This is a genomic window from Terrabacter sp. Soil810, assembly GCF_001429645.1.
Classification (GTDB): Bacteria; Actinomycetota; Actinomycetes; order Actinomycetales; family Dermatophilaceae; genus Terrabacter.
Genome location: NZ_LMSW01000011.1, coordinates 1538557 through 1594762, shown reverse-complemented (window position 1 = coordinate 1594762; position 56206 = coordinate 1538557). Strand labels below are relative to the sequence as shown.

Here is a 56206-nt window from a genome sequence, read left to right as displayed (position 1 = left end):
GCTCTTCCAGATCTGGGGCTTCATCGTCCCTGGCCTGACGAAGAAGGAGAAGCTGCTCGCGCGGCTCTTCGTCGTCGCCGCGGTGCCGCTGTTCCTCGCGGGCTGCTTCTTCGCGTTCATCATGGTGCCCAAGGCCGTGGCGGTGCTGCTCGGCTTCACCCCCGAGGGCGCCTACAACCTGCAGGACGGCTCGCAGTACCTCAACTTCGTCCTCAAGTTCATCGTCGCGTTCGGGTGCGCGTTCCTCCTGCCGGTGTTCCTCGTCGCGCTCAACCTCGTCGGCGTGCTCCGGGCGCAGGCCATGCTCAAGAGCTGGCGCCCGGCTGTCATGATCATCCTCGTCTTCGCGGCGATCATGACCCCGACGCCCGACGCGTACACCATGCTCTTCCTCGCCAGTCCCATGGTGCTCCTGTACTTCGCCTCGGTCGGCGTCGCCTTCCTGCTCGACCGGCGCAAGGACGAGCACAAGCCCGACTGGTTGGACGTCCCCGACGACCAGGCCTCTGCCCTGTAGCGTTCGGGTGTGTCCCACCGCGTCGCCCTGATCGTCAACCCCACCTCCGGGAAGGGCGTCGGACGGGAGATCGGCGACCAGACGCGTCGGCTGCTCCACGAGGCCGGTCACGATGTCGTCGACGTCTCGGGCAGCGACTACCAGCAGGCCCGTTCCCGGGCCCGTGAGGCCGTCTCGGTCGGGGTGGACACCGTGGTCGTCGTCGGTGGCGACGGCATGGTGCACCTCGGGGTCAACCTCTGTGCGGGCACGTCGTCGCGCCTCGCCGTCGTGGCCGCGGGCACGGGCAACGACTTCGCGCGCAACCTCGGACTGCCCATCCGCGATGCCCGCGCAGCGGTCGCGCTGCTCACCGAGGGGCGCACGCGCGACATCGACCTCGGCCGGGTCAGCCACGGGGTCGCGGGGGAGAAGTGGTTCGGGGGCGTCCTCGGGGCCGGCTTCGACGCCGTCGTCAACGCCCGCGCCCAACGCATGACCTGGCCCCGCGGGCAGATGCGCTACAACCTCGCGGTCCTGCGTGAGCTCCCGGTCTTCCGACCGATCCCGTATGCCGTGGAGCTCGACGGTCACCGCCTCGAGACGCGAGCGATGCTGGTGGCCGTCGCCAACACGACGTCGTTCGGTGGAGGCATGCGCGTGTGTCCCGATGCCGACGTCACCGACGGTCTCTTCGACGTCCTGATCGTCCACGCGTTGTCGATCCCGTCGTTCCTCCGGGTCTTTCCCAAGGTCTACTCCGGAACCCACACCACCCACCCGGCCGTCGAGATCCTTCGCGCCCGGCGAGTTCGCTTGGAGGCGAGCGGTATCCATTCACAAGCCGATGGCGAGACGTTCGCCGACCTCCCGATCGACGCCGAGGTCGTGCCCGGTGCCCTGCACGTCGTGACCCCCAAGGAGGTGCTCGCGTGATCGCCACGTGGCCGAGGTTGGCCGAGTTCGCCGCGCAGCTCGACTTCCCGCTCGACGACTTCCAGACGGAGGCGTGCCGGGCGGTCGAGGAGGGCCGCGGCGTCCTCGTGGCGGCCCCGACGGGCGCCGGCAAGACGATCGTCGGCGAGTTCGCCGTGCACCTGGCACTCGCCACGGGACGCAAGGCGTTCTACACGACGCCGATCAAGGCCCTGTCCAACCAGAAGTACGCCGACCTGGTGCGCGTCCACGGCGCCGACCGGGTGGGCCTGCTGACCGGCGACGCCTCGATCAACGGCGAGGCCCCGATCGTCGTCATGACGACCGAGGTCCTGCGCAACATGATGTATGCCGGGTCGACGACACTTCGCGGGCTCGGCTGGGTCGTCATGGACGAGGTCCACTACCTCGCCGACCGCTTCCGCGGGGCGGTGTGGGAGGAGGTCATCATCCACCTGCCTCCCGACGTCAGCGTCGTCTCGCTGTCGGCGACCGTGAGCAACGCCGAGGAGTTCGGCGCGTGGCTCGGCGAGGTGCGCGGCGACACCGAGGTCATCGTCTCGGAGCACCGTCCGGTGCCGCTGTGGCAGCACATGATGGTCGGCCAGACGCTCTTCGACCTGTTCGTCGAGGAGCGTGACGCCGGCCAGGACGACGAGCACTTCGAGGCGGCGCCCGGGCGCTACGCGGTGAGCGTCAACCCCGACCTGGTGCACGCCATCCGGGGCACCGAGGGCCGTGGCGCGTGGGACTCGCACTGGGTCAGCTCGCGGGGCGGCCGGGACAAGGGCCGTCCGCGGGGCAAGGCCGGGCGTGGCGGGTCCGGCGGTGGGGGTCGTGGTGGCCGGGACGACTGGGCCGGACGGGGTCGGCGCGGCAACGACGCACCGGCAGGCCGTGGGCCCGGAGGCGGCGACGGTGGCCGCGGCTTCGCCCGCGGTGGGCGACCCGGTGGGGGAGCCACCCGCGCCGAGGTCATCGAGCGTCTGGAGCGCGAGGGTCTGCTGCCGGCGATCACGTTCATCTTCAGCCGGGCGGGCTGTGACGGCGCGGTGGGTCAGCTGCTGTCGAGCGGCATGCGCCTCATCCCCGAGTCCGAGGGGGAGGCCAACCGCCGCCTCGTCGAGGAGCGCATCCAGGGCCTGGCCGAGGAGGACCTGTCGGTGCTCGGCTACTGGGACTTCGTCGACGGTCTGTCCCGCGGGTTCGCCGCCCACCACGCCGGCATGCTGCCGACGTTCCGCGAGATCGTCGAGGAGCTGTTCACCGCCGGCCGGGTCAGGGCGGTCTTCGCGACCGAGACCTTGGCCCTGGGCATCAACATGCCGGCGCGGACCGTGGTGCTCGAGAAGCTCGTGAAGTTCGACGGCGAGAACCACGTCGACATCTCGCCCGCCGAGTACACCCAGCTCACCGGGCGTGCCGGCCGCCGCGGCATCGACATCGAGGGTCATGCCGTCGTGCTCTGGAACCGCGGTCTCGACCCGGCGGGGGTCGCGGGCCTCGCGTCGACGCGCACGTACCCGCTGCGCTCGAGCTTCCGGCCGACCTACAACATGGCCGTCAACCTCGTGCGCCAGTTCGGCCGGGAGAGCGCCCGAGAGATCCTCGAGACGTCCTTCGCGCAGTTCCAGGCAGACCGTGCCGTCGTCGGCTTCGTCCGCACGGTCCGTCGCAACGAGGAGGCCCTCGCCGGCTACGCCGAGCAGATGACGTGCCACCTCGGCGACTTCTCGGAGTACGCCGCGATCCGCAACGAGATCCGCGACGTCGAGAAGGAGGGCGCCAAGGCCCGGTCCGCGTCGATGCGCACGGCCGCGGCGATCTCCTTGGAGTCGCTGAAGATCGGCGACATCGTGCGCATCCCCGCCGGACGCCACAGCGGCCTGGCCGTGGTAGTCATGCCCAACCGCGGCGGCAAGGGGGAGTCGGCGTCTCCCGCCGTCGTCACCGAGGACCACCAGCTGCGCCGTCTCACCCTGCACGACGTCCCGACGCCGCTGGAGCCGCTCGGCTCGATGCGCGTGCCGAAGCAGTTCAACGCCCGCAACCCCAAGGCACGTCGTGACCTGGCGGCGACCCTGCGCGCGACGATGCCGCACGACCCACCGCCGCGGCGCCGTCAGGCCGAGGCCGACCCGGTCGACGACCGCGTCGACGAGCTGCGCCGGAGGATGAAGGCGCACCCGTGCCACCGCTGCCCCGACCGCGAGAACCATGCCCGCTGGGCCGAGCGGTGGTGGCGGCTGCGCCGTGAGACCGACGGCATCCAGCGCAAGATCGACGGCCGCACCAACTCCGTCGCCAAGACCTTCGACCGCATCTGCGAGCTGCTCGTCGAGATGGGCTACCTCGGAGCAGGCGGCCAGACGGTCACCGGTGACGGCGACCGCCTGCGCCAGCTCTACACGGAGAAGGACCTGCTCGCGGCGGAGTCGCTGCGCGAGGGTGTCTGGCGCCGTCTCGACCCGCCGTCGCTGGCGGCGATCGTCTCGACCCTGGTGCACGAGCCGCGCCGCGAGGAGGGTGGGCTCACCCCGCGGTGGCCCAACGACGACGTGCGCGAGGCGTACGACCGGATGATCCGGATCTGGTCCGACCTCGAGGACGCCGAGGGCGCCCTGGCGCTGCCGCGCACGGGTATGCCGGACGGTGGCCTCGCCTGGGCGATGCACCGGTGGGCGAGCGGCCAGCGTCTGGAGGACGTGCTGCGTGGGACCGACCTCGCAGCCGGCGACTTCGTGCGCCGGTGCAAGCAGGTCATCGACCTGCTCGGGCAGCTGACCGATGCGGCGGATCCGGACCTGGCGACGACGGCGCGGCGGGCGAGCGAGGGCGTCCTGCGGGGTGTCGTCGCCGCCGACCGGCTGGACTGACTCCCACGAGTCCGCTGAGCGTCGGGCGCCCGTTGCACGATTGTCGCCCGGGGCACCCCGTCGGCTATGGTTGCGGCACCGGTCGGCGTTTTTGGTGCTCGTGTCTTTACACGCTCGCATGGAACGCATCTGCGAGCGCAACTGTTTCTTCAGGGTTTCTGGAGTGGTCGCGTCTCTGCCGACCGGGGGTCGCTGACAAGCAACGACTCACTTCCACCCAAAGGAGAAAACATGGCACAGGGAACCGTCAAGTGGTTCAACTCGGAGAAGGGCTTCGGCTTCATCGCCCCGACCGAGGGTCCCGACGTCTTCGTCCACTACTCGGAGATCACGGGCAACGGCTACCGCAGCCTCGAGGAGAACCAGGCCGTCGAGTTCGACGTCGAGCAGGGTCCCAAGGGCCCGCAGGCGATGCGCGTCCGCGCTCTCTGATCGCTCGCTGATCTCGACGGACCCACAGTCCGTACGACGAAGGCCGGTCCCCCTGCGGGGGCCGGCCTTTCGGCTTGCCTGACGTGAGTCGAGCCGTGCCGGTCGCGCCCGACCACGGGACCGAGGACTCGGCCACGGGACGGTGCCCGTGCCGGTCCGGCACACCCGCCGGGCTCGGCCCAGGGCCGTGTCAGAGCCGTGTCAGAGCCGCGTCAGACGGTCGAACGGGCTGTTGACGCGGACCACGCCCGACTCGAAGCGCAGGGTGACCGTCGCCGGGCTGCACGCCACGACCACACCGAGGCCGTGACGCAGGTGCGAGACCCTGTCACCGACCGAGAACTGCTCGATGTCCGGCGCCGGAGCCGGTCTGAAGGGGCTGCTGGAGAGGTGGCGACGGCGGTCGGGCGTTCCGTGGGTGGGCACCCTTCAGTATGCGCCTTTCCGCACCCCGGTGGTGACCTGCGGGCCTGCCGAGGACGCTCAGGAGCCCCTCCGGCCGGCCGAGACGTGACCGTACCGTGACCGGTCGAGCGGTTCGGTGGGCGCTGCGCCGGTCAGTCGATCCCGAGGGCGGAGATGACGCGGTCGAAGGACGACGTGAGCCCGTGCTCGACCGCCAGCCGCGACATGAGGGCCGGGTCGGCGACGGACGTCGGCGCGGCGAGGTCGATGTCGGGCACCGCGGCGTCCTTGGCCACGGCCACGACGCGCGGCGCCGCGTCGAGGTAGTCGCCGGCCGCCTCGAGACGGGCGCGCTGGGCGCCCTTGATGGCGGGGTCGCCGTTGTCGATCGCGGCCCGGATCGCCTCGAGGGTGCCGTAGGTGGTGATCAGCTTGGCGGCGGTCTTCTCGCCGATGCCCGCCACGCCCGGCAGTCCGTCGCTCGTGTCACCGCGCAGGACCGCCATGTCGGCGTAGGCGGGCCCGGTGGTGACGCCGTACTTCTGCGACAGGAAGGCTTGGTCGACGAGGTCGGGGGAGCGCACGCCACCACGGGCGGTGTAGACGACGCGCACGTGGTTGGCGTCGTCGACGAGCTGGAAGAGGTCGCGGTCGCCGGTGACGATGTCGACCGGCATGCGGCCGCTGAACGCCGTGGCCAAGGTCCCGATGACGTCGTCGGCCTCGTAGCCGTCGACGCCGACCCGGGCGATGCCGAGCGCCGTCAGCGCGTCGACGATGATCGGCACCTGCACCCCGAGGGCCTCCGGAACCGACTCGCCGGCGAGCTCGTCGGGGCCCGGCTCGGCGACGCGGTGGGCCTTGTAGGACGGGATGGCCTCGACCCGGAAGGCCGGGCGCCAGTCGTTGTCCCAGCAGGCGACGAGGTGCGTCGGGCGGCCGCGCTCGACGAGCGAGGCGATCATGTCGAGCAGGCCGCGGACCGCGTTGGTGGGCACCCCGCTCGGCCCGATCACCTCGGGCACGCCGAAGAAGGCACGGAAGTAGAGGGACGCGGAGTCGAGCAGGAGCATCCTGGGGGCTCGGGACGGCATACGCGAGAGGGTACCGGGCGGCGACGACGGCACGGGTTGCCGAGGCCCGGTGGCGCCACGATGATGACGTCAGGCGCAACCACCCGGAGCGCACCCCTCGCGGAGAGCCGACGACGATGACGTCTCGCAGTGCTGGCCCCACGTCCACCCCCGCCCGCGGACGCCGGGCACGTCGGGCCGCTGCCGTGCTCGCGGCGCTCGCGACCGCCGTGGCCCTCGTGGCTCTCGTGTCACCCGGCAGCGCCTCGGCGGCGCCCCGGACTGCGGCCGCGCCGGATCTCGGACCCAACGTGCGCGTCTATGACCCCAGCATGTCCGTGGCCGCCATCCGTGCGAGCGTCGACGCGATCTACGAGGAGCAGGTCGACAACGAGATGGGCGCCTCGCGCTACACCCTCCTGTTCAAGCCCGGGACGTACGGCACCCGCGAAGAGCCGCTCATCGTGCAGGTCGGCTACTACACCGAGGTCGCGGGACTCGGCGCGCTGCCCACCGACGTCGTCATCAACGGGCACGTCGACGTCTACAACCGGTGCCTGGCGCCCGACAACTGCATCGCCCTCAACAACTTCTGGCGGTCGCTGTCCAACCTCACGATCAACGTCATGGGGCTGTCGGACTGCCGCGCGTCCGGCAACTTCTGGGCGGCGTCGCAGGCCGCGCCGATGCGCCGGGTCAACATCGTCGGCGGCAACCTCACGCTGATGGACTACTGCACCGCAGGCCCGCAGTTCGCCAGCGGCGGGTTCATCGCCGACTCGCGGACCGGCTTCGTCGTCAACGGCTCGCAGCAGCAGTACCTCGTGCGCAACAGCGAGATCGGCGGCTGGTCCAACGCGGTGTGGAACCAAGTCTTCTCCGGGGTCGACGGGGCACCGGCCACCTCCTTCCCGAGCCCGCCCTACACGACGCTCGTCACGACACCGGTGAGCCGTGAGCGTCCCTTCCTCTACGTCGACGCAGACGGCACGTGGCAGGTGCGGGTCCCGTCGGCCACGGCCGACTCGTCCGGCGTCACGTGGGCGAACGGCCAGACACCGGGCCGGTCGATCCCGCTGTCCGACTTCTTCGTCGCGCGCCCGACCGACTCGGTGACGACGATCAACAGCCAGCTCGCCCGCGGGAAGCACCTCCTGCTGACGCCGGGGGTCTATGACACCGACCGCAGCATCACCGTGCGCCGTGCCGACACCGTCGTCCTCGCCATGGGCCTCGCGAGCCTCACGGCACGTGGGGGAGCCGTGCCTCTCGTCATCGGGGACGTGCCGGGAGTGGTCGTGGGCGGCCTCATGGTCGACGCCGGGCCCGTGAGCTCGCCGGCCCTCGTCCGTGTCGGCAGCGGGCGCGCGGCGACGCGCTCCGACGCCGGCAACCCCACGACCCTGCTCGACGTCTTCCTCCGCGTCGGGGGTCCCTTCGCCGGCCGCGCCACCGTCGGCCTCGAGGTCAACAGCGACCACACGCTGCTCGACGACATCTGGGCCTGGCGGGCCGACCACGGCCAGGGGGTCGGGTGGACCGTCAACCCCGCCGAGCACGGCGTCGTCGTCAACGGCGACGACGTGACCGCGACCGGCCTCTTCTCCGAGCACTTCCGGGAGTACAACACCGTCTGGAACGGTGAGCGCGGCCGCACGGTGTTCTACCAGAACGAGCTGCCCTACGACGCGCCGGACCAGACCGCCTGGCAGCACGACGGCGTCCTCGGGTGGGCCGGCTACAAGGTCGCCGACACCGTCCGCACCCACGAGCTGTGGGGCGGTGGCAGCTACATCTACACGAACGTCGACCCGACCATCCACGCGACGCGGGGCTTCGAGGTCCCCGTCACCCCCGGCGTACGCCTGCACTCCCTCCTCACGGTGCAGCTGGGTGCCGGGACGCTCGACCACGTCGTCAACGACACCGGGGCGCCGGTCGACTCCTCGGCCGTCGGCGTGCCGAGCAACGTGGTCTCCTTCCCCTGACCCGGACCGAGCGGGGAAGGGAGGGCCCAGCAGGCACGGCCCCCACCGCGTACGCCCGCCCCTCCTCCCGGGCGGGCGTACCGGCATGAGGAATGGACCACCCGGCCCATAACCGCTGGTCTACCCTTCGGCCATGGAAGATCTCGACCGTCGCCTCGTCGGCCTGCTGCTCGCGGACGGCCGGATGAGCTACACGGACCTCGGCAAGGCCACGGGCCTGTCGACCTCGGCGGTGCACCAGCGCGTCCGGCGGCTCGAGGAGCGTGGGGTCGTGACGGGCTACACGGCGCAGGTGTCCCCGGAGTCGCTCGGCCTGCCGCTCACGGCACTCATCTCGGTGACGCCCTTCGACCCCAGCGCGCCCGACGACGTGCCCGAGCGGCTGCGGCACATCACCGAGATCGAGGACTGCCACTCGGTGGCCGGGGTCGAGAGCTACATCCTCAAGGTTCGAGTCGCGACGCCCGGCAACCTCGAGGACCTGCTCGCCCGCATCCGGTCGGCGGCCAACGTCGCGACCCGCACCACCGTCGTGCTGTCGACGCCGTGGGAGGCCCGCAGCGCGTCCGCCATGCCGCGCGAGACCCCCTGAACCCGAGCCGACAGGGCGATGTCCTGCTCCTCGCGGGCGCAGCACTCAGAGCTGGTCGATCGGCTCCGGTGCGGGTGACGGGACCACCACGACGTCGGGGGCGGTGGCAGCTCCGGCACGGGCACGCATCCGTCGTCGATGCCACGACCAGAGCACGAGTGCCGAGAGCGTCATCGACCCCGCGACGACGGCGAGCGTCGTCAGCGACCCGCTCACGAGCGGTGAGACCGCGCCCGCCACGAGGGCGTTGACGCACGTGCTGAGGAAGGACTGGAACGACGAGACGGCACCACGCTCGCGCGGCCGCAGGTCGAGCAGGGCGATGGTGAGGATCGGGAAGACGAGGGAGACGCCGAGCGAGGCGGCAGCCACGGGCAGCACGGTCCACGGCAGGGCCGGCACGTCGACGAGCGCCTGGTAGGCGACGGCGAAGACACCGCCGGCAAGGGCCACGAGGAAGCCGACGAGGACGAAAACCCCTTGGCGCACCCGACCGGCGAGACGTCCCGTGAGGAAAGACCCGAGCATCATCGTCACCACGAGCGGCACGAAGAGCACACCGAAGTCGCGCTCACCCAGACCCAGGTGGTCGACGACGATCGCCGGCGCCGAGGAGATGTAGAGGAAGAGCGCACCGAAGTTGAGGGCGATCGCGGCGCTCAGGCGGAGCACCGCGCCGTCGCCGGCGGCCGAGGTGAACGACGCGAGCAGCGGCCTCGGCCGGAACGGAACGCGCTCGTCGGCCGGGTGCGTCTCCGGCAGCGACGTCGCCGTCAGCACGACGAGGGCGACGCCGTACGCCGCCAGCACCCAGAAGATCGTGCGCCACGACCCCCAGCCGAGCACCCATCCCCCGACGATGGGTGCGAGTGCGGGCGCGATGGCGAAGATCATCGAGATGTGGCTCATGAAGCGCTGCGCCTGCGCCCCGTCGAAGAGGTCGCGCACGACCGTGCGCCCGACGATCATCCCGGCGCCGGCCACGAGGCCCTGCGCGCCGCGGGCACACAGCAGGAGCGGCATGCTCGGTGCCAGGGCGCAGAAGGCACTGGTGACGGCATACGCGGCGCAGCCCACGAGGATGACGGGGCGACGACCGAGGGCGTCCGACAGCGACCCGTGGAAGAGGCTGGCGACCGCGAACGCGACGAGGTAGACGCTGACCGTCTGCTGCATGGCGACCGTGTCGACGCCGAGCTCGCGCGTCATCACCTCGAAGGCCGGGAAGATCGCGTCGATGGTGAACGGCCCGACCATCGTCAGCGCGGCGAGGACGAGCACGAGCCGCAGCTGTGGCACGCGAGAACGGGCCGGCGCCTCGCGGGGCGCGTCGTCGGTCAGGGTCATGCCCGACCGATCCGGGCGCGGAGGGCGCCGGTCACCGTCGCGAGGTCTGCCGGGGAGAGGCCGATGTCGAAGCCGCGACGGCCGCCGGAGACGTAGACCGTCCCGAAGCCGTATGCCGTGTCGTCGAGGACCGTCGGCAACGTGCGTTTCTGCCCCACGGGGGAGATGCCGCCGACGACGTAGCCCGTGCTGCGCTCTGCCGCCGCGGGGTCGGCCATGGTCACGCTCTTGACGCCGAGCGCCGACGCGACGGCCTTGAGGTCGAGCTGGCCGTCGACGGGGACGACGCCCACGGCGAGGGTCGAACCGGTGTCGACGAGGAGCGTCTTGAAGACCTGCGCCGGGTCGACGCCCAGGGCCGCGGCCGCCTCGCGGCCGTAGCTCGTCGCTGCCGCGTCGTGCTCGTAGGGGTGGCGCGAGTAGGTGACGCCGGCCCGGTCGAGGGCCACGGTGGCGGGCGTCGACGGACCGTCGGCCGAGCGCTGTCTCGCCATCAGGCGTCGCCGACCGACGCGAGACCGTCCCAGATGGTCGTGACGACGAGCTCGGTGGCCTCGTCCGCGGTGGTGCCCGGGTGCGTGCTGCGCCAGACGGCGAGGCGCTCGCACCCGCCGATGAGGATCTCGGCCATGACCGTGACACGGCGGGCCTCGAGGGCCTCGAAGGCCGGGAGCGTCCGCAGGCCCTCCGCGAAGGCCTTGGCGGTCTGCTGGCGGATGCGTTCGACCGACGCCGAGGCCTCGCCGATGAGCGCGCCCTCGGTGCGCAGCAGCGCGAACGCCTGGTCGTGGTCGTCGATGAAGGAGAAGAAGGCGTGGACGACCCCGCGCACCCGGTCGCGTGCCGGGGCGCCGGGCTGGGCCACCCACGAGTCGATGAGGGCGGTCAGCAGCTGGCCGCGGGCCCGCTCGATCGTCGCTGCGAGCAGACCCTCCTTCGACCCGAAGTAGTCGTAGATGAGAGGCTTGGTCACCCCGACGAGCTCGGCGATCTCGTCCATCGTCGCAGCCTGGATGCCGCGCGACGAGAAGACCTGCTCGGCGACCGCCAGCATCTGTGCCTCACGCTCGGCGCGGGGCATGCGGACGCGGGTGCCGGGGGAGCGGGAAGTCACCGGCGCAGTCTACGGGGGCGCTAGCGGGGCGCCGGAACGCAGAACTCGTTGCCGTCCGGGTCGGACATGCTCAGCCAGCCGGACTCGTCGCGGACGTCGCCGATCGGCGACGCGCCGAGCGCCGTCAGACGCCTCACCTCGTCCTGCTCGTCGCCCGGCCCCACGGGAGCGAGGTGGAAGTGGATCCGGTTGGGCCCGGACCTCGGCCTGACGGGTGGACCGCCCCACGCGATCTTGGCGCCACCCAGGGGCGACTGGATCGCCGTCTCCTCGTCCTGGTCCCAGACCAGCGGCCAGCCGAGCGCCCCGCTCCAGAAGAGCCCGACCTCGCGTGACCCGTCGCAGGCGAGCTCCCCGAGGAAGGCGGTGTCGGCGAGGAAGCGGTTGCCCGCCTCGATGACGCACAGCTCGTTGCCCTCCGGGTCGGCGAGCACGATGTGCCCCTCCTCGGGGGTCTGCCCCACGTCGAGGTGGCGGCCGCCCAGCTCGAGGGCGCGAGCCACCGTCGACCGCTGCTCCTCGTCCGAGCTGCTCGTCAGGTGCAGGTGGACCTGGTTCGGGCCGGTCTTCGGGCGCTGCGTCGGCAGGAACCGGATCACGAGATCCGGGTCCTCACGCGGCAGGAGGGTCAGTCCGTCGTCCGAGGTCTCCCGCTCCAGCAGCCCGGCCCAGAATCCCGCGAGCCGGGCCGGGTCGTTCGCGTCGATGCAGAGCTCGAGCAGCCGGCCGGTCATCTCGTCCCCGTCTCCTCGGTCAATGCGCGCGCGTGGATGCTCGGTCAGACGGTGAGCTGCGACTCGGCGGCTGCGCGGCTCACCGCCGCCTTCTCGGTCGCGTCGGCCAGGACCGACTCGTGGTCCACCGACTGGTGCCACCACTGCTGGCCCGACTCGGGCAGCGTGTAGATCGGGTCGTAGTAGACGTACTCGCGCGACATGGCCTCGGTGTCGTCGCCCTCGATCGAGGTGCGGTAGTTCTTGCGCCAGTAGGAGATGCCGCGTTCGGTGTCGTACTCCTCGACCTGGTGCACCCAGCGCTTGCCGACGAACGGCACGTCGCACACGATGCGCGGGGTCGAGAAGCCGGGGAGGTAGCCCATCATCGAGTGCTGGAGGTGCTGGGCCTCGGCGAGCGAGAGCCGCCAGTGCTCGGCGAAGGGGATCATGTCGCACATGTAGAAGTAGTACGGCGTGATCTGGGCGCCGTCGGCGAGCCCGAAGCACAGGTCGAGCAGCTGCTCGGTCGTGTCGTTGACGCCGCGCATGAGCACGCCCTGGTTGCGGACGTCACGGACACCGGCGTCGAGCATGGCCTTCGAGGCGCGGGCGACGGACGGCGTCAGGGACTGGGCGTTGTTGACGTGCGTGTGGATGGCGAGGGAGACGCCGCGCGAGCGGGCCTTGGCCGACACGCGACCGACGCCCTCGACGACGTCCTCGGCGAACCAGTGCTGCGGCAGCCCCATGAGGGCCTTCGTCGCGAGGCGGATGTCGCGGATGTTCTCGATGTCGAGGAGCTGGTCGATGAACGCCTCGAGGTTCTTCCACGGCATGTTGGCGACGTCGCCACCGGAGACCACGACGTCGCGCACGACGGGCGAGGTGCGGAGGTAGTCGAGCATCGCGGCGTAGCGGTCGACCGGCTTGAGGTCGAACTTCAGCTTGGCGACCTGCGGCGTGGAGTTGCCGACGAGGTCCATGCGCGTGCAGTGCCCGCAGTACTGGGGGCAGGTGGGGAGCAGCTCGGCGAGCACCTTGGTGGGGTAGCGGTGCGTCAGGCCCTCGGCCACCCACATGTCGTGCTCGTGCAGGGAGTCGCGCGAGGCGTGCGGGTGCGACGGCCAGTCGGTGCGGCGGTCGGAGAAGACCGGCAGCATGTAGTTGCGGATCGGGTCGGCGTAGAAGGCCTCGGTGAAGTCGTGGCCGGCCGACGGCATCGGCGAGTCGGTCGCGGGCACCATCGTGTTGAGCATCTGCGGCGGGACGAGCATCGACATCGTCGCGCGCTCGCTCTGGTCCTTGGCGAGGTCGTCGTAGAAGCGGTCGTCGAGCAGGTTACCCATGAGGGCTCGCAACTGCTTGATGTTCCTGACACAGTTGACCCGCTGCCACTGCGCGCTGTCCCAGTCGGCCTGGGTGACGCCCGTCCAGCCCGGGAAACGCGTCCAGTCGGGCTCGACGAGCTCGCGTCGGCGGTACGCGTAGGGCTGCTCAACCTTGCTCATGCGGAGAACAGTAACGGCAGCGGTGGTTTCGCTCAAACACGTCCGGCTCACGAAATTGTGAAGATACGGCTGACCTGCCCCTATGCTGACGCAAGATCTTCGGTTCCCGTCCATATACACAGAAGGATTTGTGATCGTGTCAGACCCGACGTCGGCCGCCCCGGATCGCACGGACGCCGCCCGCGTGTCGTCACCCGTCGGCCTGCACCGTGTGCTCCAGCCCACCGGCGACGCCATCACGCTCCCACAGGCGGCCCAGCGCCTCGACGCGCGCCCGGAGCTGTGGCCCGACGAGGTCCGCATCGCCGTCGAGACGCTCAACCTCGACGCGGCCTCCTACCGCCAGCTCGCCGAGAAGCACAGCGCCGACGGCGCCGTCGACGGGGGAGCGGTGCGCGACGAGGTCCTCGACATCGTCGCGACGCGCGGCAAGATGCAGAACCCCGTCACCGGCTCGGGCGGCATGCTCATCGGCACCGTCGAGGAGGTCGGGCCGGACAGCACGCTCGGCCTCGCCGTCGGCGACCGCGTGGCGACCCTCGTGTCCCTGTCCCTGACACCGCTCGCCGTCACCGACGGCCTCGAGCGTTGGGACGGCCTCTCGGAGCAGGTGCCCGCCGCCGGTCACGCCATCCTCTTCGGCCGCAGCATCGCGGCCACGCTGCCCGCAGACCTCGACCCGCACCTGGCCCTCATGGTCATGGACGTGTGCGGCGCGCCTGCCCTCGTCGAGCGCGTCGTCGGGGAGTACGCCGCCCGCGGCGTCGCGCCGACCGTGGCGGTCCTCGGTGGCGCGGGCAAGTCCGGCTCGCTCTCCCTCGCGGCCGCGCGCGCGGCGGGAGCCGCCCGCACGATCGGCGTCGTCCCGGTCGAGCGCGAGCGCGCGGTCCTCGAGGCGAGTGGACTCGCCGACGCCGTCGTCCTCGCCGACGCGCGCTCACCGCTGGGGCTCGCTACCGCCGTCGAGTCCGCCGGGGGACCGGCCGACGTCACGGTCGTCTGCGTCGACGTGCCCGGTTGCGAGCAGCCCGCGATCCTCGCGACCGCCCAGGGCGGCACCATCATCTTCTTCAGCATGGCCACGAACTTCGCCGCCGCCGCACTCGGGGCCGAGGGGCTCGCCGCCGACGTGCGGATGCTCGTCGGCAACGGCTACGTCCCCGGCCACGCCGAGACGGCGCTGCGCCTCGTGCGCGAGGTGCCGGCCGTGCGGGCACTCTTCGAGGGCCGCCTCGCCACCGAGAAGGCAGGATCTGACGCATGACCCGCCCCCACGCCATGCTCGAGCTAGACCCGGCCGTCGTGCGCCGGGCGCGCTCGCTCGCCCGCAAGGCCGCCGCCCCCGTCGTCACGATCGCGCGCAGCCACACCACGGTGTCGGTCGAGCGCGCGACCCTGCGCCTCGCCGGCCTCGCCGGCGCGGACCACGAGCGGGTGCCGTGGGTCAACCACCTGGTCACGGCCGTCCGTGACGAGGTCGGCCTGGAGCACGGCGTCACGACACCGGTCTACGACGCGCTGCTCCGCGGCGAGGCCCCAGACCTCACGACGCTCGCGCAGAAGGCCGCGAGCGGCAACGTCTCGTTCCGGTTGCCGACCGGCCGCGAGGCCTCGGCGGCCCGTCGCGCCGCGACGAAGGGCGTGGGCGCGGGACTGCGCACCATCGACCGCTCGCGCGCCACCCGGGACCGGCTCGTCAAGCGGCACGGCGACCCCAGGACCAAGCCGTGGATCTACCTCATCGTCGCGACCGGCGACATCTACGAGGACATCCCGCAGGCCCAGGCCGCCGCGCGTGAGGGCGCCGACATCATCGCCGTCATCCGTTCCACCGGTCAGTCGCTCCTCGACTACGTGCCGGAGGGTGCGACCCGCGAGGGCTTCGCCGGGACGTACGCGACGCAGGAGAACTTCCGTCTCATGCGTGCCGCGCTCGACGACGTCAGCAAGGAGCTCGGCCGCTACGTCCGGCTGACGAACTACGCGTCAGGTCTGTGCATGCCCGAGATCGCGGCCCTCGCCGGCATGGAGCGTCTCGACATGATGCTCAACGACTCGATGTACGGCATCCTCTTCCGCGACATCAACCCGATCCGCACCTTCGTCGACCAGCGCTTCTCACGTCAGGTGCACGCCCGCGCCGGGATCATCATCAACACCGGCGAGGACAACTACCTCACCACGGCCGACGCGGTCGAGGCCGCCCACACCGTCACCGTGAGCCAGCTGCTCAACGAGCGCTTCGCCAAGGAGGCCGGCCTCGAGGACTGGCAGCTCGGTCTCGGCCACGCCTTCGAGATCAACCCCGAGATCCCCGACAGCTTCCGGATGGAGCTCGCCCACGCGATGCTCGCCCGGCAGCTCTTCCCGGACGCCCCGCTGAAGTGGATGCCGCCGACGAAGCACATGACGGGCGACGTCTTCCGCGGCTACCTGCTCGACGGCTTCTTCAACCTCGTCGGCGCCATGACCGGACAGGGCATCCTGCTCGTCGGCATGATGACCGAGGCCGTCGTCACCCCGTTCCTCTCCGACCGCGACCTGGCGCTCCAGAACGTCCGCTACGTCATGAACGCCGCCAGCGGTCTGACCGAGGACTTCCACCCGCCGCGCGACGGCTACATCCAGACCCGCGCCCGGCAGGTGCTCTCCGAGGCCGTCGACCTGCTCGACCGGATCGTCAGTGACACCGACGCGGCCGGCGACGCACCCCTGCTCGCCGCCATCGCCGACGGCACGTTCGGCCTCATGAAGCGTCCCGCGACGGGCGGCAAGGGCCTCGACGGCGTCAGCGTGCGGGCCGACGACTACGACAACCCGGCCATCACCGCCCTCGACGCGTGGACGCCGCCGGCCAAGGGGGCCACCCGATGAGCGCGTCGAAGCAGCAGCCCGGGCCGGCGACCGGCTCCGCGACCGGCTCCCCGAGCACCCAGGGCCCCATCATCCGGCCCTACGGCGACACGACCGGCGACGGCATGGTGCAGATGTCGTTCACCCTGCCCCTGCCGCACGACAAGAAGGCCGAGGGCGCCGCCCTCCAGCTCGCGCGCAAGATGGGCCTCGACCCGGCCCTGCTCGTGCACGCGAAGGCCATGGGTCCCGACTTCACCTTCTTCGTCGTCTACGGCAGCTCGACGCACCTGGTCAACCTCGACGACGTCCACGTCGTCGAGCGCGAGTACCCCCTGCTGTCGGCCAAGGACGCCAATCTGACGATCAAGAAGCAGCTTCGCCGCAAGCTCGTCGTCGTCGGCGCCTGCATCGGGACCGACGCCCACACGGTCGGCATCGACGCGATCCTCAACATCAAGGGCTTCGCGGGCGAGAAGGGCCTCGAGTACTACCGCGAGATCAGGGTCGTGAACCTCGGCGCCCAGGTGCTCGTGCCCGAGCTCGTGGCCCGCGCTCGCGCGGAGAAGGCCGACGCCGTGCTCGTCAGCCAGGTCGTCACGCAGAAGGACGCCCACATCCACAACACGACGCAGATGTCCGCGGCCTTCCGCGAGGCGTACCCGGCCGGGCAGGTGCCGATCCTCATCGCCGGCGGCCCGCGCTTCGAGGACGGCTCCGAGTCAGCGCTCGGCGTCGACCGGATCTTCGGCCGCGGCACGACGCCCGGCGAGGTCGCCAGCTACCTGGTCCACGAGATCGGCCTCCGGAAGGGGAAGAAGCCATGACCGACGGCGTCACCCAGCCCACCCCGTCGTCCGAACCGGAACCGCTGTCGGCCACCGGTCCCACGACCCCGGCCACGGCGTCCACCACCCCGGCGACTCTGACGAAGGCCAAGGTCGGCCTGCGCATCACGCACCGCCGCTACGTGCCCTACGGCCATGCGCACTACGCGGGCAACCTCGTCGACGGGGCCTACTCCATGGCCGCCTTCGGCGACGTCGCCACGGAGATGTGCATCGTCACGGACGGCGACGAGGGGCTCTTCGCCTCCTACAGCGACGTGCAGTTCTGCTCGCGGATCACCGCCGGCGACGTCATCGAGATCTCGGCCGAGATCATCCGCGTCGGCACCCGCTCGCGAGAGATGGACTTCGAGGTGCGCGTCGTCGGTCGCGGCAACCAGGAGCGCGGCGCGTCCGCCGCCGAGATGCTGGACCCGCCCATCGTCGCCACGACCGCTCGTGGCGTCGTCGTCGTGCCCTGAGCGCTGACGCCCCGGCCGCACGGCATACGGTGAACCCCGTGCGGCGTCTCCTCGTGTCCCTGCTCGCCGGTGGACTGCTCTGCCTCGCGTTCCCGACGTTCGACGTCTGGGTCGCCGCCCCGGTGGCCCTCGCCCTCTGGGCGTGGGCGTGGGCCGGCGCCGGAGCCCGCCGCGGCTTCCTGCTGGGCGTGGCCGGGGGTCTCGTCTTCTTCGTCCCCACGCTGAGCTGGTCGGGCATCTACGTGGGTGCGCTGCCGTGGCTGGCCCTCGCGACCCTGCAGGCACTCTTCGTCGGTCTCGCCGGCGCGCTCTACGGTTGGCTGAGCCGCGCGAGGAGCGTCCGCCCGCTGGCGTTCGCCCTCGTCTGGGTCGTCGCCGAGGGCTTGCGCGCACGGGCTCCCTACGGCGGGTTCCCGTGGCTCAAGGTCGCGTTCGGGCAGGCCGACTCGCCCTTCGGTCGCCTCGTCGCGCTGGGCGGCGCACCTTTCGTCGGCTTCGTCATCGCCCTCGCCGGGGCCCTGCTCGCGCTCGTGGCCCAGCGCGCCCTGGCCACACTCGCCGCCCGCCGGGGGAGCGACGTCACGAACGTCGCCCGACCGCGTATGCCGTCCCGTCGGCTCGCGCTGCCCGCCGCAGCAGCGCTCGTGCTCGGGATCGTCGGCGTCGCCGTCCCGCTGCCGACCGACGGGCCGACGGCCGAGTTCCTCGGCGTGCAGGGCAACGTGGCGCGGCCCGGTCTCGACTTCAACGCCGAGCGCCGTCAGGTCCTCGACAACCACGTGGCCGCGACGCTCAAGGCTCAGGAGGACGTCGACGCGGGGCGCGCACCGGCACCGGACCTCGTCGTCTGGCCCGAGAACGCCTCGGACATCGACCCGTTGCGCAACGCCGACGCCAAGAGCCTCATCCTCGAGACGGTCGACGCGCTCAAGCGGCCGCTCATCGTCGGCGGTCTGCTCGAGGAGCCCGCCGGTTTCGTCTCCAACGTGGCGCTGCTCTTCGAGCCCGGCAAGGGCAACACCGACCGCTACGTCAAGCGCCACCCGGTGCCCTTCGCCGAGTACATCCCGAACCGGGCGTTCTGGCGGATGTTCAGCACGGAGGTCGACCTCGTGACCCGCGACTTCGTCCAGGGCCCGGCGCCCGGCGTCTTCCGCGTCACCACGGCCTCGGGCCAGCAGATCCGGGCCGGTCTCGCGATCTGCTTCGAGGTGGCCTACGACGACATCATGCGCGACGCCGTGCAGGGCGGCGCCAACGTGCTCGTGGTCCAGACCAACAACGCGACCTTCGGCTACACCGCCGAGTCGCCCCAGCAGCTGGCCATCAGCCGGCTGCGCGCCATGGAGTTCGGCCGCTCCGTCGTGCACGTGTCGACCGTGGGACAGAGCGCCCTCATCACGCCCGACGGAACCGCCCACCAGGTGACGTCGTTGTTCACACAGGCGGTGGTCAGAGGGGCACTACCCTTGCGGGACGCCACGACACTGGCGACCCGCCTGGGTGAGGCCCCCGAGTGGGTCGCTGCCGCCGCACTGCTGACGATGCTCGCCCTGGGCGTTCGCGGTGGTCGCCCGGCCGTGCCGGAGACAACGAAGGAAGAGGATGACGACGACGCAGCGTGAGCCGGTGACCCGAGTGGCCGTGCTCATCCCGACGTACAACGAGCGGGACAACCTGCCCGGCATCGTCGCGCGGGTGCGCGCGAGCGTGCCCGCCGCCGACGTCTTCGTGCTCGACGACGGCTCGCCCGACGGGACCGGCCGGATCGCCGACGACATCGCGGCCGCCGACCCTCAGGTCCACGTCGTGCACCGCACGGCCAAGGAGGGGCTCGGAAAGGCCTACCTCGCGGGCTTCGCGATCGTCCTCGAGCGCGACTACGACGCCGCCGTCGAGATGGACGCCGACGGCTCGCACCTTCCCGAGCAGCTCCCGTCGCTGCTCGCCGCGCTCGGTGAGGCCGACCTCGTCATCGGAGCCCGCTGGGTCAAGGGCGGCGAGGTGCGCAACTGGCCCGCCCGCCGCAAGGTGCTCTCCGTCGGCGCCAACCTCTACACCAAGGTGCTGCTGGGGATGTCGGTCAACGACGCGACGGCCGGCTACCGCGTCTACCGCACGAGTGCGCTGCGGGCCATGGGCCTGCAGGGCGTCGAGTCGCAGGGCTACTGCTTCCAGATCGACCTGACGCTCCGGGCCGTCCGAGCGGGGCTCACCGTCGTCGAGGTGCCGATCACGTTCGTCGAGCGAGAGGTCGGCGTGTCGAAGATGGGCAAAGACATCGTGCGTGAGGCGCTGACGAGCGTGACGAGGTGGGGCGTGGAGCATCGCCTCGGCCAGCTGCGCTCGGCCGCCGGCCGGGTGCGCGGGCGCGAGCCCGTCGAGGAGCGGTCGTGACCGGGACGCCCGGGCCGTCGCGGGTCAGGCGGGCGCGGCTGACGCGGCTGGCGATCGCCGGTCTCCTGCTCCTGCCGATCATCGAGATCCTCGTCATCGTCGCCGTCGGTCAGGCCATCGGCGGCTGGCAGACCTTCCTGCTGCTCGTCGCCACCTCGCTCCTCGGCGCGTGGCTGATCCGCGGTGAGGGCGGACGGGCGTGGCGCGCCCTCGAGCAGGCGCTGCGCAGCGGCCGGATGCCCGCGCGCGAGATCGCCGACGGTGTCGTCGTGCTCGTCGGTGGCGGCCTCCTGCTGCTCCCGGGCTTCGTCACGGACCTGCTCGGGCTGCTCCTCGTGCTGCCGTTCACGCGACCCGTGGCCCGGAGCATGCTCGCCGCCGTCATCTCCCGGCGCCTCCTCGCACAGGCCGAGCGCTTCACCGGCCCGACCGTCGCCGGACAGCCCACCCCGCCCACCTGGGAGCAGGAGCAGATGCCCCACGGTCCGCAGCGGTCGGCGACGAGCGACGAGGTCGTCGAGGGCGAGATCATCGACGACGAGGACTGAGTCGAGCTCGGTTCGCGCGCCGGCTCCTCGTCGTTCGAGGTGATGAAGGCACCCGTGTCACTGCCATCATCACCTCGAACGGGGGGACGCGGACGCGAGAAAGCCCGCCTCCACGAAAGTAGTGGTCGGGCTGGAGCCCGCGGACGCGAGAAAGCCCGCCTCCACGAACGGGGCGGGCTTCTCGGTGGTGCGTTCTGGGGTCGGTCAGGCGGTCTTGCGCCGGCGCGGCTTCTCGCCGCGGGACTCGCGCAGCAGCGTCAGGCGCTCCTCGAGGAGCTCTTCGAGCTCGGGGATGGAACGACGCTCGAGGAGCATGTCCCAGTGCGTGCGCTGGTGCTTGACCGGCTTGGCCTCCGGCTCGGGGCCACCCTGCAGCTTCGCGTCGAGGCCGCAGCGGCACTCCCACGTCGAGGGCACGTCGGCCTCGATCGAGAACGGGAGCTCGGTGCGGTGACCTTCCGGGCACACGTAGACGGTGAGCTGACGCTCACTCGGAACGACGTTCTCGTCGGATTCCATGCTCCTCGCGCCGAGGTTGGAACCGCGTAGTGCTCGATCGGCCATGTGGACCCCTCCAAGACTTCTGCCCTTGTGACACCTCGCTGGTGTCTTACCCTCACAGACGCTTGAACGAGCGGAACGGTTGACTTGTTCCCCGCGTGGCGGCGAATTGTAGGCGTTTCTCAGATCACAGCGGGAACCGGGTTGCCCGCCTGCTCGATGCCCTCACGCATCCGCACGCGTGAGAGGAGCACCCCCCCGATGGCGAAGAAGACGATGAGCGCGATGATCGCCCAGCGGTAGCTGAGGGTGAACTGGTAGACGAGACCGAAGATGAGCGTCCCGAACCAGCTCGTCCCCCGCTCCATGGCCTGGTAGAGGCTGAAGTACTCCGCCTCGCGGCCGCGGGGGATGAGCTGGCTGTAGAGCGAGCGCGAGAGGGCCTGGGTGCCTCCGAGCACGAGGCCGATGAGCAGCGCGAGGGCGAGGAAGATGACGAGCGACTTCGACGGGACGAGGAAGGCGAAGACGACGACGACCGTCCAGAGGCCGATGCCGTAGAGGACCGTGCGCCAGGCCCCTCTCGAGGCCGCCACCCGGCCGGCGAGCCGGGCACCGAAGAAGGCGACGAACTGCACGAAGAGGAAGACGCCGAGCACCGTCGTCTCGGAGAACCCGAGCTCCTTGGACCCGTAGACGCTCGAGCTGCCGATGACCGTCTGGATGCCGTCGTTGAAGAAGAGGTAGGCGACGAGGAACAGCTTGGTCTGCGGGTAATTCGCGAGGTCGCGGAACGTGCTCCGCAGCTGCGCGATGCTCCCGCCGACGACTCCGGCCGACCGCTCGACGGGGGTCTCCACCGTGCCGGTCAGGTGGCGCAGGCCGAGGTACGGGATGATCGTGAAGCCGGCCCACCAGAGGCCCGCGGACAGGATGCTGATGCGCGTCGACAGGGACCGGTCGAGCCCGAGGTCCTCGTGGAAGAAGTCGAGGGCGAAGTTGAGCGCCAGCAGGATGCCGCCGCCGAGGTAGCCGAACGCCCAGCCCTTCGAGGAGACGCGGTCGCGCTCGTTCTCGTTGGCGATGCGACACAGGATCGAGTCGTAGATCACGAGCGAGGAGCCGAGACAGATCCCGGCGACGACGACGAGCACGGCGCCGAGCTGCCAGTTCGTGCCGGCGACGAAGAACATGAGGCTCGCGGCGAGGGCGCCGGCCCACGCGAACCCGCCGAAGAGGCGGGTCGGGCGTGGGCTGCGGTCGGCGATGGCGCCGATGAAGATGAGCACGATCGCCGACAGGATCGTCGTGAAGGTCACGGTGAAGAACCACAGGGACCCCGGCGCGACCGGGATCCCGAGCACCGAGAGGTTCGTCGTGCAGTCCTGGCCGTCGGGCAGGCCCGGACACGCGGCCTGCTCCGCGACGGAGGTGAGGTAGGGGCTCATGAGCACCGTGGCGGTGGTGGTGACGTAGGCCGAGTTGGCCCAGTCGTACCAGTACCAGGCCCGCTGCTCCCGGGTCTCCGGTCGAGCGGCGTTGACGACGACGTGCGACATGCGAGGACTGTCCCACACGGCGGCAGCGGACGGTGGGGGAGCGGTCCCAACACGCCGCGCTCGTGGTCAGCGGACGGCATACGCCCTCTCAGTGTGCGCCGGGGGGACGTGTCAGGAGCTGGTCAGTGGGAGCCACGTCTTGCCCAGGTGCGTTGATCGGACGGCCCACGCACCGGGAGGGTTTCGCCGGCCTCGCTGGCGTTCTGGGGCCGCTCAGTCGGCCACGCCGGGGGAGCCGCCGTCGGGAAGGCCGGGGCGCGGCCGGTCCGGGGCGGGGGAGGGGAGGGGGTGCTCCGGAGCCTGGGGCGTCGTCGTCAGGAACTCCCATGCCAGACCGTGGGCGAGGACGACGATGCAGACGAGCGCGAGGGCCGCCGCCTGCAGACCACTGAGCCCGACGGCACCGGCCACCTCGGGCGCGACGCCGAGCACGACGATGACGCCGTAGAGCACGACCACGAGCCACCGGTGGCGGCGGAACGGTCCACGGACGCCGAGGGCGGTCTCGCGTTCGGCGCGGATGAGGCGGAGCGTCGACCACGCGCCGACGAGGGCGACGAAGCCGAACGTCGATCGCCAGAGCCAGGGCTCGCCCGGGTCGACCTGCGCGAAGAGGCCCATGACGCCGGGGAGCAGGAACGTCAGGTAGACGCCCCCCACGAGGCGACGGGTCTCGTCGGTGACGAGCAGGTCGCGGCGACGGTCCAGGGCCGACCACCAGAGCCCGACGAGCGTGAAGCAGGTGGCCGACACGACGGCATAGAACGTGGAGAGGTCCATGCGGCTTCCTTTCGCTGACGAGATCGTCCCATCACCGACGGGCCGCCCGCTCTGGTTTAGCCCTAAAGTATTGGGGTGGAGAGCACCGCGGGGGACCAGGTCTGGCGGATCATCGAGGCGTGGCGACGGGAGAGGCCCGACGTCGACGTGTCGTCGATCGGCATCGTCACGCCGATCTGGCGGCTCGGCTCGATCATCACGGACCACCGGGCCCGCGTCCTAGCGGCGCACGGCCTGGAGCAGAGCCACCTCGACGTCCTGGCGACACTCAGGCGCACTGGTGCGCCGTACCGCCTGACCGCCGGTGAGCTGTCCCGGCACTGCCGGGTGACGGCCGGCGCCACGACCCAGCGGGTCCAGGCCATGGAGGCGCTCGGCTTCGTCGAGCGCGTCCGCGAGGAGCCGGACCGGCGCACCGTGCACGTGCAGCTGACCCCGGAGGGGCTGGCCCGGCTCGACGGGATCTTCGCCGACGTCATGGCCGGTGACGAGTCGCTCCTGGCCGGCCTGGCGCCGAGGCAGCGCACGGCCCTCGAAGAGCTGCTGCGCGCGTGGCTCGACGGACTGGAGCGCGGCCCGGCGGTCCCGGGTCAGGACGACGTCACCCGCTCGTGAGGACCACGAGCTCCTGCGTCGCCCGGGTCATCGCGACGTAGCGGTCGACCGCCCCCTCGATGCCGTGACCGAAGTCCTCGGGGTCGACGAGGACGACGAGGTCGAACTCGAGCCCCTTCGACAGGACGGGCGAGAGCGACCTCACGCGCGAGGTCTCCTCGAAGGTGGGATCCCCGATGACACAGGCGGTTCCGTCGGCGTGCGCGGCGAGCCACGTCTCGACGACGGACGCGAGGTCAGCGGTCGAGCCGTGCCGGACGGGCACCCCGCTCTCGCGGATGGACGTGGGGACGTTGGCGTCGGGCAGCGCGGCCCGGATGACCGGCTCGGCCTCGAGCATGACCTCCTCCGGAGTGCGGTAGTTGATGCCGAGGGAGGCCAGGGCGACCCGGTCGAGGCCGACGCGCGCGAGCCGCTCCTGCCACGACTCGGTGAACCCGTGCCGGGCCTGGGCCCGGTCTCCGACGATGGTCAGGCTGCGTGACGGGCACCGGCCCAGCAGCATCTGCCACTCCGCGTCGGTCAGCTCCTGGGCCTCGTCCACGACCACGTGGGCGAACGGCCCGGCCAGCAGGTCGGGATCGGCCACCGGCCCCGGGTCGTCGTCGAGCGCACCCCTGAGGTCCTCACCGCGCAGCATCGACATGACGTGCATGTCGGAGTCGTCCGACGCGATGAGGTGCTCGACGACCTTGGCCCGCTCCTCGCGCTCCGCGGCGAGCTCGGCATCCCGCCGGTGGCGTCGTCGCTCGGCCTCCGGGTCGCCGAGACGCAGCCGGGCCGCGTCGAGGAGGGGCAGGTCCGACACCGTCCAGGCGGTGGGCTCGGGCCGCTGGAGCCGACGGACCTCGTCGACGGTCAGTGCCGGGGCACAGCGTCTGAGGTAGGCCGGGACCGTCCACAGGTCGCCCACGAGGTCCTCGGCGTCGAGCAGCGGCCAGGTCCGGTCGAAGGCCGTACGGAGCTCGCGGTTCTGCTCGAGCGAGCGGCGGACCATCGCCGGGGTGGCGTCGGGCTCCACGTCGGCGCCGTCGTCGTCGACCCTGCCCTCGAGGTCGTGGCGCTCGACGAGGATGGCGACGAGCGCCTCCCAGACGTCGTCGCGCGCCTCGTTGTGCGGGGTGCCCAGACCGGCCGTGCAGGCCTCGGCCCAGTCGGCGGGGGAGAGCCACACGTCCGCCCACGGCGTCACGACCTCCATCCCTCGGGTCGGGGGCTCCTCGTAGAGCGCCACTGCCGGCTCGATGGCGCGGGCGAGATCCATCGAGGCCTTGAGCCGTGCCACCTCCGGGTCGGTCTCGGGTGCCGCGGTGGCGCCTTCGGCGACGAGGTCGAGCAGCGTGCACGTCTGAACGCCCTCCTCGCCGAGGCTCGGCAGCACGTCGGAGACGTAGGAGAGGTAGGGCTCGTGCGGACCGACGAAGAGCACGCCGCCCCGTCGGTGGCCCAGCCGCGGGTCGGAGTAGAGCAGGTATGCCGTCCGGTGCAGTGCGACGACCGTCTTGCCCGTGCCGGGACCTCCGTCGACGACGAGGGCGCCGCGGGACCCGGCGCGGATGATGGCGTCCTGGTCCGCCTGGATGGTGCTGAGCACGTCACGCATCCGGGGCGAGCGGCTCGCGCCGAGCGAGGCGACGAAGGCGGACTCGTCGTCGAGCGCCACGCGTCCGTCGAGGGCGTCGACCGTGAACACCTCGTCCCAGTAGTCGGTGACCCGGCCGCGCGTCCAGCGGTAGCGGCGGCGGCTGGCGAGCCCCATCGGGTTGCCGTGGGTGGCGCCGAAGAACGGCTCGGCGGCAGGGGAGCGCCAGTCGACGAGCAGCCGTCGTCCCGTGCTGTCCGTGAGCCCCAGGCGACCGACGTAGAGGGGTTGGGAATCGTTCTCAGGAACCATGTGGCCGAGGCACAGGTCGAGGCCGTAGCGGCGCAGGGCTCGCAGGCGGGCGCTCAGCCGGTGGACCTCCTGGTCGCGGTCGAGTGCTGCCTGACCGGCGCCGGCGGGCGCGCGGCGCGCGGCGTCGAGCCGGTCGGACAGCTCGGCGACCGTCGCCTCGAGGGTTTCGGCGATGGCGGCGAAGTGGGCGTCGTCGTGGGCGATGAGGGCCGGGTCGGCCTTGGGTGTCAGGTGGTCGCGAAGGTCGAAGGCGCTGGTCGTCAGCGGGTTCACGCGGTGGGCTCCGTCCCGAGGTTTCTGGTGTCGGCCAGCGATTCTCGGTCACGACCGGGGTCTTGCCGCAAGACCCCGGGTGCGCTATACGTTGGAAGTGGAAGGAAGCGCGCGCTTCCTTCCTTTTTCGTGCACGGGCTTCATCGGCGTTGCCCGGGTCGACCGGGCACCTCCGCCTCTCTCGTGCCCACCTGCATAACGCCGATAATCGACATTATGTCACTTTGACGTCGACCGGCCCTCCCCACGCCGCGTTCTACCCCTGGTCCTAGAGGCGCTCTGCGAGCCGTAGCCTTGCTCGTGATGCAGTGCGACTACTTCGACGCCGGCCGCTGCCGCTCGTGTGCCCTCATGGGCGTGCCGTATGCCGTCCAGCTCGCCGACAAGGACGACCGCTGTCGGCGCACCCTGACGACCGTCGCCCCGGACGTCAGCTGGCTCGAACCCTTCCCCAGTGTCGAGTCGGCCTTCCGCAACAAGGCCAAGCTCGTCGTCGGTGGCGACACCGGCGCCGTGACCGTCGGGATCCTCGACGCCGAGGCGCGCGGCGTCGACCTGCGCAGCTGCGGCCTGTACGAGCCGCCGCTGCAGCGGCTCATCCCGCGCCTCGCCGGGGTCGTCGACGAGATCGGTCTCGAGCCGTACGACGTCGCCGCCCGCCGCGGAGAGCTGAAGCACCTCCTCGTGACCCTCTCCCCCACCGGCGAGGTCATGCTCCGTCTCGTCCTGCGCTCGCGCCGTCACCTGGCCCTGCTGGAGTCGCGACTGGCCGCGCTGCAGGCACGGCTGCCCGAGGTGTCGGTCGTCACGGTGAACCTCCAGCCCGAGCACAAGGCCGTCCTCGAGGGTGACACGGAGATCGTCCTCACGGATCGAAACGACCTCGCCATGCCGTTCGGTGACATCACCCTCTTCCTGCGCCCCAACAGCTTCTTCCAGACCAACACGGCCGTGGCTGCCGGGCTCTACCGCCAGGCACAGGACTGGACCCGTGCGATCGAGCCGGCGATGGTGCTCGACCTCTACTGCGGCGTCGGTGGCTTCGCGCTCCACTGCGCGCAGGCCGGGGCGCTCGCGGTCCTGGGCGTCGAGGTCTCTCTCGAGGCTGTACGCAGTGCGGAGACCAGTGCGTCTCGGCTGCGCGTCGACCACCCCGGCGTCGGCCGGATGGAGTTCCGGGCCGGTGACGCCACCGATGTCGGCATGCTCGACCGTGGGCTGCTGGGGTCCGAGCGGTCGATGATCGTGGTCAACCCGCCCCGGCGCGGGATCGGCCCCGACCTGGCGGCCTGGCTCGAGGGATCCGGCGCCACACACGTCACCTACTCGAGCTGCAATGTCGACAGCCTCGCTCGCGACCTCGCGATGCTGCCTTCGTACCGCGCCCGCGAGGCGCGTCTCTTCGACATGTTCCCGCAGACGTCCCACCACGAGGTCATCGTCCTGCTTGAGCGCGAAACGCATTCTGCCTCAACGCACTCCAGATCAGGAGCTCGCCAGCCATGACCCGTGAGACGGACACTGCCTGGATCGCGCCCGACGTGGAGAGGCCGGGCGGTTCCCTCGTGGCGCCCGAGGTGGAGATGCTGCCCGAGATGCTTGCCTGGCACCGCGCGACGCTGCTGTCCAAGTGCTCCGGGCTCACGGGCCGGCAGCTCGCCGAGCGGTCGGTGGCCCCTTCGGGTCTGAGCCTGCTCGGCCTGCTGCGTCATCTGCGCAAGGTCGAGCGGATCTGGCTGCGCCAGAGGGTGGCCCGCGAGGACGTCGAGGCACTGCACGGCTTCGGGAGCGGTCGCGACCTCGACTTCGACGAGCTGGACCCCGCATCGGCCCGGGCCGACTACGAGGCGCTTCTCGAGGAGTGGGCCCACGCCGACCGTGCGGTCGCGGGCCGGGGTCTCGACGACGTCTTCGAGGCCGGCGGCGACCCCTTCTCGCTGCGCTTCGTCTATCTCCACCTCATCGGCGAGTACGCCAGGCACAACGGCCACGCAGACCTCGTGCGCGAGCACCTGGACGGTGGCACCGGTGCCTGACCCGACCCGGCCAGCCCCGGACGGAGCCCGGCTGGCGAGGATCCAGCGGCGCTTCGGCGAGTTCGCCACGGAGTATGCCGCCCTCCCGCTGTACTCGACCATCTGCCGACACGTCGCGCTCGACGCCGAGACCGCCTCGCTGCTGCTCGCGGCCAGGCCGGGACAGGCCCGACCGGTGCTCTGGCTGGCGGCACTCCACGACCTTGTCCTGCGCAACCCGGATCTGCCTGCGGCACAGTGGTACCCAAGCGTCTCCGGGGCTTCGTCCGGGTCGGTGGGTGACCCGTGGTTGGACGTCCGACGGACGGCGCTCACCCACGCCGACGAGCTCCGCCACCTCATCGCGACGCACGGGACCCAGACGAACGAGGTGAACCGCGCCGTCTACGTCGCCGTGGGGCTGGCCGCGGCGACGGCCGACTGCAACGCCGTCCCGGTGGCTCTCGTCGAGCTCGGTGCGAGCGCCGGCCTGCTGCTCGGCGTCGACAGGTACGCCGTCGAGCTGACCTCCCCCGGCAGGACTGACCACCTGGGCGACGAGGCCTCCCCGGTCCGGTGCTCGGGTGAGGACCGGGCCGATGTCGGGGCCCATCTCGCGGCCGCCGGTGCCCGCCTGCCGGCGGTGCGCGGACGCGTCGGACTGGATCTCGACCCCGTCGACCTGGCCTCCGGCGACGAGGTGCGCTGGCTCGAGGCGTGCCTGTGGCCGGAGGTGCCCGGCCGTGTCGAGCGCTTCCGGGCGGCCTGCGACCTGCTCCGAGACGATCCGCCCACGGTGCTCCGAGGTGACATGGTCGACGACCTGGCCCACACCGTGCGGTTCGCCCGCACCAGGGCCGGCCGCGATGCCCACGTCGTGGTCCTGAGCTCGTGGGCGATGACCTACCTCGCCCCCACGCGCCGTCTCGAGCTCGCCGCGACCCTCGACGCGCTGGCCGGTGACGTCTCTCGCCTGTCCTGGCTCACGGCCGAACCGCCCGGGTGCGTCCCCGGACTCCAGGAGCCCACCGTCGACGTCGAGGGAGACACCGTGCTGGGTCTGCAGCGCTGGCGCAAGGGTCGTGCCCTGGCCCCTGCCGTTCTCGGGACCTGCCACCCGCACGGCACCTGGATCGACCTGTTGCCGGCGCTGCCCCACGTGTGATTCACACCCCTGCGCGCCTCCCTGGCGGTCGCGGGATGTTCCGCAGCCCCCAGATTTCGCCATCCGCTGACGGCTGCCCGATCGACGCCCTACCCTCAGCCCAGAGGCGTTGCTGGGGGGCAATTCCGTTGGTGCATAAGCAAATCGCCGATGCACGGCATTTCGCCCATAACGGGCCTGGGGAGGATCGGCCACCATGAAACTTCGACGACGCAGCATTCTCGCTGCCCTGGCGACACTCACACTTCTCGTGCCTGGCGCGGCCGCCGTCGCGCAGGCCGCAGCGCCGGCGACGGCCGTCCCGAGCGTGGCGGCCGCGGCGCCGGTGCCGCCGACGACCCTGCCCCTCGTGTCGGTCGCCCTGACCGACCCTGACCCGACGAAGAACACGCTCGACTATCTCCACGCGTCCAAGGACAACTCCGTCAAGGCCACCGTCAACCTCGTGGACCCGTCCGACTCCGCCCACGACATCGTCGACGCGAGCGCGACGATCAAGGGTCGCGGCAACCACACGTGGACCCTCGACAAGCGCCCGTACCAGATCAAGTTCACGACCGCCGTCGGCCCTCTGGGCATGGCGACGAGTCGTACGTGGGTGCTCCTGGCCAACCACCAGGATCCCTCGCTGCTGCGCAACAAGATCTCCTACGACCTCGCGAACGCGTTCGGGCTGCAGTACTCACCGGAGTCGCGGTTCGTCGACCTCAGCATCAACGGTGAGTACCTCGGCAACTACCTGCTCGTCGAGAAGACCGAGGTCGGCGCCAACCGTGTCGCGCTCACCGACGACCACGGGGTGATGCTGGAGCTCGACTACATCCACGGGACCGAGGAGCCCCACTACTTCCTCACCGACCGGACCAAGACCCTGTTCGTCCTCAAGGACGCCAAGCTCGGCGTGGCCGACGTCCTCGACCCGATCGTGGCGGTCGCCTACGAGGAGATCAAGGCCGACGTCAACGCCCTGGAGACCCAGCTCTACGCACCGACGCCCGACTGGCAGAAGATCAGCTCTCTCATCGACGTGGACTCGTTCGTCAAGTACTACTTCATCCACGAGCTGACCGAGAACTACGACTTCGACCGGTCGAGCGTCTACTTCTACAAGGACGGCCCGAACGACAAGCTGCACGCCGGTCCGGTCTGGGACATGGACGTCGCGATGGGCAACTTCTCGGCGCGCGAGTGGGGCGGCGACCCCACGGCGGAGTACGTCAAGTCGACGACGTACATCCGCGCGGGGCGGCACAACTGGTTCGAGACGCTCATGCGCAACAAGCAGTTCGTGGCCCTCGCCAACCAGATGTACGTCTCCACCTTCGCCGGCCACATCGACACGACACTGGCCGAGATCGACACGCTCAAGACGCAGATCGACGCGTCCGCACGCCTCAACTTCCTGAAGTGGGACGGCAACCTCGGCTACTCGGCGACCACCTTCGACACGGGTGTCAGGTCGTTCAAGAACTGGATGTCGAGCCGCGCCGCCTACCTCCGCCTCGCGTACGGCTCGAGCATGCCCACCCTGACCTTCCCGGCGTACCTCGCCGGCACGGGGTGGCAGCCCGCGGTCTCGTCGGGGATGATCGCCGGCACGACCGGGGAGCTGCGCCGCCTCGAGGCGCTGAGGTTCTCGGTGGCGGGCACGAGCCTGACGGGCGGCGTCCAGGGCAACGGCCACGTGCAGAACCTCGGCTGGATGGGCTGGGGCGCCCCGGGGGCCCTCGTCGGCACCACCGGTCGCTCACTCCGGCTCGAGGCCGTCCAGCTGCGCCTGACCGACCAGCTCGCGTCCCGGTTCGACCTGTCCTACCGCGTCCACGTCCAGAACGTCGGGTGGATGGGCTGGGTCAAGAACGGGGCGACGGCCGGCACGACGGGACGCGCCCTGCGCATCGAGGCCATCCAGGTGCGACTGCTCGCGAAGGCGCCGTCGACGACGTACGCGGCCCACGTGCAGAACATCGGGTGGATGGCTCCAGTGTCCGACGGGGCCGTCAGTGGTACGACGGGCCGCGCGCTCCGTCTCGAGGCGTTGCGGATGTCCACGGCGCGACTCCCCTTCGAGGGCCACGTCGAGTACCGCGCGAACGTCCAGGGCATCGGCTGGATGACCTGGACCACTCCGCCCACCCTGATCGGCACGGTGGGCCAGGCCAGACGCCTGGAAGCGCTGCAGGCGAGGCTGACCGGAGAGCTCGCGAAGCACTACTCCATCCGCTACACGGCGCACGTCCAGGACGTCGGTTGGCAGCCGTGGGTCATGGACGGCGTCACCGCCGGGACGGTGGGCCAAGCCAAGCGGGTCGAGGCGGTCCGGATCCAGATCGTCCCGAGGACGTTCTGAGTGGGCGCGTCCCGGCGCCGACGCGATCGGCGCCGGGACCGCACTCCCACACAGATTGCATAATGTCGATTATGGGCGAATTCGATTGTGCCGCAATGGAATTCGTCAGCGCATCCGACGACCGAGACCGTCGGCGTAGGCGTCCAACGCCCCCAGCACGGCCGGGGCGCGATAGACGCGGTTGCGTCGGTGGCCGGTCGACTCGAGCAGGACGCCGTCCTCGACGAGACGCTGCAGCGCGGCCTGCGCCGTGGGGGGCGACACCCCGAGCTCGCGGACGACGACGCGCGCCGTGACGACCGGCTGACGGAGCAGCAGGTCGAGCATCGACCACGCCGCGGATCCTGCTCTCGCCGTGACCTTCTCGGCCCAGTCGGCCCGCACCTGTCGGAGCGTCCCGACGAGCCGCTCGCCGATGTGGGTGCCGTTGCGCGCGGCCTCTGCGACGCAACGCAGGATCGGCTCGGCCTCTCCCCTGCGATAGGCGGTCAGCGCGTCGAAGTAGTCGTCACGAATGGCGAGCAGGCCGGCGGAGATCGGGACGGTGACCCGGTGGATCGCCCCCGTGTGGAGCAGGACCGAGTGGAGCAGCGCCCGACCGGTGCGACCGTTGCCGTCGGTGAACGGGTGGATGGTCTCGAACTGGGCGTGGGCCAGCGCTGCGTGGGCCAGCGGTGGCAGGTCGTCGCGGTCCATGAAGGCGATGAGGTCGGCCATCAGCGCCGGCACGTCGGACGCCACCGGCGGGACGTAGTGCGCCTCCCCCGGGTGCAGCGGCGACCCTCCGACCCAGACCTGCTGCTCGCGCCAGCGACCCGCGGGGTGCTGGGTCTGCTGGGCCATGAGGGCCCGGTGCATCGCGAGCACGGCGTCCTCGTCCAGGCGACCGGCGAGGTCGAGGGCGGCCTGCATGGTGCGGACGTTGCCGAGGATGACGGCGGCGTTGGCGCGGTTGCCCTCGCCGATCTCCGCCTCGGCGAGCGCACGCGCGGACGACGTGAGGTTCTCGATCTGTGAGCTGGCCGCGCTCTCGGACCGCAGCAGCACCGACGCGAACGGTGCGATCTCCCCCGCTCCCCCGGCGTCGAACGTCGCGAGCAGCCGGGTGGCCTCGTCCAGGTCTGCCGCGAGGTCGCCGGGCAGCACGAGCTCGGCGCCGGCGATCGTGGGCACGACGGCGGCCTCGAACGTGGCAGGGGTCGACCGCAGGGCGCGACGCGACAGGTCGAGCAGTCCCTCGATCGGCTGCCACGGGATCGTCGTCGAACCGAGCGCGGGCCAGGTCGTTGCCATGCTGGTGACACCTCCTTGGTTAAGGATATCGCACAACCCTTACCAAGGACGCCCGACGGTCAGGCGTGCAGGACCTCGACCGGAGCCTCGACCACCCACCACGCGGCATACGGGCTCAGTGCCGCGAGCCCATCCGCTCCACCGAAGACGGGGTAGCCGCCGAGCGCGTCGAACGGGTGCGCGATGCCGACGTCGGCGAAGTGGCGGACGTCGACCGTCTGCCAGGACGCGGTGACGTTGTAGACGCAGACCATCGAGCCGCTCGGGTGCGTGCGGACGACGGCCAGCACGCCGTCGTCGGTCTCGAGGAGCACCCTCGTCTGCGCCGAGGCGTGCAGCTGCGGCAGCCCGGCGCGCACCCCGGCCAGGTGGTGCAAGCCCTGGAAGACCTTCCCCGACACGGTGTCGAGGTCGTCGCGCCGGGCGGCGACGGTCCAGTCGAGCCGCTCCCGGTGGGCCCAGCGGTTGTCGTCCTCGTGACCGGGCTCGCGCGCCCAGCCCGGGTCGTTCGGCATGCCCAGCTCGTCGCCGCTCCACACGACCGGGATGCCTCCCCAGCCGGCGACGACCGCGTGGGCGAGGAAGAGCCGCGCGAGGCCCTGACCGACGCCCTCGCCGTCACCGCGGGCCTCCGCGTCGGCCAGGCCGGTGAGCGAGGCCGCTGTGCCGCTGATGCGCTTGTCTCCGGTCGCCGGGTTGTGCTGGAAGACGAGTCCGTGCGCCCACGAGCCGGGGTGGTCACCGGAGTACCAGTTCGAGAGGAACCGGCGGTGGGCGTAGCCGTCGAGTCCCGCGGCCGCCGCGTCGCCGTCGTCGATGGCCCAGCCGATGTCGTCGTGGCAGCGGACGTAGCAGATCCACGTGCCACTGGGGGGCGTCGTCGGGAGCGCCGACAGGGCCTGCTTGGTGAGCCCCGTGCTCCCCGTCGCGAGCATGGACCACACCTGCACCATGAGGCTGTTGTGGTACGCGAGATCGCTGACCCGGCCGGCGTGCTCGCCCTGTCCGAGGTACTGCACGAGGTCCCGGGGGCCGACGATCGCCTCGGCCTTGAACGCGAGCGCGGGGCACGCGATGCGCGCGACGGTACGCAGCGCCTGGGTGACCGCGTGCACCTCCGGCTGGTTCTGGCAGTTGGTCCCGAGCCGTTTCCACGTGAAGGCGATCGCGTCGAGCCGCAGCACCTCGACGCCGAGGTTGGCGAGGTGCAGCACGATGTCGGCGTACTCGACGAGGACGTCGGGGTTGGCCCAGTTGACGTCCCACTGCCACTCGTTGAAGGTCGTCCACGCCCAGCCGCGGAGCTCGTCGTCCCACGTGAAGTTGCCGGGCGCGAAGTCGGGGAAGACCTCGGGGAGGGTGCGCTCGTAGGCGTCCGGCATGACCCGGTCGGCGTAGACGTGGAAGTAGTCGCGGTAGTGCGGCTCGCCCGCCCGGGCACGTCGTGCCCACTCGTGCTCGCGCGCGACGTGGTTGAGCACGAGGTCGAGCACGAGCGAGATGCCTTGCCCTCGAAGGTCGCTCGCGAGCCGCCGCAGGTCCTCGACGTCGCCGAGGTCGGCCCGGACCGTGCGGTAGTCCTGCACGGCGTAGCCGCCGTCGTTGTCGCCCTCGCGCGGCTGGAGCAGCGGCATGAGGTGCAGGTAGCTGACGCCGAGGTCACGCAGGTAGTCGATACGGCTCCGGAGGCCGTCGAGGTCGCCGGCGAACCGGTCGGTGTAGCACGCGTAGCCGAACATGCCCGGCTGCTGGAGCCAGTCGGGGCGCAGGAGGCGGCGCTGGTCGAGCCGTCGCAGCTCGGGCGAGCGCTGACGGTAGCCCGCGACCGCGCTCTCGACGAGGCGGAGGGCGAGGGCAGACACGTCGCGCTCCGGGTAGAGCACCATGAGCGCCGCGACGAGATCGTCGGACCACCTCTCGAGCCTCAGCTCGAGCGTCTCGCGGTCGTGGTCGTCGAGCCCCGCGAGCAGCGAGGTCACCGACTCCGTCGTCGGTCGGACGTCGTGGGCTGCGTCGTTCATGGCCCGATTGAACAGCAAGGCGCGTCCGGGCGACAGGGGCGTGCCGCAGTCAGCAGGGGCGGTTCACTCGAACGGGCTCGGGTCGCCCGCCCCGACCCGGGTCACGACGGGGTAGCCGTCGGAGTAGTCGACGACGGTCGTCGGCTCCAGGCCGCACTCCCCCGAGTCGATGACGGCGTCGATGACGTGGTCGAGGCGGTCCTTGATCTCCCAGCCCTCGGTCATCGGCTCGTCGTCGTCGGGCATGAGCAGGGTGCTCGACAGGATGGGCTCGCCCATCTCCCTGAGCAGCTCGCGGACGACGGGGTGCTCCGGGATGCGCACGCCCACGGTCTTCTTCTTGGCGTGCAGCAGCCGTCGCGGCACCTCCTTCGTCGCGGGCAGGATGAAGGTGTAGGGCCCGGGGGTCACGGCCTTGATGGCCCGGAAGACCGAGTTGTCGAGGTGCACGAACTGGCCGAGCTGGGCGAAGTCCGAGCAGACGAGGGTGAAGTGGTGCTTCTCGTCGAGGTGGCGGATGCGCAGGATGCGCTCCTTGCCCTCCGGGTTGTCGAGGGAGCAGCCGAGGGCGAAGCAGGAGTCGGTGGGATAGGCGATGAGTCCCCCGGACCGCAGGATCTCGACGGCCTGCCCGATCGCCCGCGGCTGGGGGTCCACCGGGTGGACGTCGAAGTACTTCGCCATGGGTCCACCCTGCCATGCTGGGCCCATGACCGAGCAGACGGGTGAGGGCCAGGTCGACGCAGGCGCCGACGGGCACGATCGCATCGAGGTGGTGGACAACCCCGACCGCGGGCGCTTCGAGCTGCACGACGGTGAGCGCGTCATCGGCGTCGCCAGCTATGCCGTCGTCCCGCCCTCGGCACCCGATGGAACCACACGCGTCGTCTTCTTCCACACCGAGGTGAGTCCCGCGTACGAAGGACGCGGCCTCGCCGGGCGCCTGGCCTCGTTCGCGCTCGACGCCACCATCGCGTCCGGCCGGGCGATCGTCGCGCTGTGCCCCTACATCAAGGTGTACCTCCGCCGTCATCCGGAGCCGTATGCGGCCCACGTCCTGCCGCCGAACCGGGACGATGTCGCGGCAGCCGAGCGAGCGGCGGCGGCCGCGGGGTGACCCGCCTGCAGGTCGTCGTCGTGGGCGGCGGCATCGTCGGGGCCGCTGTGGCCCGTCGGCTCACGCTCTCGAGCCCACGCCCCGAGGTGACGCTCGTCGAGAAGGAGGCGTCGCCGGGCCTGCACCAGACGTCGCGCAACAGCGGCGTCGTGCACGCCGGCCTCTACTACGCGCCCGGCTCGGCCAAGGCCACGCTGTCGCGCGAGGGAGTCCGACGCCTGCGCCGGTACTGCCGGGAGCGAGGGCTCCCCTACGACGAGGTGGGCAAGCTCGTCATCGCGCTCGACGCCGCCGAGGAGGGGCGTCTGCGCGACATCCAGGCGCGCGCGCAGGCCAACGGCGTGCCGCGTCTGCGGTGGCTCGGCGCCGACGCGCTCCGCGAGGTCGAGCCGTATGCCGTGGGGCGCGCGGCGCTGCACTCCCCCACGACGGCGATCACCGACTTCGCTCTCGTGGCTGCTGCCATGCTCGCTGACGCGCAGGCCCGGGGTGCCGGGGTCCTCACCGGCTTCGAGGTCGTCGGTCTCGACCACCGTGGCGGCGAGGTCGAGGTCCGGGCCGCCGACGGTCGTGCACTCCAGGCCGACCGTGTCGTCATCGCGGGTGGCCTGCAGGCCGACCGCCTCGCCACGTTGGCCGGTGACGGCCCGAGCCCGGCGATCGTGCCGTTCCGCGGTGAGTACCACCGGCTGGTGACGTCGGCCCGGCACCTCGTGCGCGGGCTCGTCTACCCCGTCCCCGACCCGCGCTACCCGTTCCTCGGCGTGCACCTCACCAGGCGGGTCGACGGCGGGGTGCTCCTCGGGCCGAACGCCGTGCTCGCGACTGCCCGGGAGGGGTATCGCCGGCGCGACGTCGACCCGGACGTGGTGCGGGCCCTGGTCACCTCCCCGGCGTTCCTGCGGTTCGCCCGGGCCAACCTGCGCACCGGCCTGCACGAGGTCGCCGGGTCGCTCAGCCGGCACGTCTTCGTCGAGCGCGCGCGTCGCTACGTCCCGGCCATCCGGGACGCCGACGTGGAGCCGGCCCCGGCGGGGGTGCGCGCCCAGGCGATGGACCCGGACGGGGCGCTCGTCGAGGACTTCCGGTTCAGCCGCGTCGGCTCCGTGCTGTGCGTCCGCAACGCTCCGTCGCCCGCGGCCACCGCGTCACTGGCCATCGCCGACCTCGTCGTCGACCAGCTGGACCTCGGCTGACGGCGCGTTCGACGCGCCTCGACCCGGCGGGCCGTCACTGCTTGCCGAAGTACGTGCTCGCCTCCATGGCGTCGACGACCGAGTCGCCGCCGTGGGCGTCCTTGGACCACCCGATGACGTCGAGTCCGGCGTCGATGCCGACGACGGCCGGGGCGAACGTGCCGGCCAGACCGGCCCACTTCGAGACCGTGATCTCGGGTCCGCTGGCCGGGTCGAGCGCGATCTGGGTCCCGAGCGCGTTGGGGAGCGGGTCGTCCCCGACGAGGGGCAGGTGGTCGACGAAGGAGCCGAGCGGGTTCTGCAGGGTCGTGAGCATCTCGCCGCGCACGTGGTAGTTGCGGATCTGCCCCGCGGAGTAGCCGTTGCTGTCGCCCAGCGCGCTCGCGGCGAGCACGGTGTTCGGGTGGACCCCGGCGGCGTTGAACGTCACGGCCGGGATGTCGGTGGCCACGGAGGCGGTGCTGGCGAGTCCACCACCGAGGGAGTGCCCGGTGATCCCCATGTTCTCGCTGCCGACGGCCCCGGCGAGTCCCTGGGCCAGGGCGATCGCCTGCAGGTGCTGGCCGCTCAGGGCCCCGACGCCCTGTTGGAGGTTGGTGCCCCAGTCGGTCAGCGAGGTGGTGCCGGCGAAGGCGAGGACGTACTGGCCGGAGTCGTTGCGGTAGACGGCCGCGTCGAAGCCGTCGCCGCGGTGGAGCCGGTCCCGGTCGATGCCGAGCTCCTCGAGCGCGGCGGCGTCGAGGGGGGTCCAGCCGTCGACCTCGCTCGGGTCGTAGACGTTGTCGGCGAGGTGGGCCAGCTCGAGGTCGATGTCCTGCGGCGTCTTCCCGCGCGCCTGCTCGCCGAGCGGGGTCGGCTCGGCCACGGCCTCGGCTCCCGCCGAGCCGGAGCCGAGGAGCCCCGGGAACAGACCGGGCAGCCCCGGCAGTGCAGGCGGTTCCGGCAGAGGCGCGCCGTCGCCGCTCGTGCCGCGCTGGGCCCGGGCGTTGTCGGTGAGCCGACGCGACATGCTCTCGAGCGTCGAGCCGAAGGCCACGAGGTCGGCTGACGTGGAGCGCCAGCTCTCCTGGGCCGACCGGGCGTCGTCACCGGCCCACGCCCCGCCGATGACCGCGAGCGCCCTCGCAGCCGTCGAGCGGATGCCCTCGACCTCGGTGGCGCACGCGGTCAGCTCGCGCGCGGCCCGTTCGAGGGCTTCGGGGTCTGCACCCTTGCGGTAGAGCACTGGGCCTCCTGTCGACGGTGCGCCCCACGCTAGGTGTGGTGGTCGGGAGCGTCCATGGGGAGCGCTCCCCGGCGTGACGGCCATGGTGGGCCGGTCTCAGACCCGGCGACGGAGGACGACGAACCGCCCCGCGAGGCCCGTGGCCAGCACGACGACACCGGCCACGAGCGAACTGGTGGGCACGGCCAGGGCCAGCGCCGTACAACCCGCGAGACCGACCACCGCGAGCGCCCGCGGCCAGCGACGGTGGCGCGCGTCCTGTGTCAGCGCCGACGCGTTGGCCACGGCGTAGTAGGTCAGGACCCCGAAGGAGGAGAAGCCGATGACGCCCCGCAGGTCGACGAGCAGGACGAGCACGCAGACGACGGCGGCGACGACCACCTCCGCGACGTGCGGCACCGCGTAGCGCGGGTGCACGGCAGCGAGGGGTCGCGGCAGGTCCCCTTCGCGGGCCATCGCGAGGGCGGTGCGTCCGACCCCGGCGACGAGCGCCAGCAGGGCCCGAGCGTCGCAGCGGCGGCCGAGACGACGACGAGCCCCGGCAGCCAGCCGCCGGCGCCGACCGTGTCGGCGGCGTCGCGGACGGGCGCGTTGCTCGCCGCCAGGCCGGACGTGCCGAGGGCACGGACGAGCACGACGGCGGTGACGGCATACAACGGCACGACGACGGCGAAGGCCGTGACGATCGCCCGCGGGATCGTTCGCTCGGGGTCGACGACCTCCTCCCCCAGCGTGGCGATGCGGGCGTAGCCGGCGAAGGCGAAGAAGAGGATCGCGGCGCCCTGCAGCACGCCTGCGGCGCCCACCTGGCCCGAGACGTCGGAGAAGGGGTCCGCGGGGCGTGCACCCCACCCGCCGACCGCGACGAGCACGACGGTGACCGCCGCGAGCACGCCCGCGACGATCACCCGCGTGAGCCGGGCCGTGCGCGTGATCCCCCGGTAGTTGACCGCGGCCAGGACCACGACGGCGAGGACGGCGACCGACTTCTGCCCGCGTTCGGGGACGAGGTAGGCCGCGAACACCAGCGCCATGGCGGCGCAGCTGGCGGTCTTGCCGATGACGAAACCCCATCCTGCGGTGAACCCCCACCACGGACCGAGACGCTCGCGTCCGTAGACGTAGGTGCCGCCGGACGTGGGGTACTGGGCCGCGAGCTGGGCCGACGACGTCGCGTTGCAGAAGGCGACGACGGCGGCCACGGCCAGGGCCAGGAGGAGCCACGAGCCAGCGCTCCGGGCCGCGGGCGCGAAGGCGCTGAACAGCCCGGCACCCACCATCGAACCGACACCGATGACGACCGCGTCGGTGGTGGTCAGGCGCCGGGCGAGCGGCGTCGTCGAAGCCGGTGTGGTCATGCCCCGAGTCTGCCGTGTGCGGACGGCAGGGGGTCCTGTGCTCAGGCGCGCAGGTCGGTCAGCATCGACTCGAACGGCGTGACCTGCTCGAAAGGGTCGACCCGGGCGGCCCTCGGCGCGCCGCTCACGAGGCCCGCGAAGGCCGCGCCGGCACGCTGGATCCGATCGCCGAGCCGGCCGGCGTCGACGCTGCCCCAGTCCTCGCTGGCGGCGAAGACCGCCACCGGGGCCACGAGGGCACCGAGGTGCGCGAAGAGCGGGCGCAGCGCGTGGTCGATCGCGAGTGAGTGGCGGGCCGTGCCACCGGTCGCGCCGAGCAGCACGGGGGTGTCGCGGAGGGCGTCCATCGGGAGCACGTCGACGAGCATCTTGAACAGGCCGCTGTACGACGCGGCATACACCGGGGTCGCGACGACGACGGCGTCCGCCTCGCTGATCGCGTCGAGCCGCACCTGCAGCTCGGGCGACGCGAAACCGGTGAGGACGTTGTTCGTCAGGTCGTGCGCGACGTCGCGCACGTCGGCGACCTCGACGACGACCTCGCGGGGCGCGAGCGCGCGGACCGTGGCCTCGGTGAGGCGGTCGGCGAGCAGTCGCGTCGAGGACGGCTGGGTCACGCCGGCCGTGATGACGGCGAGGTGGAACGCGGTCACTTCGTCACCTCCAGGGTGGGCTCGGTGGTGGGCTCGGTGGTGTCCGCCGCGAGACGGCTCGCGTGGGTCGGGGCGTCGGGCACGTGGGCCGGCTTGAGGGCGGCGAACTCCTGGCGCAGGACGGGTACGACCTCCTCGCCGAGGATGTCGAGCTGCTCGAGCACGGTCTTGAGCGGCAGTCCGGCGTGGTCGAGCAGCCAGAGCTGGCGCTGGTAGTCGCCGGCGTACTCGCGGAAGCCGAGCGTCCGCTCGATGACCTCCTGCGGGCTGCCGACGGTGAGCGGCGTCTGGCTCGTGAACTCCTCGAGCGACGGGCCGTGGCCGTAGACGGGGGCGTTGTCGAAGTACGGACGGAACTCGCGGACGGCGTCCTGGCTGTTCTTGCGCATGAAGACCTGTCCGCCGAGGCCGACGACCGCCTGGTCGGCGCTGCCGTGGCCGTAGTGCTCGAACCGGCGGCGGTAGAGCTGGACCATCTGCCTCGTGTGGCTGGCCGGCCAGAAGATGTGGTTGGAGAAGAAGCCGTCGCCGTAGTACGCCGCCTGCTCGGCGATCTCGGGGCTGCGGATCGAGCCGTGCCAGACGAACGGCGGGATGCCGTCGAGCGGGCGGGGCGTCGAGGTGAAGCCCTGGAGCGGGGTGCGGTACTTCCCCTGCCAGTCGACGACGTCCTCGCGCCACAGGCGGTGGAGCAGGGCGTAGTTCTCGATGGCGAGCGGGATGCCGTCGCGGATGTCCTTGCCGAACCACGGATAGACCGGGCCGGTGTTGCCGCGGCCCATCATGACGTCCATGCGGCCGTCGGAGAGGTGCTGGAGGTAGGCGTAGTCCTGGGCGATGCGCACGGGGTCGTTCGTCGTGATGAGGGTCGTCGAGGTCGAGAGGATGATCCGCTCGGTCTGCGCGGCGATGTTGGCGAGCAGCACCGGCGGGTTGGCCGGCGCGGCGAACGGCGGGTTGTGGTGCTCGCCGGTGGCGAAGACGTCGAGCCCGACCTCCTCGGCCTTCCTGGCGATCGCGACGGTGGCCTTGATCCGCTCGTGCTCGGTCGGCGTGTGCCCCGTGGTGGGGTCCGTCGTCACGTCACCGACGGTGAAGATCCCGAACTGCATGTGTCCCAGCTCCTCCTGTAATTGACTGTTCAATCATATCGAACGTCGGCCCCCGCTCCCCCATTCCCGGCCCCCCATTCCCGCTCCTCCCGGGCTCAACCGGGCACCACGGTGTCGTATGCCGTCGAGCCGGGTCGGCGGCACACGAGAAAGATCTCGTCGTCCCCGAGCTTTTCCAATCGTGCGTGCATCACGATCTCTGACGGGTCACCATGGGAGGGGTGGCCCGGGACCACGAGGGGATGGAAGAAATGCAGCTCATCGCACCGCCGGTCGGCTTCGTCGCTCCCGCCCGCGTGACCGCGGCACCACGTGTGTCGCAGCGTCATCCGGCGCTCTTCCCGGTCGCGGTGCGGGCCAACCGTGCCAAGCGACGCCTGGCGTGGCTCCGGTCGACCACCCCGTGGGCCAGGGCGCGCGAGAGCTCGTCGTTGGCGCACCGCGTCAAGACGCACAACTCCCTCCTCGTGCGGGAGCTGTCCGAGGCCGAGATGCACCTCCAGCGCAACAAGGTCACCAACCTGCGGCTCGCCGCCGCACGCGTCGACCGCATCCTCGTCCGCCCCGGCGAGACCTTCTCGTTCAACAAGGTCGTCGGCAACTGCACGCGGCGCCAGGGCTACGTCGAGGGGATGCGGCTGTCCAACGGCGAAGCCCGTGCGGGCGTCGGTGGCGGCATCTGCCAGCTGGCCAACCTCCTGCACTGGATGGTCCTGCACAGCCCGCTCACCGTCGTCGAACGCTCCGAGCACTCCTTCGACCCGTTTCCCGACAAGGGCCGCGTCCTGCCCTGGGGCGTCGGCACCTCGATCGTCTACAACTACGTGGACTTCACCTTCCGCAACGACACCGACACGACCTTCCAGATCCTCGTGGCGGTCGGGGACCGCTACCTCGAGGGCGAACTGCGCGCCGACGCGCCGATGGCGCACTCCTACAAGGTGTTCGCCCGAGACGAGCAGTTCATCAAGTCGGGCGACGACGTCTTCCGGCGCAACGAGATCTGGCGGACGGTCATCGACAGACGCACCGGCCAGGCCGTGGCCGAGGAGCTGCTCAAACGCAACTGTGCGCTGGTCAGGTACCACCCCGAGGACGTTCCGGTCATCGATGTGAGCCTGGCCCCCGGGTCCGCGGTCCCCGCCGGCGCCCCGTGACATCCTGTGCGGGTGACTGCTGAGATCTCCCCCAGGGACCGCTTCATCACCGTGTACGGGCGCAACCCGGTGCACGAGGTCCTCCTGGACGAAGACCTCGTCGTCGACAAGGTCGTCCTCGCGGACAACGCCCACGGGTCAGGCGTCCGCGAGATCCAGCAGGCCGCGCGTCGCCGCGGTATCGAGGTGCAGCGGACGTCGGCCGAGCGCGTCAAGAAGCTCGCCGGCAACGGCCGCCAGGACCAAGGCGTGTTCGCCGATGTCGTCGCACCACGCATGCTCCCGCTCGAGGCGGCGCTCGCCCAGGGCACGTTGCGCACTGTCCTCGTCCTCGACGGCATCACGACACCCGCCAACGTCGGGATGATCCTGCGCACCGCGACGGCTGCCGGCGTCGACGGTATCGTCGTCCCGCGCCGCGGCGTCGCGTCACTCGACCCCCTCGTGGTCAAGGCATCGGCTGGCGTCGCCTTCAAAGCGCCGATCATCAAGGCGTTCACGGCCGACGAGGCGGCAGGTTCGCTGAAGGACCACGGATTCCACATCGTCGGGCTCGATGCCCACGGCGATGACGACCTCTTTGCAGCCCATCTGCCCGAGCCGGTCGCCTTCGTCCTCGGCAGCGAGACAGCGGGGCTGACGCCCGAGGTGGCCGAGCTCGTCGACACGTGGGTGTCGATCCCGATGGCCGCCGGCGTCGAGTCGCTCAACGTCTCGGCCGCCGCCGCGGTCGTCTGCTTCGAGCTCGTCCGCCGCGCGCGCCTCTGACGCGACCGCGTCAGTCGCCCCACTTGTCCGCGAGGGCCCGCACGACGCTGATGTTGCGCGCCGTGCCCACGGCCCCGGTCAGCTTCTCGATGCGGGCGTTGGTCAGCTTCGAGCCCTGCACCCCGTCGGAGAGGAAGAGCACGATGTCGTTGCCGACGACCCGCGCTCCCTCCGTGGCGACCTTCCACTCGTGCAGGGCGGTGACGCCGTCGGGGTCGAGGTCGCCCGTCATGAAGGTGACGTAGCGCTTCGCGTCCGCGGCGATCGGTGAGTCGAGGGCCTCGGCCTCGTCGACGAGCGACCTCAGCTGCGCCGGCGTGCGCACGACGACCGGCACGTCGAAGCCGAACTCGTCGCTGATGGCCCGGCGCAGGTCTGCCTCGACCTTGGCCGCACTGCGCACGCCCGACCGGACCTTGAGGTTGCCGCTCTGGATGTGCGTCTCGACCTCCTCGTACCCCTCGGCCTCGAGCAGCGTGCGCAGGGACGCCATGCGCACCTGCCGCTTGCCCACGTTGACGGCCCGCAGGAACCCGATCCACACCGGCACGTCAGGCCCCGACCGCGCCGAGCGAGCAGGTGCCCCGGCCGACGGTCTCGACGCGGCCGCCCACGTGGACGGCCCCGTCGGCGTCGATGTCGAGCAGCAGGCGGGACGGGCGACCGACGGCCGCGCCCTGGCTGACGACGACCGACACCTCACGGGTCCCCTGCGCGACGAGCCAGCCACCGAGGTTGGCACAGGCCGACCCGGTCGCGGGGTCCTCGAGCACCGCCTGGCCCTGCGTGTAGAAGAGGCGGGCCTCGACGGTCTTGGGCCCGGTCCACGCCCACGCGTACACGTGGGGCGCGCGTGGCGGCGACGTCATGTGCTGGGCCATGAGGTGCGCGTCGGGGTCACAGGCCCGCACGGCCTCGACGGAGTCGAGGCGCACGAGCAGCTGCTCGACCCCGACGTCGACCCAGGACGCGTCCGAGCGCACCACGAGCCTGCGGTCGAGGCCGAGCGCCTCGGCCAGCTCGGCGCCGCTCGACGTCACCTCGCGCACGGTCGCGGCCCGGGCCGCGAGGCGCCAGCCACCGTCGACGCGGGCGACGGGGATGCGCCCGGCGGGCATCCTGAGGTGCACGGTGTCGAGGCCCCCGCCCAGCATCGCGACGACCTCCGCGGTGCCCAGGGTCGGGTGGCCGGCGAACGGCATCTCGTGCCCCGGCGTGAAGATCCGCACCGCCGCGTCACCCGGCCTGGCGCCGTCGACCAGGGACGTGACGAAGGTCGACTCGCTGAGGTTGAACTGGCGCGCCCACGCGAGCATCTCGTCGTCGGACAGCCCGGCGGCCTCGGGGAAGACGCACAGCGGGTTGCCCGAGAAGCGCTCCCCCTCGATGGAGAAGACGTTGAGCAGGTGGAAGGGGAGGTCCATGCACCCGAGTCTGCCGGAGCGGCGGCCCGGACGGCAGGGCCGAAGGGCCCGCCACGCCGATACTGTGACGGGCATGGCCTCCCCCGACGGTGTCGTCCCCGGCAACATCTACCTCTTCCGGCACGGCGAGACCGAGTGGTCGCTGAGCGGTCAGCACACGGGCACGACCGACCTGCCGCTGCTCCCCGAGGGCGAGGCGGCCGCGCGCGAGCTGGCCGACGTGCTGCGCAAGCACCCCTTCGAGCGCGTCCTCGTCTCGCCCCTGCAGCGGGCGAAGCGCACCGCCGAGCTCGCGGGCCTCGGGGACTTCGAGGTGGAGCCGCTGCTGCGCGAGTGGGACTACGGCGCCTACGAGGGGATCACGACCACGCAGATCAGCGCCGAGGTCGGCCACCCCTGGGAGGTCTTCGTCGACGGCGTGAAGCCGGGCGTCACCCCCGGCGAGACGGTCGAGCAGGTGTCGGCGCGCGCCCAGCAGGTCATCGACAAGGTCTGGCCCGACCTCGAGCACGGCGACGTCGCGCTGTTCGGTCACGGACACGCCCTCCGGGTCCTCACGGCCACCTACCTCGGGCTCGACCCGCGCTTCGGCCAGCAGCTCATCCTCGACGCCGGGTCGATGAGCGTGCTGACGCACCACCGGTCCACCCGGTGCCTGGGGATGTACAACCTCTCCCCCTGGCGCCTGCTCTCCGACTGAGCCCCGCGACGGGGTCGTATGCCGTGTCCCCGGACACACGGCATACGCCGGTTGTGCTGGGGCACAGGGTGGTCCGCTCGCGCGGTCACTCCTTGGGGAGCTCCCACGTGTGCACGGGCTCGTTGGCCATCATGCCCTCGATGTAGTGACGCAGCATCTCGCGCAGGGCCTTGTCGCGGGTCAGCCCGCGCGCCTCGAGACGGGCCACGCACTCCGTCTGCCACGACGCACCGTTGACGCCCGTGAGGCACCGCTGCTCGATCATCGTCAGGAAGCGGTCGCGCACCGCCGTCGAGACGCCCCAGCGCTCGAGGCCCTCGTGGGCCATCGGGAGCAGGCGGCGCAGGACGAGCTCGGTGGCCGGCACGTCGCCCAGCCCGGGCCAGTAGGTGCGGGCGTCGATGCCGAGGCGTGCGCCCTCCTCGAAGTTCGACTCGGCCGCGGAGAAGCTCATCCGGGTCCAGACCGGGCGGTCCTCCTCGGCGAGCACCCGCATCGTGCCGTAGTAGAAGGCGGCGTTGGCCATGACGTCGGCGATGCTCGGCCCGGCCGGCAGGACGCGGTTCTCGACGCGCAGGTGCGGGCGGCCGCCGACGATGTCGTAGATCGGGCGGTTCCAGCGGTAGACCGTCCCGTTGTGCAGGCGCAGCTCCTTGAGCTCGGGCACCTCGCCCCGCTCGAAGACCTCCTCGGGCTCCTCGTCGTAGAGCTCGGGCAGCAGGGCCGGGAAGTAGCGGACGTTCTCCTCGAAGAGGTCGAAGATCGAGGTGATCCAGCGCTCGCCGAACCACACGCGCGGACGCACGCCCTGGTTCTTCAGCTCGACCGACCGCGTGTCGGTGGCCTGGGTGAAGAGCGGGATGCGGGTCTCGGCCCAGAGCCGCTGGCCGAGGAAGAACGGCGAGTTGGCGCCGAGGGCGAGCTGCGGACCGGCGAGCACCTGGGCGGCGTTCCAGTGGTCGGCGAACCGCTCGGGCTGGACCTGGAGGTGCAGCTGGATCGAGGTGCAGGCGGACTCGGGCGCGAGGCTGTCGGAGTAGCGGGCGATGCGCTCGCCGGTCGGCCCCTCGAGCTCGAGCCAGACGTCCTCGCCCCGGGCGTCGAGCACGGCGTTGTTGAGCGCGGCATAGCGGATGTTCTCGCTGATCCAGTCGCCCTCGAAGTGCTCGGGCATGACCGTCGGCAGGATGCCGATGGCGACGATCCCGGCGTGCGCCTCGGCGGCCTTCTCCGAGGCGCGGTTGAGGGACTCGCGGAGCAGCCTCTCGAGCTCGATGGCCGAGTCGCCGGGCAGTGGTCGAGGGTGGACGTTGAGCTCGATGTTGTAGCGCGCGAGCTCGGTCTGGTAGTCCTCGTCGGCGATCTGCTCGAGCACCGTCTTGTTGTCGAGCTTGGGGCCGAGGTCCTCGTTGACGAGGTTGAGCTCGATCTCGAGACCCGTCATCGGACGGTCGAACTCGAACTCGCTCTTGCCGAGCATGCGTTCGAACACGTCGAGGTCGCGGCGCACCTTCTCCCGGTATTGCTGCCGCTGCTCACGCGTGTACCTGGCCTGCTCGACATCGGCTCCCACGTGCCGAGACAACCACACTCGGGGTCGCGACGCGAGGGGCACGCACGGACTGGTCACCTCCTGAGCGCGTGCGGTCAGGAGATGACCACGGGTCGTGCGGGCCGATCAGCCCTCGAAGGCCTCCGGCGGAGGGCACGAGCAGACGAGGTTGCGGTCGCCGTAGGCGCCGTCGATGCGGCTCACCGGCGGCCAGTACTTGTCGGCGGCGTTGATCCCCACGGGGAAGGCGGCCTCGGCGCGCTCGTAGGGGTGGTCCCACTCCCCCGCGATGTTGAGGGCCGTGTGCGGTGCGTGCCGCAGCATGCTGTCGCCCACCGCGACGTCGCCGGCACGGATCGCCTCGATCTCGCCGCGGATCGCGATCATCGCGTCGCAGAAGCGGTCGAGCTCGTAGAGGTTCTCCGACTCGGTCGGCTCGACCATGAGCGTGCCGGCGACCGGGAAGCTCATCGTCGGGGCGTGGAAGCCGTAGTCGACGAGGCGCTTGGCGATGTCGTCGACGGTGACGCCGGTCTCGGCCGTGATCTGCCGGACGTCGAGGATGCACTCGTGGGCGACGAGGTCGTCGTGTCCGGAGTAGAGCACCGGGTAGTGCTCGCGCAGCCGGGCCGCGATGTAGTTGGCGCCGAGGACGGCCATCTGCGTCGCGTGCCGCAGGCCCTCGCCCCCCATGAGGCGGACGTAGGCCCACGAGATCGGCAGGATGCTCGCCGAGCCGTAGGGGGCGCCCGACACGGGACCGACACCGGTCTCGGGGCCGGCCTCCGCGGCGAGCGGGTGGTTGGGCAGGTGCGGCGCGAGGTGTGCGCGGACCGCGACCGGCCCCACGCCGGGGCCACCGCCGCCGTGCGGGATGCAGAACGTCTTGTGCAGGTTGAGGTGGCTGACGTCGGCGCCGAACGTGCCCGGCTGCGCGAGCCCGACGAGCGCGTTGAGGTTGGCTCCGTCGACGTAGACCTGGCCGCCTGCCTCGTGGACGAGCTCGCACAGCTCGGAGATGGTGTCCTCGTAGACGCCGTGGGTCGACGGGTAGGTGACCATGATCGCGGCGAGGTCGTCGCGGTGCGCCTCGACCTTGGCCCGGAGGTCGTCCATGTCGACGGTGCCGCCGGCGGCCGTCTTGACGACGACGACCTTGAGGCCGGCCATGACGGCCGAGGCGGCGTTGGTGCCGTGGGCACTCGCCGGGATCAGGCAGACCCGCCGATGTCCCTCTCCGCGGGCCTGGTGGTAGGCGTGGATGGCGAGCAGGCCGGCGAACTCACCCTGGGATCCGGCGTTGGGCTGGAGCGACACCGCGTCGTAGCCGGTGATCTCGCAGAGCCATGCCGAGAGGTCGTCGATGAGGGCGCGGATGCCCACGGTCTGCTCCGCCGGCGCGAACGGGTGGAGGTTGGCGAACTCGGGCCAGGTGACCGCCTCCATCTCCGTGGTGGCGTTGAGCTTCATCGTGCACGACCCGAGCGGGATCATGCCGCGGTCGAGCGCGAAGTCACGGTCGGAGAGGCGGCGCAGGTAGCGCAGCATCGCCGTCTCGGAGTGGTGCGCGTGGAAGACCGGGTGGGTGAGGAACTCGGACGTGCGCGCCAGGGCCTCGGGTATGCCGTTCGCGACGCGGGCGCCGAACGTGGCCTCGGCATCGTCGGCCGGGTCGACCCCGAAGCCGTCGAGAACCGCGAGCACCGTTGCGGGAGTAGAGGTCTCGTCGAGACTGAGCGACACGCGGTCGGCGTCGACGCGCCACACGTTGATGCCTCGGTCGGCGAACGCGGTCGTGACCTCGTCGGCGCGACCCGGCACCACGACCGTGAGCGTGTCGAAGAACGACGTCGTCTCGACGTCGAGGCCACCGTCGACGAGTGCACCGCGCAGCGTGGCCGTCAGACCACCCACGCGCCGCGCGATGGCCACGAGGCCCGCGGGACCGTGCCACACGGCATACATGCTCGCCATGACGGCGAGGAGCACCTGCGCGGTGCAGATGTTGGACGTCGCCTTCTCGCGGCGGATGTGCTGCTCACGCGTCTGGAGGGCGAGACGGTACGCCTGGTGACCCTCGGCGTCGACGGACACCCCGACGAGGCGACCCGGGATCTGGCGCTCCAGGCCGCGGTGCACGGCCATGTAGCCGGCGTGCGGGCCGCCGAAGCCCATCGGGACGCCGAACCGCTGGGCGCTGCCGACGGCGATGTCGGCGCCCCACTCCCCGGGGGCGGCAGCCAGGGTCAGTGCGAGCAGGTCGGCGCACGCCGTGACGAGGCCCTTGGCCTCGTGGACCGCCGCGGTCAGCGGTGTCCAGTCGACGAGCTCGCCGGTGGCGTCGGGGTACTGCACCATCGCGCCGACGACGGCCTGGCCTCCGGCGGCCGCGGCGAGGGAGTCGGTATCGGTCACGCCGCGCAGATCGGCGACGACGAGGGGCAGCCCGAGCGCCTCGGCACGCGTGCGCATGACGGCGATGGTCTGCGGGAAGAGCCGCTCGTCGACGAGCACGACGGCGTCGGAGGCGGCCTTGCTGGCGCGCCGCATGAGCGACATCGCCTCGGCGGCCGCCGTCGACTCGTCGAGGAGCGAGGAGCCCGCCACGTCGAGCCCGGTGAGGTCGGTGACGACCGTCTGGAAGTTGAGCAGGGCCTCGAGCCGGCCCTGGGAGATCTCGGGCTGGTACGGCGTGTAGGCGGTGTACCAGGCGGGGTTCTCGAGGACGTTGCGACGCACGACCGGCGGGGTCACGGTGCCGTAGTAGCCGAGCCCGATGAGCGAGGTGAGCACCGTGTTGCGCGAGGCGAACCCGCGCAGCTCCTCGATGACGGCACTCTCACTGGCGGCCGCCTCGATCCGCAGCGGCGACTCGGACCGGATGGCCCCGGGGATGGCGCGGTCGCACATCGCGTCGAGGCTCGGCTGGCCCACGACCTCCAGCATGTGGCGGACGTCGTCGCCGGCGGGGCCGACGTGACGGCTCACGAAGTCGGCCATCACCGTCTCGGTGGACGTTCCGGTGGTGACGGGCACGAGCTGGTCGATCGACATGCGGGCTCCTGACGGGTTCGAGCGGACGACACACGCTCCCCGTCTGTCGAGCACCGTGACGTGCCTCCAGAGTTGCCTCGCCCGCATGGTCCTGGCGCCTGAGAGGTTCCGGGGATGTTGCCCCTTCGGCGCCTCGCAGGTGCGTCGCACCCCGAGGACTCTCCCACGCAGGGTCGATCGGCACCACAAATCTACCAGCAGGCAGCCGTGCTCACGGCACGCACCAGTCCCGGCCGGAGAGTCCGGTCGGGCCGAGTCGGTGATGCCTCGGGAGGTGCTGCGCCGGTCAGGCCATGCGGCGGGCCTGGCGTCGCGCGCCCAGCTCGTCGTCGGGGTGGTCGGCCGGGGCGTCGTCGTCGGCGCGCTCGCTCGGCAGCAGGGCCAGCTCGCCCTCGACCTCGCGCCACACTCGTCCGACGGCGATGCCGAAGACACCCTGACCGCCCTGGACCAGGTCGATGACCTCGTCGGCCGACGTGCACTCGTAGACCGAGGCGCCGTCGCTCATGAGCGTGATCTGTGCGAGGTCCTCGACGCCGCGCTCACGCAGGTGGCTGATGGCGACGCGGATCTGCTGCAGGGAGACACCCGTGTCGAGCAGTCGCTTGACGACCTTGAGCACGAGGATGTCGCGGAAGCCGTAGAGCCGTTGGGTGCCCGAGCCGGTGGCGCTGCGGACGGACGGCTCGACGAGCCCGGTGCGCGCCCAGTAGTCGAGCTGACGGTAGGTGATGCCGGCCGCCTTGCAGGCGGTCGGACCGCGGTAGCCGCTGTCCTCGGACAGCGCGGGCAGGTCGTCGGTGAACAGCAGCCCCTGGGACCCGACCGGCATGACCCGACCAGCGTCGTGCGCGTCCTCGATGGCGGCCATGCCGTCCTCCTCCTGCTCAGGCTGCGTGCCGCGAAGGTGCGTGCGCGCAGACGACATCCGGATAACTACAGTCACGTCGTTCTCCTGACGGTAGGCCGCGCCCACCCTCGGGTCAATCACCGGGGGCATCACAGGGCGGCGTGTCGGGACGGCGGCCGCAACCTTCACGAACGACCTGAAGGTGAAGGTCTCGGTCGCTGCTGCCGTCGGCGGGCCTGCAGGGACGCCGTGAGCGTGGTGGTGTCAGTCCGGACGGTCGGGCACGTCGGGGCGGTCACCGGGCTCGGCCTCGGGCGCCGGGCCCTCGAAGTCCTCGGCGGAGACGTGGTCGAGGAACTCCTTGAAGCGCTCGACCTCGTCGTCCTCCTCCGAGGACACGACGATCGCCGCCTCGTCGAGGATGCCCGGCTCGACGAGCACCTTGGCACCCGTGCGCAGGGCGAGCGCGATGGCGTCGCTCGCCCGCGAGCTCACCTCCGCCTTGCCGTCGATGATGAGGGCCGCGTGGAACACGGAGTCCTTGAGCGCCACGATGCGCACCTCGGTCAGCTCGTGGCCGAGCACCGACAGGACGTCGCGCATGAGGTCGTGGGTCAGCGGTCGCGGCGGCACGACACCCTGCTGGGCGTAGGTGATCGCGGCGGCCTCGGCCGCGCCGATCCAGATCGGCAGGTAGCGCCCGCCGTCCCGCTCACGCAGCAGGACGATCGGCTGGTTCGTGGGCATCTCGACGCGGACGCCCAGGACATCGACCTCTCTCACTTCTCCACCGTACCCCGGCGCGTCGACGGTGGGGTACGGGCTCAGCGGGCCAGGCCCGAGCGGACCAGCGCGACGTGCAGCGCGATGCAGGCAGAGGCGATCTCGGCCGTCCGCTCCTCGCGCGTGCCACTCCCCCGACGGGTCGCCAGGACCTGGTCGACGAGGCCGATCTCACGGTCGGCGGCGGTGCGGAAGGGCCGGAGATGGCGTGCCTCGAGCCCGTGGCCGGCGAGGGTCCGGGCGGCCGCCGCGATCGCCAGCGCGTCGTGGCCGAAGTGGCCCTTCTCGTCGGGCTGGAGCAGGCCGTACGTCTCGAGCGCGATCATGGTGTCGCGGTCGATCCCCGTGGCCTCCCGCAGCTCCGGCCCGGTGAGCGAGACGTCGCTGCGTGCCGCGAGGTCCTGCGGGCCCGGGACCTCGGGGTCCGCCGACGGTGCTGGCGGCCGGGGCCGGCCTCCCGACTCCTCGCCCGGGTCGGACAGACCGCGGTCGAGGGCGTCGAGGGCGTCCCGGATGACCTTGAGCGGCCAGTAGCGGTCCCGTTGCGCCGACAGCACGTAGCGCAGACGGCGGACGTCGTCCTCGGTGTACGTGCGGTAGCCCGACGGTGTGCGGTGCGGAAGCACCAGTCCCTCGGCCTCGAGGAAGCGGATCTTCGACGCGGTGACATCGGGAAAGTCGTCGGAGAGCGCTGCGAGGACCTTGCCGATCGTCAGGCGCCGAGGGGCAGCCTCTCCCGCGTCGCCCGCCACCGTGCCTGCGGTCATGCCGGTGCGGGCTGGGGTGCTCCGGACGAGTAGTAGACGAGGCGGAACTTGCCGATCTGGACCTCGTCGCCCTGGTGCAGTGGGGCCTCGTCGATCCGCTCCCGGTTGACGTAGGTGCCGTTGAGTGAACCGGCATCGCGCACGACGTAGCCGCCACCCTGCGCGACGAAGGCCGCGTGCTTGCGCGAGACGGTGACGTCGTCGAGGAAGATGTCCGAGTCGGGGTGGCGACCAGCGGCCACCTCCTGGTCGTCCAGCAGGAAGCGGGCCCCCGTGTTGGGGCCGCGGAGCACGACGAGCAGGGCGGTCCCGGGCCGCAGGGCCTCGATGGTCGCCTGGTCCTCGGCCGTGAGGCCCCGCCCGTCGACGGTGTCGACGTGGTCGCTGTCCAGCGACGGCACGCCTTGGAACCGCATGGTGCGGGGTTCGACGTTCATGTCGTCGGGGTCGGGCAGGTCGCTCGACATGCGGTCCTCCTCTGTGGTGCGGGCGGATTCGGGTCCATCCACTCTAGTTGACCCGGGCAGGTCGGAGCCTGCCCGGCATCGTGGCGGAACGGGGACCCGTCGGGGTCAGGTCAGCGAGGCGGTGTAGGTCGACGCGTCCATCAGGCCCTCGACGGCGGAGGCGTCGGCCGGGCGCAGCTCGAACATCCAGCCCTCCCCGTAGGGGTCGGAGTTGATCAGCTCGGGCGAGGCGTCGAGGGCGGCGTTGGTCGCCGTGACCTCACCCTCGAGGGGCGCGTACACATCGCTCACCGACTTCGTCGACTCGACCTCTCCGCACGAGTCACCGGGCGTGACCGTGTCGCCGACGGCGGGCAGGGACACGTAGACGACGTCGCCCAGCGCGTCCTGGGCGAAGGACGTGATGCCGATGCGAACCACTCCGTCGTCGCCGACACGAACCCACTCGTGGTCGCTGGTGTAGCGCAGGTCGGAGGGGTAGTCCAGGTCGCTCATGTCGCTCCTTCGTCTGTGGTCGGCCCCGATCGGGGCCGTGGTGGATGCGCGTGCTGCTGGGCGCTGGTGTCGCCGGCGATGCGGTGGCACCTGAGAGGATGCCATGCCCGCGCGACGTGCGCAGGGAGTGGGCGGCACGCAGTGCTGTTCCGGGTCGGTGCGCCGCTGCTCCGGCACCCTCGTGAGGTCATTCGACGGGCTTCGCGTGGGTCATCTCGGTGGGCCGGTGCATCGAGGTGATCTCGACGAGGCTCGACTCCGTGACGGTGGCCTCGGCCCCCTTCTGCCGCACCGACTCGACGATCCCACCGGGGATCGTCATGGCCGACGACAGCGTCTTCGAGTCACCGATCACCTTGATCACGAGGGGACGCGGCACCTGCACGCCGTCGACGAGGATCTCTCCGTCGCGGTCACCCACGAACGACGAGGCCACGACCCGGACGCCGCCCACGTCGATGGACTCGGCCCCGGCGTCGCGCAGCTCCTGGATGATGTCGAGGACGATCGGTCCGGTGACGGCGTTGGTCGGGTCGCTGATCCGCAAGGTGATGCCCGGCCCCTTGGCTGCGAGGGTCCCGGCCAGGATGCCGAGGGTGTCGACGCGCTTCTGCGCCTGCTCGAGGGCCTCGGCTGCCGTGCCGGTGCCGTTCTTGAGGCGGTCGCGGGTGGCCTCGAGCTCACGGACCTGCTGGTCGAGGCGGGACGAGCGCAGCGAGATGTCGTCGAGCACGCGGACGAGGTCGGTCTGGCTCAGCTCGTCGAGGCCACGCTGGTTGGTCAGCTGCACCTGGGCGGCGATGCCGGCGCCCAGGAGCACGGCGAGCAAGGCCCCGAGGACGTTGGCCCGCGTGGCGCGGGGACGGCTCATCCTGACCAGGCGCGTCCAGGCCGCGCGGCCCTCGACCGGCACCCGGCTCGTCCCCGTCTCGGGAGCTGCGGGTCCGGCGCTCTCGGCCGGGTCGTCGTCAGCAGCGGCCGCGAGCGACGACGCAGGAGCCACCTCCGCCTGCCCGGCGGCAGGCTCTGGGGTGGGCTCTGGGGTGGGCTCGGGCGCCGGGGTCGGCTCCGCCGTCGGCTCGACCGTCGGCTCGACCGTCGGCTCGACCGTCGGCTCGACCGTCGGCTCGACCGAGGCGGCGGGCGTGCTCTCCGGCGCCGTGTCGGGAGCCGCGTCGGCCGGCGACTCGTCCGTGGCGTCGACGACCGGCTGGACGACCGGCTCCTGGCCGTGGGCGGGAGTGGGTGCGGGGCGACCCTTCTTGCGCTTGCCCATGCTCAAGCCTTGAACAGGTGCCGGCGGATCGAGGCGACGTTGGAGAAGATCCGCACGCCGAGGACGACGACCACACCCGTGGATAGCTGCGAACCGACACCGAGCTGGTCGCCGAGGAAGACGATGAAGGCGGCCACGACGACGTTGGACAGGAACGAGACGACGAAGACCTTGTCGTTGAAGATGCCGTCGAGGATCGCGCGGAGGGCACCGAAGACGGCGTCGAGGGCCGCGATGACCGCGATCGGCAGGTACGGCTGGAGCCACACCGGCACGGATGGATCGAGGAAGAGCCCCACCGCGAGTCCGGCCACGAGGCCGAGAACTGGGATCACGAAGGGTTCTCCTCACTGGTCGGTGACGCCGGGCTTCCGGTGCCGGAGTCGGCGGCGCCACTCGGGGTGTCCGAGGGCGAGCGCGTGGTCGACGTGCTCGTGCCGGTCGGCGCGGCACCAGAGCTCCGCTTCGGGGCGCTCGTGCCCTGTTGGAGCGTCGCGCCCGGCCCGGTCGAGCCTACGGGCGGACCGACGGGTTCCGCGACCTCCAGCCGTGCGGCCGAGTCCCCCGGCACCGTGAGCGAGTCACTCCCGGCCAGGATCGAGCGGATCTTGTACTCGTCGGTCAGCTGCGAGAGGTAGAGCCCGGCGAACGACGGATCGAAGAGCTGCTGCATGCCCTGGGTGTCGCCGAGCGCCGTGATGACGTAGGGCCGTGACAGGGGGCGGAAGTCGACGATGATCGCCTGCCCCGCGAACCGGATGGCAGCGGTCGAGCTGAGCCGGTGGCCGTTGATCGAGATGGCCTCGGCCCCGGCGCCCCAGAGACCGTTGACGATGATCTGGAGGTCGCCGGAGGTGACCCGCCCCTCCTGGAAACCGCTGCTGGGCCGGCTGCCCGCGTCGGCGCCGGTGTCGGTCGAGGCGGCGTCGTCGAGCGTCAGCGTCAGTCCCGGGCCGGTGAGGGGCACGGCGCCGGCCTGGACCTCGAGGTCCTTGATGGTGCTCGTGAGGTCGGTGCCACCCGACTGCTGCAGCGCCAGGGCCTCGTAGTCGCGCACCTGCTTGCCGAGCGCGGCCACCTTGGCCTCCTGGTCGGTGCCGTGCTTCTGGAGGGCCTCGATGCGGGTGACGAGCTCCTTCTTCACGGCGGCGGCCGCCGTGGGCTTGGGTCGCAGCGACTGCGCCGCCACCGCGAAG

52 protein-coding genes, 1 pseudogene and 1 riboswitch (2 of these 54 running past the window's edge) are annotated in these 56206 nt (G+C 71.4%); of the genes and pseudogenes, 23 read left to right on the top strand and 30 right to left on the bottom strand.

From position 1 onward, the window contains the following. The 4 genes from tatC to ASG96_RS13275 all read left to right on the top strand — a co-directional run. On the top strand, nt 1-517 hold the 3' portion of the coding sequence (tatC, locus tag ASG96_RS13290) for a twin-arginine translocase subunit TatC (protein WP_235506623.1). 290 nt of this gene lie to the left of the window's left edge; 517 of the gene's 807 nt are visible here — the last part of the coding sequence; the start codon falls outside the window, past its left edge; its stop codon occupies nt 515-517. Nucleotides 518-526: 9 nt separating this feature from the next. Next, nucleotides 527-1432 carry a diacylglycerol kinase gene (locus ASG96_RS13285; protein WP_057588182.1) on the top strand — a complete coding sequence of 302 codons (906 nt, stop codon included), beginning with the start codon at nt 527-529 and terminating at the stop codon, nt 1430-1432. Next, nucleotides 1429-4308, top strand: coding sequence for an RNA helicase (locus ASG96_RS13280; RefSeq protein WP_057588181.1), 2880 nt, complete (start codon nt 1429-1431; stop codon nt 4306-4308). Before ASG96_RS13285 ends, ASG96_RS13280 begins: the two co-directional genes overlap by 4 nt. 231 nt (nt 4309-4539) lie before the next feature. Then, the gene (locus ASG96_RS13275; protein WP_020144233.1) at nt 4540-4740 is read left to right on the top strand and encodes a cold-shock protein; all 201 of its coding nucleotides are present in this window, start codon (nt 4540-4542) and stop codon (nt 4738-4740) included. 201 nt (nt 4741-4941) lie between these two features. Here ASG96_RS13275 and ASG96_RS13270 read toward each other — a convergent pair whose 3' ends face one another. Both ASG96_RS13270 and ASG96_RS13265 read right to left on the bottom strand, forming a co-directional pair. Beyond that, nucleotides 4942-5166: a hypothetical protein gene (locus ASG96_RS13270; RefSeq protein WP_056756819.1), complete on the bottom strand. Its 225-nt coding sequence runs from the start codon at nt 5164-5166 to the stop codon at nt 4942-4944. A 131-nt stretch (nt 5167-5297) separates the two neighbouring features. After that, nucleotides 5298-6239, bottom strand: coding sequence for a 5'-3' exonuclease (locus tag ASG96_RS13265; protein WP_056756818.1), 942 nt, complete (start codon nt 6237-6239; stop codon nt 5298-5300). A 116-nt stretch (nt 6240-6355) separates the two neighbouring features. On the opposite strand from ASG96_RS13265, the gene ASG96_RS13260 reads away from it, so the two are divergent. Together ASG96_RS13260 and ASG96_RS13255 are read left to right on the top strand one after the other, a co-directional pair. Beyond that, nucleotides 6356-8206 carry a hypothetical protein gene (locus tag ASG96_RS13260; protein ID WP_057588180.1) on the top strand — a complete coding sequence of 617 codons (1851 nt, stop codon included), beginning with the start codon at nt 6356-6358 and terminating at the stop codon, nt 8204-8206. Nucleotides 8207-8339: 133 nt separating this feature from the next. Next, nucleotides 8340-8798 (top strand): Lrp/AsnC family transcriptional regulator, encoded by a 459-nt coding sequence (locus tag ASG96_RS13255; protein ID WP_056756816.1) that lies wholly within the window; start codon nt 8340-8342, stop codon nt 8796-8798. A gap of 45 nt (nt 8799-8843) precedes the next feature. Here the strand turns inward: ASG96_RS13255 and ASG96_RS13250 are convergent, their stop codons facing one another. Genes ASG96_RS13250 through ASG96_RS13230 form a run of 5 tightly spaced genes read right to left on the bottom strand, consistent with a single transcriptional unit; the run spans nt 8844 to nt 13483 of the window. Next, a complete protein-coding gene (locus ASG96_RS13250) occupies nt 8844-10145 on the bottom strand; it encodes a multidrug effflux MFS transporter (protein WP_056756815.1) in 1302 nt (433 codons plus the stop codon). Next, complete coding sequence (gene ybaK, locus ASG96_RS13245) at nt 10142-10639, bottom strand: Cys-tRNA(Pro) deacylase (RefSeq protein WP_056756809.1); 498 nt, start codon at nt 10637-10639, stop codon at nt 10142-10144. Before ybaK ends, ASG96_RS13250 begins: the two co-directional genes overlap by 4 nt. Continuing rightward, nucleotides 10639-11259: a TetR/AcrR family transcriptional regulator gene (locus tag ASG96_RS13240; RefSeq protein WP_056756806.1), complete on the bottom strand. Its 621-nt coding sequence runs from the start codon at nt 11257-11259 to the stop codon at nt 10639-10641. Before ASG96_RS13240 ends, ybaK begins: the two co-directional genes overlap by 1 nt. Nucleotides 11260-11279: 20 nt before the next feature. Continuing rightward, complete coding sequence (locus tag ASG96_RS13235) at nt 11280-11993, bottom strand: VOC family protein (protein ID WP_056756799.1); 714 nt, start codon at nt 11991-11993, stop codon at nt 11280-11282. Nucleotides 11994-12037: 44 nt separating this feature from the next. Beyond that, nucleotides 12038-13483, bottom strand: coding sequence for a KamA family radical SAM protein (locus ASG96_RS13230; RefSeq protein WP_056756797.1), 1446 nt, complete (start codon nt 13481-13483; stop codon nt 12038-12040). Between the two features lie 136 nt (nt 13484-13619). Between ASG96_RS13230 and ASG96_RS13225 the strand changes: the two genes are divergently transcribed. From ASG96_RS13225 to ASG96_RS13195, 7 genes are read left to right on the top strand one after another with little or no spacing between them, the layout of a single operon-like run. Then, nucleotides 13620-14747 carry an L-erythro-3,5-diaminohexanoate dehydrogenase gene (locus tag ASG96_RS13225; RefSeq protein WP_235506621.1) on the top strand — a complete coding sequence of 376 codons (1128 nt, stop codon included), beginning with the start codon at nt 13620-13622 and terminating at the stop codon, nt 14745-14747. After that, on the top strand, nt 14744-16357 hold the full coding sequence (locus ASG96_RS13220) for a lysine 5,6-aminomutase subunit alpha (protein WP_056756794.1): 1614 nt from the start codon (nt 14744-14746) through the stop codon (nt 16355-16357). Before ASG96_RS13225 ends, ASG96_RS13220 begins: the two co-directional genes overlap by 4 nt. Beyond that, nucleotides 16354-17163 carry an OAM dimerization domain-containing protein gene (locus ASG96_RS13215; RefSeq protein ID WP_235506619.1) on the top strand — a complete coding sequence of 270 codons (810 nt, stop codon included), beginning with the start codon at nt 16354-16356 and terminating at the stop codon, nt 17161-17163. The genes ASG96_RS13220 and ASG96_RS13215 overlap by 4 nt, the downstream gene beginning before the upstream one ends. Further along, nucleotides 17160-17645, top strand: a complete 486-nt coding sequence (locus tag ASG96_RS13210) for a hotdog domain-containing protein (RefSeq protein ID WP_235506617.1) — start codon at nt 17160-17162, stop codon at nt 17643-17645. Before ASG96_RS13215 ends, ASG96_RS13210 begins: the two co-directional genes overlap by 4 nt. A 38-nt stretch (nt 17646-17683) precedes the next feature. After that, nucleotides 17684-19270 (top strand): apolipoprotein N-acyltransferase, encoded by a 1587-nt coding sequence (lnt, locus tag ASG96_RS13205; RefSeq protein ID WP_235506615.1) that lies wholly within the window; start codon nt 17684-17686, stop codon nt 19268-19270. Beyond that, entirely contained in the window at nt 19251-20042 is a 792-nt protein-coding gene (locus tag ASG96_RS13200; RefSeq protein ID WP_056756788.1) for a polyprenol monophosphomannose synthase, read from the top strand. The genes lnt and ASG96_RS13200 overlap by 20 nt, the downstream gene beginning before the upstream one ends. Next, the gene (locus ASG96_RS13195; RefSeq protein ID WP_057588179.1) at nt 20039-20590 is read left to right on the top strand and encodes an FxsA family protein; all 552 of its coding nucleotides are present in this window, start codon (nt 20039-20041) and stop codon (nt 20588-20590) included. The genes ASG96_RS13200 and ASG96_RS13195 overlap by 4 nt, the downstream gene beginning before the upstream one ends. Before the next feature lie 204 nt (nt 20591-20794). Here ASG96_RS13195 and ASG96_RS13190 read toward each other — a convergent pair whose 3' ends face one another. The 3 genes from ASG96_RS13190 to ASG96_RS13180 all read right to left on the bottom strand — a co-directional run bounded on the left by ASG96_RS13190 (nt 20795) and on the right by ASG96_RS13180 (nt 23430). Next, nucleotides 20795-21154, bottom strand: coding sequence for an RNA polymerase-binding protein RbpA (locus ASG96_RS13190; RefSeq protein ID WP_056756780.1), 360 nt, complete (start codon nt 21152-21154; stop codon nt 20795-20797). A 119-nt stretch (nt 21155-21273) separates the two neighbouring features. Then, nucleotides 21274-22650, bottom strand: coding sequence for an MFS transporter (locus ASG96_RS13185; protein WP_057588178.1), 1377 nt, complete (start codon nt 22648-22650; stop codon nt 21274-21276). A 213-nt stretch (nt 22651-22863) separates the two neighbouring features. Then, complete coding sequence (locus tag ASG96_RS13180; RefSeq protein WP_057588177.1) at nt 22864-23430, bottom strand: hypothetical protein; 567 nt, start codon at nt 23428-23430, stop codon at nt 22864-22866. A gap of 75 nt (nt 23431-23505) precedes the next feature. Here ASG96_RS13180 and ASG96_RS13175 point away from each other — a divergent pair, with 75 nt between their 5' ends. After that, a complete protein-coding gene (locus ASG96_RS13175; RefSeq protein WP_057588176.1) occupies nt 23506-24045 on the top strand; it encodes a MarR family winged helix-turn-helix transcriptional regulator in 540 nt (179 codons plus the stop codon). Here the strand turns inward: ASG96_RS13175 and helR are convergent. Then, nucleotides 24032-26212: an RNA polymerase recycling motor ATPase HelR gene (gene helR / locus ASG96_RS13170; protein WP_057588175.1), complete on the bottom strand. Its 2181-nt coding sequence runs from the start codon at nt 26210-26212 to the stop codon at nt 24032-24034. The two genes, ASG96_RS13175 and helR, sit on opposite strands and share 14 nt — an antisense overlap. Nucleotides 26213-26515: 303 nt before the next feature. Between helR and ASG96_RS13165 the strand changes: the two genes are divergently transcribed. The 4 genes from ASG96_RS13165 (at nt 26516) to ASG96_RS13150 (ending at nt 31742) form a co-directional block, all read left to right on the top strand. Further along, entirely contained in the window at nt 26516-27718 is a 1203-nt protein-coding gene (locus ASG96_RS13165) for a methyltransferase domain-containing protein (RefSeq protein WP_057588437.1), read from the top strand. Then, complete coding sequence (locus ASG96_RS13160; protein WP_057588174.1) at nt 27715-28248, top strand: DUF664 domain-containing protein; 534 nt, start codon at nt 27715-27717, stop codon at nt 28246-28248. The genes ASG96_RS13165 and ASG96_RS13160 overlap by 4 nt, the downstream gene beginning before the upstream one ends. After that, nucleotides 28241-29392 (top strand): DUF2332 domain-containing protein, encoded by a 1152-nt coding sequence (locus tag ASG96_RS13155; RefSeq protein ID WP_057588436.1) that lies wholly within the window; start codon nt 28241-28243, stop codon nt 29390-29392. The genes ASG96_RS13160 and ASG96_RS13155 overlap by 8 nt, the downstream gene beginning before the upstream one ends. A gap of 196 nt (nt 29393-29588) precedes the next feature. Continuing rightward, entirely contained in the window at nt 29589-31742 is a 2154-nt protein-coding gene (locus ASG96_RS13150) for a CotH kinase family protein (RefSeq protein ID WP_082591766.1), read from the top strand. A gap of 105 nt (nt 31743-31847) precedes the next feature. On the opposite strand, the gene ASG96_RS13145 is transcribed toward ASG96_RS13150, so the two are convergent. The 3 genes from ASG96_RS13145 to ASG96_RS13135 all read right to left on the bottom strand — a co-directional run bounded on the left by ASG96_RS13145 (nt 31848) and on the right by ASG96_RS13135 (nt 35740). After that, on the bottom strand, nt 31848-33035 hold the full coding sequence (locus ASG96_RS13145) for a Fic family protein (RefSeq protein WP_056756755.1): 1188 nt from the start codon (nt 33033-33035) through the stop codon (nt 31848-31850). Nucleotides 33036-33094: 59 nt separating this feature from the next. After that, a complete protein-coding gene (locus ASG96_RS13140) occupies nt 33095-35056 on the bottom strand; it encodes an amylosucrase (protein ID WP_057588172.1) in 1962 nt (653 codons plus the stop codon). 63 nt (nt 35057-35119) lie between these two features. Continuing rightward, on the bottom strand, nt 35120-35740 hold the full coding sequence (locus ASG96_RS13135) for an L-threonylcarbamoyladenylate synthase (RefSeq protein ID WP_056756750.1): 621 nt from the start codon (nt 35738-35740) through the stop codon (nt 35120-35122). A gap of 25 nt (nt 35741-35765) precedes the next feature. Between ASG96_RS13135 and ASG96_RS13130 the strand changes: the two genes are divergently transcribed. Continuing rightward, complete coding sequence (locus tag ASG96_RS13130) at nt 35766-36173, top strand: GNAT family N-acetyltransferase (protein ID WP_057588171.1); 408 nt, start codon at nt 35766-35768, stop codon at nt 36171-36173. Continuing rightward, nucleotides 36170-37369, top strand: a complete 1200-nt coding sequence (lhgO, locus tag ASG96_RS13125; RefSeq protein WP_056756741.1) for an L-2-hydroxyglutarate oxidase — start codon at nt 36170-36172, stop codon at nt 37367-37369. Before ASG96_RS13130 ends, lhgO begins: the two co-directional genes overlap by 4 nt. 34 nt (nt 37370-37403) lie before the next feature. Here lhgO and ASG96_RS13120 read toward each other — a convergent pair whose 3' ends face one another. The 4 genes and pseudogenes from ASG96_RS13120 to ASG96_RS13105 all read right to left on the bottom strand — a co-directional run bounded on the left by ASG96_RS13120 (nt 37404) and on the right by ASG96_RS13105 (nt 41717). Further along, nucleotides 37404-38594, bottom strand: coding sequence for a WXG100 family type VII secretion target (locus ASG96_RS13120; protein ID WP_057588170.1), 1191 nt, complete (start codon nt 38592-38594; stop codon nt 37404-37406). A 96-nt stretch (nt 38595-38690) separates the two neighbouring features. After that, a pseudogene (locus ASG96_RS13115) lies at nt 38691-39952 on the bottom strand (APC family permease). A 41-nt stretch (nt 39953-39993) separates the two neighbouring features. Next, nucleotides 39994-40605, bottom strand: a complete 612-nt coding sequence (locus ASG96_RS13110) for a CE1759 family FMN reductase (protein WP_057588169.1) — start codon at nt 40603-40605, stop codon at nt 39994-39996. After that, a complete protein-coding gene (locus tag ASG96_RS13105; RefSeq protein WP_056756728.1) occupies nt 40602-41717 on the bottom strand; it encodes an LLM class flavin-dependent oxidoreductase in 1116 nt (371 codons plus the stop codon). Before ASG96_RS13105 ends, ASG96_RS13110 begins: the two co-directional genes overlap by 4 nt. A 251-nt stretch (nt 41718-41968) precedes the next feature. Here ASG96_RS13105 and ASG96_RS13100 point away from each other — a divergent pair, with 251 nt between their 5' ends. Together ASG96_RS13100 and ASG96_RS13095 are read left to right on the top strand one after the other, a co-directional pair. Continuing rightward, nucleotides 41969-42874: a VanW family protein gene (locus ASG96_RS13100; protein WP_082591765.1), complete on the top strand. Its 906-nt coding sequence runs from the start codon at nt 41969-41971 to the stop codon at nt 42872-42874. Nucleotides 42875-42886: 12 nt separating this feature from the next. Continuing rightward, complete coding sequence (locus ASG96_RS13095; RefSeq protein ID WP_057588434.1) at nt 42887-43642, top strand: RNA methyltransferase; 756 nt, start codon at nt 42887-42889, stop codon at nt 43640-43642. Nucleotides 43643-43652: 10 nt separating this feature from the next. On the opposite strand, the gene ASG96_RS13090 is transcribed toward ASG96_RS13095, so the two are convergent. After that, nucleotides 43653-44192, bottom strand: a complete 540-nt coding sequence (locus tag ASG96_RS13090) for a DUF1697 domain-containing protein (RefSeq protein WP_082591764.1) — start codon at nt 44190-44192, stop codon at nt 43653-43655. Between the two features lies 1 nt (nt 44193). Then, on the bottom strand, nt 44194-45066 hold the full coding sequence (locus ASG96_RS13085; protein WP_057588167.1) for a PhzF family phenazine biosynthesis protein: 873 nt from the start codon (nt 45064-45066) through the stop codon (nt 44194-44196). Nucleotides 45067-45139: 73 nt separating this feature from the next. Between ASG96_RS13085 and ASG96_RS13080 the strand changes: the two genes are divergently transcribed. After that, on the top strand, nt 45140-45766 hold the full coding sequence (locus tag ASG96_RS13080; RefSeq protein WP_056757630.1) for a histidine phosphatase family protein: 627 nt from the start codon (nt 45140-45142) through the stop codon (nt 45764-45766). A gap of 85 nt (nt 45767-45851) precedes the next feature. Here ASG96_RS13080 and ASG96_RS13075 read toward each other — a convergent pair whose 3' ends face one another. The 10 genes from ASG96_RS13075 to ASG96_RS13030 all read right to left on the bottom strand — a co-directional run. After that, nucleotides 45852-47339, bottom strand: coding sequence for a hypothetical protein (locus tag ASG96_RS13075; protein WP_056756720.1), 1488 nt, complete (start codon nt 47337-47339; stop codon nt 45852-45854). A gap of 105 nt (nt 47340-47444) precedes the next feature. Then, entirely contained in the window at nt 47445-50372 is a 2928-nt protein-coding gene (gene gcvP, locus ASG96_RS13070) for an aminomethyl-transferring glycine dehydrogenase (RefSeq protein WP_082591763.1), read from the bottom strand. Nucleotides 50373-50448: 76 nt separating this feature from the next. Further along, nucleotides 50449-50548, bottom strand: a riboswitch (glycine riboswitch). 110 nt (nt 50549-50658) lie between these two features. Beyond that, nucleotides 50659-51243, bottom strand: a complete 585-nt coding sequence (locus ASG96_RS13065) for a MerR family transcriptional regulator (protein ID WP_056757624.1) — start codon at nt 51241-51243, stop codon at nt 50659-50661. A 243-nt stretch (nt 51244-51486) separates the two neighbouring features. Next, nucleotides 51487-52005, bottom strand: coding sequence for a bifunctional nuclease family protein (locus ASG96_RS13060; RefSeq protein WP_056756718.1), 519 nt, complete (start codon nt 52003-52005; stop codon nt 51487-51489). A 41-nt stretch (nt 52006-52046) separates the two neighbouring features. Further along, a complete protein-coding gene (locus ASG96_RS13055; RefSeq protein ID WP_056756716.1) occupies nt 52047-52772 on the bottom strand; it encodes a MerR family transcriptional regulator in 726 nt (241 codons plus the stop codon). Then, nucleotides 52769-53239 carry an FHA domain-containing protein gene (locus tag ASG96_RS13050; RefSeq protein ID WP_056756712.1) on the bottom strand — a complete coding sequence of 157 codons (471 nt, stop codon included), beginning with the start codon at nt 53237-53239 and terminating at the stop codon, nt 52769-52771. Before ASG96_RS13050 ends, ASG96_RS13055 begins: the two co-directional genes overlap by 4 nt. A gap of 105 nt (nt 53240-53344) precedes the next feature. Further along, entirely contained in the window at nt 53345-53734 is a 390-nt protein-coding gene (gcvH, locus tag ASG96_RS13045; RefSeq protein ID WP_056756710.1) for a glycine cleavage system protein GcvH, read from the bottom strand. Nucleotides 53735-53921: 187 nt separating this feature from the next. Continuing rightward, nucleotides 53922-55010 (bottom strand): DUF881 domain-containing protein, encoded by a 1089-nt coding sequence (locus tag ASG96_RS13040; RefSeq protein WP_057588166.1) that lies wholly within the window; start codon nt 55008-55010, stop codon nt 53922-53924. 2 nt (nt 55011-55012) lie between these two features. Beyond that, nucleotides 55013-55345 carry a small basic family protein gene (locus tag ASG96_RS13035; RefSeq protein ID WP_056756704.1) on the bottom strand — a complete coding sequence of 111 codons (333 nt, stop codon included), beginning with the start codon at nt 55343-55345 and terminating at the stop codon, nt 55013-55015. Then, on the bottom strand, nt 55342-56206 hold the 3' portion of the coding sequence (locus ASG96_RS13030) for a DUF881 domain-containing protein (protein ID WP_057588165.1). Its footprint extends 176 nt past the window's final position; the window shows 865 of its 1041 coding nt (coding positions 177-1041); its start codon lies off the right edge, out of view; the stop codon is at nt 55342-55344. The genes ASG96_RS13035 and ASG96_RS13030 overlap by 4 nt, the downstream gene beginning before the upstream one ends.

Bases quoted from the DNA above. Each gene is read 5' to 3' on its own strand.
- ASG96_RS13275 (WP_020144233.1), top strand. From the start codon at position 4,540: ATGGCACAGGGAACCGTCAAGTGGTTCAACTCGGAGAAGGGCTTCGGC.
- ASG96_RS13265 (WP_056756818.1), bottom strand. From the start codon at position 6,239: ATGCCGTCCCGAGCCCCCAGGATGCTCCTGCTCGACTCCGCGTCCCTC.
- ASG96_RS13260 (WP_057588180.1), top strand. From the start codon at position 6,356: ATGACGTCTCGCAGTGCTGGCCCCACGTCCACCCCCGCCCGCGGACGC.
- ASG96_RS13255 (WP_056756816.1), top strand. From the start codon at position 8,340: ATGGAAGATCTCGACCGTCGCCTCGTCGGCCTGCTGCTCGCGGACGGC.
- ASG96_RS13250 (WP_056756815.1), bottom strand. From the start codon at position 10,145: ATGACCCTGACCGACGACGCGCCCCGCGAGGCGCCGGCCCGTTCTCGC.
- ybaK (WP_056756809.1), bottom strand. From the start codon at position 10,639: ATGGCGAGACAGCGCTCGGCCGACGGTCCGTCGACGCCCGCCACCGTG.
- ASG96_RS13235 (WP_056756799.1), bottom strand. From the start codon at position 11,993: ATGACCGGCCGGCTGCTCGAGCTCTGCATCGACGCGAACGACCCGGCC.
- ASG96_RS13230 (WP_056756797.1), bottom strand. From the start codon at position 13,483: ATGAGCAAGGTTGAGCAGCCCTACGCGTACCGCCGACGCGAGCTCGTC.
- ASG96_RS13220 (WP_056756794.1), top strand. From the start codon at position 14,744: ATGACCCGCCCCCACGCCATGCTCGAGCTAGACCCGGCCGTCGTGCGC.
- ASG96_RS13215 (WP_235506619.1), top strand. From the start codon at position 16,354: ATGAGCGCGTCGAAGCAGCAGCCCGGGCCGGCGACCGGCTCCGCGACC.
- ASG96_RS13210 (WP_235506617.1), top strand. From the start codon at position 17,160: ATGACCGACGGCGTCACCCAGCCCACCCCGTCGTCCGAACCGGAACCG.
- ASG96_RS13200 (WP_056756788.1), top strand. From the start codon at position 19,251: ATGACGACGACGCAGCGTGAGCCGGTGACCCGAGTGGCCGTGCTCATC.
- ASG96_RS13190 (WP_056756780.1), bottom strand. From the start codon at position 21,154: ATGGCCGATCGAGCACTACGCGGTTCCAACCTCGGCGCGAGGAGCATG.
- ASG96_RS13185 (WP_057588178.1), bottom strand. From the start codon at position 22,650: ATGTCGCACGTCGTCGTCAACGCCGCTCGACCGGAGACCCGGGAGCAG.
- ASG96_RS13180 (WP_057588177.1), bottom strand. From the start codon at position 23,430: ATGGACCTCTCCACGTTCTATGCCGTCGTGTCGGCCACCTGCTTCACG.
- ASG96_RS13165 (WP_057588437.1), top strand. From the start codon at position 26,516: ATGCAGTGCGACTACTTCGACGCCGGCCGCTGCCGCTCGTGTGCCCTC.
- ASG96_RS13160 (WP_057588174.1), top strand. From the start codon at position 27,715: ATGACCCGTGAGACGGACACTGCCTGGATCGCGCCCGACGTGGAGAGG.
- ASG96_RS13150 (WP_082591766.1), top strand. From the start codon at position 29,589: ATGAAACTTCGACGACGCAGCATTCTCGCTGCCCTGGCGACACTCACA.
- ASG96_RS13145 (WP_056756755.1), bottom strand. From the start codon at position 33,035: ATGGCAACGACCTGGCCCGCGCTCGGTTCGACGACGATCCCGTGGCAG.
- ASG96_RS13140 (WP_057588172.1), bottom strand. From the start codon at position 35,056: ATGAACGACGCAGCCCACGACGTCCGACCGACGACGGAGTCGGTGACC.
- ASG96_RS13135 (WP_056756750.1), bottom strand. From the start codon at position 35,740: ATGGCGAAGTACTTCGACGTCCACCCGGTGGACCCCCAGCCGCGGGCG.
- ASG96_RS13130 (WP_057588171.1), top strand. From the start codon at position 35,766: ATGACCGAGCAGACGGGTGAGGGCCAGGTCGACGCAGGCGCCGACGGG.
- ASG96_RS13105 (WP_056756728.1), bottom strand. From the start codon at position 41,717: ATGCAGTTCGGGATCTTCACCGTCGGTGACGTGACGACGGACCCCACC.
- ASG96_RS13100 (WP_082591765.1), top strand. From the start codon at position 41,969: ATGCAGCTCATCGCACCGCCGGTCGGCTTCGTCGCTCCCGCCCGCGTG.
- ASG96_RS13085 (WP_057588167.1), bottom strand. From the start codon at position 45,066: ATGGACCTCCCCTTCCACCTGCTCAACGTCTTCTCCATCGAGGGGGAG.
- ASG96_RS13080 (WP_056757630.1), top strand. From the start codon at position 45,140: ATGGCCTCCCCCGACGGTGTCGTCCCCGGCAACATCTACCTCTTCCGG.
- gcvP (WP_082591763.1), bottom strand. From the start codon at position 50,372: ATGTCGATCGACCAGCTCGTGCCCGTCACCACCGGAACGTCCACCGAG.
- ASG96_RS13065 (WP_056757624.1), bottom strand. From the start codon at position 51,243: ATGGCCGCCATCGAGGACGCGCACGACGCTGGTCGGGTCATGCCGGTC.
- ASG96_RS13055 (WP_056756716.1), bottom strand. From the start codon at position 52,772: ATGACCGCAGGCACGGTGGCGGGCGACGCGGGAGAGGCTGCCCCTCGG.
- ASG96_RS13050 (WP_056756712.1), bottom strand. From the start codon at position 53,239: ATGTCGAGCGACCTGCCCGACCCCGACGACATGAACGTCGAACCCCGC.
- gcvH (WP_056756710.1), bottom strand. From the start codon at position 53,734: ATGAGCGACCTGGACTACCCCTCCGACCTGCGCTACACCAGCGACCAC.
- ASG96_RS13040 (WP_057588166.1), bottom strand. From the start codon at position 55,010: ATGGGCAAGCGCAAGAAGGGTCGCCCCGCACCCACTCCCGCCCACGGC.